Consider the following 54,944-nt stretch of genomic DNA (forward strand, 5'->3'; position numbering starts at 1 on the left):
AAATCCTCGAACGGACCATCGTTGACTTTGACCTTCTCGCCAATCTCGAAGTTGATCAGGGTGCGCGGCGCTTCTTCGCCTTCCTGAACGCGGCCCAGGATCGCCTGCACTTCGGCATCACGCATCGGCATCGGGCGCCCCTGCGGGCCAAGGAACCCGGTAACGCGGTTGATTGAGTTGATCAGGTGGTAGCCTTCATCGGACATTTCCATATGCACCAGCACGTAACCGGGCATAAAGCGACGCTCGGCGGTTACCTTTTTGTTGCGGCGGATTTCGATCACTTCCTCGGTGGGGACCAGAACTTCGTCGATCTGCTCATCCAGCCCGCGTTCTTCCGCTTTGGTCCGGATTTCCTCTGCGATCTTCTTTTCGAAGTTCGACAGAACGCTTACCGAATACCACCGTTTCGCCATTGTCTGCGCACCTTGTCGTCAGCGACCCGTTCGGGTCCAATTCAAAAATATCCGGCGGCCCATCCGCCAGTCCCGAAAATAAAAGCGGCGTGCAACTCGATTCGCCACACGCCATTTTCGGGAAGTTTCAGGCTCTTACCGCTGCTGCCCGCTATTTTCAAGAGGCACCCACGAAATTCCGGATCGTCAGCTGCCGAAATAGTTCAATACAGAGGTCAGCCCAGACCGGATCACAATATCAACCAGCGAGAAAAAGATCGCCGTCAAAGCGGCCATGATAAACACCATGATCGTTGTCAAAACCACTTCGCGGCGTGTCGGCCAAACGACCTTGGACACTTCGGCGCGGACTTCTTGGATGAATTTGACAGGGTTGGCGATGGCCATGGTTGATCGTCCTTTGTGGAAACAAACGCGACATACGGTGTCTGTATGGCAAATTCAAGCCCGGCGCGGCACGGGCGGGATGCTCATTTCAGGAATGTGACATCTTCCATACCGGCAATCGCAGCGGTTTGAGCAGCATAAGCTGCGGCAGCGCGGGCATGTTCATCAGAATCAAACCCATCAAAAGACGGATGCGCCGGCCCCACAGGCCACATTTTGCGCATGGCAAACCCCGCCTTGTCCCCTTCTCCAGCCGCGTGACGCTGAAGCGTTTCGGTCACGGCAGCGGCAGACAGACCTTCGTGAATCCGTCGGGGCAGCGGCGCGACAATTTGGGCGCGGTCCGGACCAACCAAACCTGCACAGATTTGTGTAAAGACGTCGGCGTAATCCTCATGCCGCCAGACAGTCAATTGACCAACGCCCTTGGCCCCGCGCAGCCGGGTGACCAGATCAAGCCAATCGACACTGGTGATCGGATTTATGCGTTTGAAGCGATCCAGCGGCATGGCCCGCCCGCCCATGAGCATCTGACAATACGCAGAGCTAAGAAATGCTGTGGGCTGGCGGATACCCAGAAACACATCGATCGGGCGCCCGATCGCCTCGGCCAGCGCGGCAACACGGTCGGCGGCATGCGGATATCTGACTTGCACCGGGAAACGGCGCGGGCTGTTCAGAACGCCGATGTAATTCTCTTCGCTAAAGATCACCCGGTCCGCATCTTTGCGCATCAAGGCAAGCTGATCGGCAGGTGATCTGCGGGCCGGATCAGGCGGTCCATCTTTCAGACCGAAAAGCGCCGGGATCGACCGACCGGGCAAACGAAAATACTTTGGGCTGTAAAGACGCACCCCCGCGTCCGCCAGCGGGTCCGCCACAGTCTGCAAAGAACGCTGCAAATGGGTCGTTGCGGTCTTATGCGCGCCCACATGAAAGGCGACTGTAAAATCGGGGGGTGTCATAACAGAACAATCATCCTCCGGCGGGCGGTGATCGGGTCTGGCAGGGGCACCAGGACTTGAACCCGGGACCTACGGTTTTGGAGACCGTCGCTCTACCAACTGAGCTATACCCCTATGACCGGATGCCGGGTTAGTCCGAAACGCAGGCCGGATCAAGAGGGAAGCTGCACCAGACTTGTGTTCACGTGCAGAAATGTCGAAACAGAGGGTCCACCGACCATGCAAAGGCCCCTGCCCTGATGTCTCTTCGCCGCCGGATCGAAAAATCAAAGTTCCTCGCCGGGTGGCTGGCGGCACTTGCGGGGGTTTATCTGGCCTTTTGTCAGCGCAGCACAAAATGGAAAGTCGAGGGACTGGACGATCTAAAAACCGCATTAGCCGAAGGCCCCATTCTGCTGGTGATGTGGCATGAAAGATCGATCATGGGCGCCTTGCATTGGCCCGTCGATACCGCGCCGCTATCTAGTCTTTATGCCAGCTCGCCCATCGGGCGGATTTCGGGCGCGCTGCAACGGCGGGTTGGTCTGCAACCGATGGAAATGGCCCGCAAAAAGTCAAACCGAGCCGCATCACGGATGATTCTAAAGCGCGTCCGCGAGGGGGTCAGCATTGGCATGACAGGTGACGGCCCGCTTGGCCCGGCATTGCAGGTGCAGGACGCGCCGCTTGATTGGGCGCGAACAACGGGTATGCCAGTGTTTTGCTATGCTTTCGGCACAACACGCGGGCGGCGTTTGAATTCATGGGACCAAATGCTGGTGCCGCGGCTCTTTGGGCGTGGGGCTTATGTGTTTCGCCAGTTGGACGCAAAGGTAGCCCGCAAGATGTCGGATGACGCGTTAGAGGCGCTGCGCGAAGATCTCAGAGGCACGTTGGACGAGGTGGTTCAGCGCGCAGACCAGCTGGCACAAGCGCGCGCCTAAGCGCTGCCTGTCGGCCCGATCAAACGCGCTATATCCCTGCCGACGATGGCGTCTTCATTCTGCAAAATATGCTCAATCGGCCAATTCCACCACGCCGTCTCATTCAGCCTGGCGATGGTTTCCGGGTCAAACCGCATCCGCAGGATTTGGGCCCGGTTGCCTGCCACAATGGCGTAGTCGGGTACTTTGCCGCTGACAACCGCACCCGCCCCGATGATCACCCCATTACCAATCTCAGCGCCCGCAAGAATGCGCGCGCCGGTGCCGATCCAGACATCATGGCCCAGGCGAATATCGCGCCCCGCAGGCAAGGTGGCGGGGTAATCGGCAAAGCGGTCGGGATCATGGATCGCAAAGGGAAAGGTGGAAAACCCCGTGCGCGCATGGTTCGCCCCATCGGTAATAAAGCGCACATCATGGGCGATCTGGCAGAATTTACCGATGATCAGACGGTCCTTGGCCATGGGAAACAAATAGGGCGCCAACCTGCTGGCCCAACCCGCAGGGTTCTCTGGCGGGTCGAAATCATTAGCATAGCTATAAACGCCAATCTCCCAATTGGGATGGGTGATCGCGGCCTTTAAGAAGACATTGCCCTTGTGAACGGTCCCGTCCGGCAGGGTGACCGGGTGTAGCGTGTCTGGTGATGGGAATGGCATGATCCAGGTCTCTTTTTCGAATTCGTTGTCGAACAGATAGTGATCGTTTGTCGAACGCAAAAGGCCGCCCTGGTTAGGGCGGCCTTTGGTTTTGTAGTGCGTGTGCGGGTTCTCGAATTTTTCCGTTGGAAAACATTTGCAACCCGCCAGATACGTTTCAGCTAACACCCATCTCACAGGGTTTTGCAGGTCTCAGAGCTGTTGCTGTTGCTTCCAATACTCAAAGCTATGCATGAGGGTTCCATCGGCCCACGTGAAGTCCGAGCGGTGCTGCCGGACGCCTTGATACTCGTATACGTACTCAGGAACCACCCAAGCCAGCTGCTTGCCAGCCTCCAATGCGTTTTGCTCCATCTTACGATAACTCTGAGCCTGTTCGTAACCGCGGAGCATTAATTCAGCAGACCCAAAATCGTTCTGTTCCCATCTATCTACGATTGTTTTGCAGGTCTTCCAGCTTTCTTGGTAAGAAGGATAGTCCAACTCCTCCCAAGTTAAATTGGTCATCCAATTTGAAGCCTCAATAAAGAAGATATGGAATGCGGTTCCGAGATCACATTCTGGTTGCGAGACGATCCATAGCAGTGGTGCAGACCCGTAGTCCCAATTCCAATTGATAACTATCGCATGCCATGTATCTGGCGCCTGTTTAGACAACCACCCCAAAAAATCGTTGTCCGATATTTCAATTTTGCCTTCTTCGAGCCAGCGGTGGAGAAGCGCATGTTCGTCCTCGGACGTACCAAACGATTGCCGGTTCCTTCGTTTGGCGAGGACTTCCGAACGTTTGAGGATTGGTTGAGGGCTTTCGTATGAAGACGCTTGGCTATCCTGACGGATTTCTTTTTCACTCAATCGTTGCAGCTCTTCCACGACACGCTTCGGATCGACCGTATTACGTCGCATTTCTGCTCGTTTTAAGAAAGGCAAGATAATCAGTATTCCAACAGCCACCCCAACTACCAAAATGATGCTATCAAGCAATGCGTAACCTCCCCGCCCATGTATCATTAAGTCTTATCGAGTACGGTGAAGCAGCTCAAAATGAAAGGCCGCCCTTGTTTGGGCGGCCTTTTGGTTTTTGTAGCGCGGTTGCGGGTTCTCGAAGTTTTCCTTTGGAAAACATCTGCCACCCGCGCGGTGCGTTTGCGGTCAAAGACCGCAAGCCGCCCCGTACTTACTCGATGATTTTGGAGACAACGCCCGAACCAACGGTCCGGCCACCCTCGCGGATCGCGAAGCGCAAACCGTCTTCCATCGCGATTGGCGCGATCAGCTCAGCAGACAGTTTCAGGTTGTCACCAGGCATCACCATCTCGGTCCCTTCGGGCAGCACACATGTGCCGGTCACGTCAGTGGTCCGGAAGTAGAACTGTGGACGGTAGTTCGCAAAGAACGGCGTGTGGCGGCCGCCTTCTTCCTTGGTCAGGATGTAGACCTCGGCCTCGAACTTGGTGTGCGGCTGCACAGAACCCGGCTTACACAGAACCTGACCACGCTCAACCGCGTCACGGTCGATCCCGCGCAGCAGGGCGCCGATGTTGTCGCCAGCTTCGCCGCTGTCCAGCAGCTTGCGGAACATTTCAACACCTGTGCAGGTGGTTTTCTGGGTGTCTTTGATGCCAACGATTTCGATCTCGTCACCAACATTGATCACACCGCGCTCAACACGGCCGGTCACAACTGTCCCGCGGCCAGAGATCGAGAACACGTCCTCAACAGGCATCAGGAACGGCTGGTCAACCGCACGGGCTGGTGTTGGGATATATTCATCCACAGCGGCCATCAGCTCGGCGATTTTCTCTTTACCGATGTTGTCATCGCGGTCTTCCAAAGCGGCCAGAGCCGAGCCTGCAACGATTGGAATATCGTCGCCTGGATACTCGTAAGAGCTCAGCAGCTCGCGGATTTCCATTTCAACCAGCTCGAGCAGCTCTTCATCGTCGACCTGGTCAACTTTGTTCATGAAGACAACCATATGCGGGATGCCAACCTGGCGGCCCAGCAAGATGTGCTCACGTGTTTGCGGCATCGGGCCGTCAGCTGCGTTCACAACCAGGATCGCGCCGTCCATCTGCGCCGCACCGGTGATCATGTTCTTGACGTAGTCGGCGTGGCCGGGGCAGTCAACGTGGGCATAGTGACGGGTCTCGGTCTCATATTCCACGTGCGCGGTTGAGATGGTGATGCCGCGGGCTTTTTCTTCAGGCGCGCCGTCGATTTCGTCATAGGCCTGGAATTCACCAAACTGCTTCGTGATCGCCGCCGTCAGTGTCGTCTTGCCGTGGTCAACGTGACCAATCGTACCGATGTTCACGTGCGGCTTGTTACGTTCAAACTTTTCCTTAGCCATGAAAGGGCCCTTAATTTTATGGGGCCAGCCTGGCCCGTTCCAACATCGCGGGCGATGTATTGGGAATCGGCACAGAAATCAAGTGGTCCTGCCCCCGCAAAAAGGCAGAAAAATTTTGCAACGCATGTCGATTTCGGCATTCGCCAGACGTCTGTTAAGTACCAAGGCAATTCCGCCAAGGACATCAACAGGAGACAACCCATGCAATATATGTGCCTTATCTATTCCGCCGAAGGTTCTGGTCCGCAGCCCGGAACCGATGAATTTGGCCCATTCATGAAGGCCTATGGCGACTACACAGCGCAAATGCGCGAGAGCGGCGCATTGGTCCATGCCGATGCATTGCAACCTGTCGCGACGGCAACCACCGTCACAGTGCGCAACGGTCAAACCATCACCACAGACGGCCCCTTTGCCGAAACCAAGGAACAGCTTGGCGGTTATTATCTGCTTGAATGCGAAAATCTGGATGATGCAATCGCCAAAGCGGCCAGAATCCCAACCGCCACATATGGACGAATTGAGATACGCCCGATCATCGTCTGGGATGACTAAAGCATTTCGATTTATACTTGAACCACGTCTTCGCTGCCTCTCCCTTTGATCGAACGCAAAAAGTGATAGGAGATGTCTCAAGTCAAAATCGAAACGTGATAGAACCCGATGCTGCCCCCGCTACAATCCGAAACTCTGATTGAACGCACTCTGCGTGAAGAGTGGGGGCGCATCCTTTCGGCCCTGACCAAATCCTTGGGCGATCTGCAATTGGCCGAGGACTGCCTGCAAGACGCGATCACCCGCGCGGTTGAGGTTTGGCCGGAAAAGGGTCTGCCGGACGCCCCTGCCGCCTGGCTGATCAGCACCGCTCGCAGGCGCGCCATCGACCGCTTTCGCCGCGATGCCCGCTGGGCGGCCCGTGTGCCCGAACTGTCCTATCTTGCCGATCTTGAAGCCCAGGCAGAAGGTCCAGACCCGGAAGCCATCCCAGACAAACGCCTTGAGATGATTTTTACCTGCTGCCACCCGGCGCTTGAACAAAAGACCCAAGTGGCGCTGACCCTGCGCACGCTTGGCGGGCTAACAACCGAGGATATCGCAACGGCCTTTCTGGATAAGCCCCAAACCATGGCCCAGCGCCTAACGCGCGCCAAACGTAAGATCGCAGCTGCCGGTATCCCCTATGAAATCCCCGATCGGGACAAACTGCCCGAGCGCCTGACGACCGTACTGGCGGTTATCTATCTGATTTTCAACGCAGGCTATTCTACGCCTTCCCCCTTGGCGGGTGAGGCGATCCGGCTTGGCCGGATCATGCATCAGTTAATGCCAGATCAGGCCGAGGTCGCAGGACTTTTGGCGCTGATGCTGCTGCATGATGCAAGACGTCTGGCGCGCAGCGGACCAGCGGGGGAATTTATCCCGCTCGATTCACAAAACCGCAACAGATGGGATCGCGCGAAAATCACCGAGGGCGATGCACTGTTGCAAGCGACCCTGCCGCGCGGGCAGGTCGGCCCCTATCAATTGCAGGCGGCCATCAGCGCCCTTCACGCAAAAAGCCCGTCATGGGATGCAACCGACTGGCCGCAAATCGCCGCACTTTATGGGCTGCTTTATCAGATGCAGCCCTCAGTCGTGGTACGGGTCAATCAGGCGATGGCCGTCTCATACGCGCAATCTGTTGCGGCAGGGCTGGCAATGCTGGATGGGCTGTCGGATGATCCGCAACTGGCCAGCTATCAGCCCTATCACGCCGCGCGGGCCGATCTTTGCACGCGCGCAAGTGATCTGCCTGCCGCCCGTACCAGCTATCGCACGGCAATCAGGCTGACCACCGAAGACAGCAACCGGCGGTTTTTGGAAGAGAAGCTCAAAAACATTTCCTGAAACGCGCGTCGCGGCTACGCTGCGCCTATCAGAACCAAGGAGTATTTCATGAAACTCGGAGCATTTTCGATCAGTTTGAACGTCAAGGACATCGCAGCCTCCAAGGCGTTTTATGGCAAGTTGGGGTTTGAACCCTTTGGCGGCGACGAAGCGCAAGGCTGGTTGATGCTACGCAATGGCGAGACAGTGATTGGCCTGTTTGGCGGGTTCCTGAAGGGCAACACGCTGACATTCAATCCCGGTTGGGATCAGAACGCGCAGAACCTTGATAACTTCGATGATGTGCGCGCCATCCAAAAACGGCTGAAAGCCGATGGCATAGAATTCATCAGCGAGGCGGATGAAAACAGCGAAGGGCCAGCCAGCTTTATGGTGATCGACCCCGATGGGAACCCGATCCTGGTAGATCAGCATCGCTGATTTGCATATAACCTGATGAAAATTGCGCCGCCCATCACGAACGGTGGCGCAGAAGTACCATCTTTTGCAATGCACAATTTTATCACCGAATTTTCATAGTTCATCCAGCACTGGGCAGGTAAAGAGACGGTCGGTGTCACCAATCACGGCGCCGCCGCTGCCGATAGGTCCGACACTGCGATGAACACAGTTTACAACTTCGCCCGCCTTCTGGCGCTGATTGCCATGGGCATTGCTGCGTTTTGGGCGATGCATTTGCTTTTCGCCTGGACCGAAGGGCAAGGGGACGCGCTGCAATTGCCTGCGCGGCTGGCCGTCTTGGCGCTCTATGCGTTGCTGATCGGGGTGCCATTTTTGCCAAGTTTTCAGGTCTCGATGGCCTTTATGATTTTACAAGGGCCTGAGCAGGTCTGGTGGATTTATGGTGCCACTGTCACCGGGTTTTACATCCCCTTCCTGGCGGGCTGGCTGATCCCGCCGCGTTTCTTGATCAGGATGCTGCATAATTGCGGGCTGCACAAAATCGCAGCACTGGTTGAGGACACATATGCGCTGCCGATGGGTGCAAGGTTGGACCTCATGCGCGAAATGGCCCCCAATTGGATCAAACCCCTTGTGAATAAATGGCGCTATGCTGCGTTTTTCGTGGCCCTGAACTTTCCCGGGAATGTCGTCATTGGCGGCGCGGGCGGGATTTTGTTGGTGGCGGGAATGTCACGGGTCTTTGCCCCTTTGGCGATCCTTGGGATTATCTGTTTCTGCCTGAGCACCATCCCAATCGTGGTCACCGTCACCGGTTTTGACATTCTCGAATGGCTGAAAGGTGCAGGGTAAGATGGGCCACACAGGCCCATCTTAGACGCTTCCGGTCTGTCATTTCCGCCTTGTTTGCCCAAAGGCATCAACCCACCGGCTGATTGTCATCGCGCTTGACCGCCACAATCGATGAACGGGCCAACAGGCCTTCACCATCGGGGAATGGGGCATCGGGGTGCTGGATGCCAACGAACATGGTGCGTTTGTCGGCAGACCAGGTCAGACCAGTCACCTCAGACCCGTTTGGCCCTGTCAGGAACCGCTCAATCTGTCCGGTCACGGGATCACCTGCCAGCATCTGGTTGTTCCCCATGCCAGCAAAGCCTTCTTCATTGCTGTCATCCCCATCAGTCTGGATCCACAGCAAACCTGTGCTGTCAAACATCATGCCATCTGGCGAATTGAACAGGTTGCCTGCATTCACATTTGCAGAGCCCTTGTTCAGGTCATCATGGACGGTCGGATTGCCAGCCATCACATACAGATCCCATGTGAATGTTGTGGCTGCGTGATCATCATCTGCAGGCCACCAGCGTACGATCTGCCCATAGCGATTGGCATCACGCGGGTTGGGCGAATTGGGCACGGCAACCGCCGGGTCACCGCCTGCATTGGCGAAATCAGGCCCGCGCCGCGAATTATTCGTCAATGCGCAATAACCTTCGACCGCGACCGGGTTCACCGCGACCCACTCTGGCCGGTCCATGGTCGTCGCGCCAACGGCTGACGCGGCCATACGTGTGAAAATCGCGATCTCGGCGGCTTCCATCCCGGTGCTTTCGGGCGTTAAGGCAACCCATTCACCGGTGGCGTCAGTGTTAAACTTGGCTGCATAAAGCTGGCCATCATCCAACAGTTCAGATGTGGGGCCACCGGGTGTATAAACGCCGTTTGAGACGTATTTATACATAAATTCGCCCCGTTCATCATCGCCCATATAGACCACGACACGGCCGTCGGGGGCCAGAACAGCGGCGGCATTTTCATGCTTAAAGCGGCCCAATGCTGTGTGCTTGATCGGGGTTGAGCTGGGATCGGCCGGGTCAATTTCCACAATATAGCCAAAGCGATGAGGCTCATTTGGGTTTGCAGAGGTGTCAAACCGCGCATCAAATTTTTCGTAATTGTAACGGCTTTCAGCGCCGATGCCGTATCGGGCATAGCCGTCCGGCGCAGCAAAATCTGCATCGGTCGACCCAAAGTAGCCGTTAAAGTTTTCTTCACATGTCAGATAAGTCCCCCAGGGCGTTTTACCCGCGCCGCAATTGTTCATGGTGCCCAAAACAGTTGTACCAGCTGGATCAGCTGCGGTTTGTAGCAGTGGATGGCCTGCCGCTGGGCCTGTAATGGCCATCGGGGTGTTTTGTGTGATGCGGCGGTTCAGATCGCTATCAACCACGATCCCCCAACCGTTGTCGCCTTCGGCAACTTCCATCACTGTCACGCCTTGCATATTTTGCAGTGTTAGAACGTCATCTGCATTTATGACTTCGCCGTCCTGATGTGGCAGGTTGATCCCCGGGTTCACGTATTCATGATTGACGGCAATCACCTGGCGACCATCGACGACAAAGGCTTCCATCCCATCGGTATTTTCGCCAAAGACCCGGTCCGCGCTGGCAACGCTGACGCCGGTCGCCTGATCAAGCGGTTCGGCATCGGAAAAGAGCGGCTCACCCCATTTTGCAACAGGATACCACGTGTAGCCATCAGGCACGTGAATTGTGCTGTCAGTGGCTATCGGGATCGGGGTAAATCCGAAACGGCTGGTCGCCTGGGCTTGCGCGGATGATCCGGACAAAAGACCGGTGCCCATCACGGCTGCACCTGACCCGAACGCCACAACGCCAGAGAGAAAACCGCGCCGCGTGAGCGCTTCGTCAACGACGCGGTCAAAGTCGATATTTTCGGGGGCGGGGCGCTGCAGTTCGTCCCATTCATCCCAAGATAAATGGCTGGTGTCGCGGTCATTCATAACACTGGCTCCTTGCTGGTGTGTCCTTGCAAGGCGATGTTTAGCGGCCGCAGTTTGCAACTATATGACAGTCACTGCTTGGCCAGAAAATGCGTGTAAATATTCCGTACAGATCCTGTACAGAAGCTGTACATACACGCTAGCCAAAACGGTTATTTTTGGGGAATCCATAAGGCGGCCGTTTGCCGACCCCGGCGCGCCCGGCTTTCCATTCGGACATGTCCGGCTCGGTCCGGGTTTTGCCGCCGCCCATGGGCCAGGACAGGCCTGAGTCCCAATCAAAGGTCGTCAGATCCGACAGCCCGCCATCAAGTTCCAACATGCCCTGCCGCCCGGTCGCCTTTTTGTATTTCTGGATACGCACGCCTTTGCCCCGGTTCATCTCGGGCAGGTCCTCGACCGGGAAGACAAGGAATTTGGCGTTCTCAGACACAACGGCCACGTGATCGCCCGCCACGCGTTTGCAGATCTTGGCCACTGTATCTTTGACGTTCAGCACCTGCTTGCCGCTGCGGGTCTGGGCGATAACCTCGGCCTCGGGTACGACAAAGCCGTTACCCTCGGCCGAGGCCACAATCAGTTTCGCATCCGGCTCATGGATCAGGAAATCGACGATCTCAACATCATTAGGCAGGTCCACCATCAGGCGCAGCGGCTCGCCCATGCCGCGCCCGCCGGGCAGGTTTGAGGCCGCAATCGTGTAGAACCGTCCATTCGCCCCAAAGACCAGCAGCCTATCGGTGGTCTGCGCATGGAAGATAAAGCGCGGCCCGTCCCCGTCTTTGAACTTCAGCTCGCGTGTCAGATCGATATGGCCGGTCATGGCCCGGACCCAGCCCATTTTGGAACAGACGACAGTGATCGGCTCGCGCTCGATCATCGCCTCGAGCGGGACGTCGATCACCTCGGTCGCTTCGGCAAATTCGGTGCGCCGGACGCCGCCGGGGGCTTCGCGGCCAAAGATTTTGCGGGTCTCGCGCAGCTGTTCGGCAATACGCGCCCATTGCAGGTCGGAGCTGTCCAGCAGGTCCTCAATCTCGGCGCGTTCTTCCATCAAGGCGTCACGTTCGGCGATCAGTTCCAGCTCTTCAAGCTTGCGCAAGGACCGCAGGCGCATGTTCAGGATCGCCTCGGCCTGCACCTCGGTCAGCGAGACTTCAGGATCGTCGCCCAAAGGGCTGCGATAATCCGCCTCGGATGTCGCGCGGGTATGGCCGATTGCCCAGTCTTCGATCATCAACGCCGCCTTCGGGTCCTCGTCATAGCGGATGATGTCGATCACCCGGTCGAGGTTGAGGAATGCGATGATGAAGCCTTCCAATACTTCCAGCCGATGATCGATCTTTTCCAGCCGGTACTGGCTGCGACGGATCAACACATCGCGGCGATGATCCAAGAACGCGCGCAGCACTTCCTTGAGGCTACAGACCTTTGGCGTGACCCCGTCGATCAGCACGTTCATATTCAGGCTGAACCGCGTTTCCAGATCGCTGTTTTTGAACAGCATGCCCATCATGACCCCTGGATCGACTGTTTTGGCGCGCGGCTCCAGGATGACGCGGATATCATCCGCGCTCTCATCGCGCACATCGGCTAGCAGAGGTACCTTTTTGGTTTGGATCACCTCGGCCAGCTTTTCGATCAGTTTTGATTTCTGCACCTGATAGGGGATCTCGGTCACGACGATCTGCCACTGGCCGCGGCCCAGATCCTCAACCTCCCATTTGGCCCGCAGGCGGAACGCGCCGCGCCCGGTGCGGTAGGCCTCGGCGATATTGTCGCGCGGTTCGACGATGACCCCGCCGGTGGGGAAATCTGGCCCGGGGATGTAGTTCAGCAGTGTATCATCCCGCGCATCCGGCGTTTTGATCAGATGCAAACACGCTTCAATCAGCTCATGCAAGTTATGCGGCGGAATGTTCGTGGCCATGCCCACGGCGATGCCGCTGGACCCATTGGCCAGAAGGTTCGGGAAGGTGGCGGGCAGAACGCTGGGTTCTTCGAGCCGCCCATCATAATTGTCGCGAAAATCAACGGCGTTTTCGTTGAGCCCTTCCAGCAGCGCCTCGGCGGCGGAGGTCATTCGCGCCTCTGTATAGCGGCTGGCGGCGGGGTTATCGCCGTCGATGTTGCCAAAGTTCCCCTGCCCGTCGACAAGCGGATAGCGCACGTTGAAATCCTGGGCGAGACGGGCCATGGCATCGTAGATCGCCGCATCCCCATGCGGGTGGAAATCACCCATCGTATCGCCGCTGATCTTGGCCGATTTCAGAAAACCGCCCGTGGGCGACAGGCGCAGGCGCGACATTGCATAAAGGATGCGCCGATGTACCGGCTTGAGCCCGTCGCGCGCATCCGGCAGCGCCCGGTGCATGATGGTCGACAGCGCATAGGTCAGATAGCGGTCGCCGATGGCCACGCGCAGCGGTTCGGTTACATCATTGGGGCCCAGATCGGTGTCGCTCTTATCACTCATGTTGCTGGTGTAACGGCCTGCGATTCTGCCGTAAAGCCGGGAAAATTCCCCGTTCGCGTTGGGGCGCCATGCTGTTCAATGGGCACCGCCACGTTAACCAGTCTCATCCGGGGGGATGTCTTGATGCTAAAACTGATCATCGCCAGTTCACTTATCCTGTTCTGGGCCTTTTATGAAATGTCCGGTGGGGCAGATTTTGAACCCCGTGAACGGGTTGCCCAAACGCAAGCCCCCTTCGCAGATACAGCGCCCGAAGCGCCGCCGAATGCCGCCGCAGCGATTGTCGAGACGACGGTATTGGCGCCTGACCCCTCTGTGGCGGCGGAGCCGATCCGCGTGTCCTCTTACGTGTTTGTCGATGAGCCGGTGATTATCTCATCCCGCTCGGTCGAAACTGAGGAGGCACCGGCCGCACCCGCGCCTGAGCTACGCGTCGTTGCCGGTGACCGTGTAAACATGCGTGCAGGTCCTGGCACGCAGCACCCGGTTTTGGCCACATTGCCCCGCGGCACCCAAGCTGCGTTTATTGAGGCCAATGATGATGGCTGGGTTAAAATTCAGCTGACCGCTGATGATCAGATCGGCTGGATGGCTGCGCGGCTTTTGTCAGACGGCTAGGGGCGCCCCCTATCCAACCTTCAAAACAATCTTGCCGATATGCGCGCTGCTTTCCATTCGCGTATGGGCCGCGGCAGCATCGACCAAGGCAAATTCCTGGTCCATCACCGGTGCAATTTTCCCAGCAGCGATCAGCGGCCAGACATGCTGGCGGAGCTGATCAGCGATCCGGGCTTTGGCCAAATCAGATTGCGGCCGCAGCGTTGATCCGGTGATGCTGAGCCGCCGCATCATCAGCTGCCCCAGGTTCAAGTCCGCTGTCGGCCCTTGTAGAAATGCGATCTGCACCAATCTACCGTCATCTGCCAGCGCTTTGAGGTTGCGCTGTATATATGGCCCCCCGACCATATCAAGGATCACATCCGCCCCGCCCGCCGCTTGTACTTTTTCAACAAAATCCGCGTTGCGGTAGTTGATCGCCATTTCGGCGCCGAGCGCGCTGCAGGCCGCGCATTTTTCATCCGATCCAGCGGTGGTGAAGACACGCGCCCCAAAGGCTTTGGCCAGTTGGATTGCCGTTGTCCCGATCCCCGAAGAGCCCCCATGCACCAAAAACCGTTCGCCCCCTTGCAAGCCGCCCCGCATGAAGACGTTGGACCAGACGGTAAAGAAAGTCTCGGGCAGGCAGGCTGCTTGTTTCAGCGTCAGACCGCCCGGAATGGGCAGGCAGTGGGCTGCAGCTGTGGCCACATATTCCGCATAGCCGCCCCCCGGCAAAAGTGCGCAGACCTGATCACCCACCGCAACGGTGCTGACCCCGGCGCCGCAGGCCACAACCTCGCCCGCGGCCTCAAGCCCCGGCAGATCGCTGGCCCCCGGTGGCGCGTTGTACAGCCCCGCCCGCTGCAGCGCGTCAGGCCGGTTCACGCCCGCATATGCCACTTTGATCACCACTTGATCATGGTCTGCTTCCGGCATCGGCCGGTCCACCACCTGCAAGACATCTGGCCCGCCGGGTTGCGAGATTTCAACTGCGCGCATCAAATTGCCTTATCTTGGATCCTGCCAAATGCCTGGCAAATCTGCAGGTGGCATTTTTGTTGGCGCCCGGACTGAGGACAGCATTTTCGACAAAGGCCCGGTGAACGGTTTGAACAACGGATTGTCCCGCATGGTCGATTTGAATTTCTCAAACTGCATCACGTCATCAATGCGCCGGTCGATAAATGCGTCAGTCGCTTGCCCATCAAGGCTATCATCGCCCAGCCAATAGAGAATGACCGCGCTATAGACGCCCGACAGCGTCATCCGTTTGGTGTACCAGTTCACATCCTGTGATGTATCGCCCAGGGCCTCCCATATTTTATCGGCGGTCCCCCAAATCAGCTTGGAGCCATCAGCGGCCATATGCGGCAGGGCAAAAAGGGCCGCGGCGCGGCGCACGGCCTCTTTATCGTCGATCCCTGCAATGCGTAGGCGCAGTGCATGGGCTACTTTGTCCCGGAACCGCATGTCGGACATATCCGACGCTTTCAGGGCGGCGATCATCGCTGCATCCGCGCGCATGTGATAGGCAATGGCCAGATCAACAGCGCCGCGTCGGCACATCGTCCGTGCATGGGCCGGATCGATGCCGATTTCGGTGACGGCGGCATCAAAGGCGGTCTGCGACCAGCCGTCAAAAGCCACATGAGGCAATATGGCATCCAAAAGGGCGATTTTCTGTGGATCGGTCGGTGGCGTCATCATTGGCACTCTCCTGATGCGGGGCAACACTGGACAAACTAGTGCGCCTTTGCTACATGCCCAGTTCCTGCAATTTTTGCAAATCCAACTTAGAAAGGTGGTGTATACCACATGCAGGTTAGTGTTCGTGATAACAACGTCGATCAGGCGTTGCGTGCTCTGAAGAAGAAACTTCAGCGTGAGGGCGTTTTCCGTGAAATGAAGCTTAAGCAGCATTTCGAAAAACCGTCCGTGCGCAAAGCGCGTGAAAAAGCTGAAGCGATCCGCCGTCAGCGTAAGCTGGCGCGCAAGAAGTTGCAGCGCGAAGGTTTGCTATAAAGCATCCATCGACGTGACGATCAAAGACCCCCGTCTGAGCAATCAGGCGGGGGTTTTATTTTCACATTTCCGAATCATCGCAAATTACCTCGTCCTTCACACGGTGCTTCCCACGATTGGATCTATCCCTGCGTGGTAGGCGGTAGCACTTTCTGGTCAATTCGTCGGCGCTTAGGCGCGTTAGACGCCCCGTTTGCCTTTGATTTGACCGGCGCAACAAGAACCATGGCGCTGAAATGCGCGATACTTTTCAAAGGACCTCTCATGAAGCTCTTAAGCAAATCAGTCTTAGCCCTGTCACTTGGCTTTGCCCCTACCATCAGTCTTGCCGATTTTTCCGGCGCCTATGCCGGCGCAGGCATTGGGACCTTGAGCGGGAAACTAACATCAACGCTGTTCGATAGCTTTCTGGAAGCTGACAATTCCCTTGGTTTGAATGACAGTGCCGGTTTCACTGGGTTTGCAGGCTATCAGATTCAAAATGGCGCTTTCGTATATGGCGGAGAAATTGCTATCAATGCAGCGCCGGATGCCGAAATCGAAGGCGCCGATGGGTCTGGGCAGGACGGGGTTGCGACCGACGTGAAAGCCCGTTTGGGCTACGTTTTTGACACCAATTCAATGGCTTTCGCGACGGTCGGATACACAGCTGTCAGCGTCGACGACGGCTTTGATGAACAAGGGGATCTGGAAGGATTCCTGTTAGGTGCCGGTATCGACCATTTGCTTTCAGAAAACGTCGTCGTTGGTGCAGAATTCACCATGCGTGATACCGAAGGCGCGACCCAAAACGCCGACGTGACCATGAACACCAATTCGTTCGCGTTGCGCGTCGCTTATAAGTTCTAAACACACACCCCACTAAAGTGAGCCCCCTGCCGAAGTCATTCAGCAGGGGGTTTTGGTGTCATCAAGCGCGCCATTTAAAATCAAGACCCATTATGTCCGGTTAGTGATGCTCAACTCAGCATCGGCCTGCTTCAATTCTTGTTCAAAATGGTCTTTCATTTTGTGTGCTTCAGCGAGGTCAGCCTTTGACACTAAGGGACCAAACGGATCATTCACCGCAGCTTCGAAGTTAAGCGGGTCATCCTTGTTTGTCAGGCCCTCTTTGGCAAGGGTTGCAGATAGGTCATGAAATCGATCACCCTCAGATGCGATCAGCATTTTTGCCAGCTCGCCAACGGCGGCCTTGGGGTCGTTCTGCATTTTGGCATGATTGACCGAAATTACATCAAAATCAGGGGTATCGAAAGCGACCGTCTTTGCATTTGGGTTCGTATCTGCATTCAGCTTATACCCTTTATCTGCATACTTTTTCAGATGGGTCATCAGCGTTGGCGACTGCGCAATCATGTCTTTCGCAGCAGGCGGCAAACCCGTTTCCCCGGACATTTCGTCGATAAAGGCGAGGTTTTCGTTCAGGCGTTCGAGGGTTGCGCCGGTTCTCGCTGGATCTACGGATGGCTCTTCTTTGACACCCTTTTGTCCTTCCAAGTTCGCAGGGCTTTGCTGATCAGGTTTGCGAAGCATGTGCCTGGCTGCATCCAGTTTCCGACCTGCGACCGCCGCAAAATTTGAAAGCATGTTGGCAGCACCATCGCGCCGCGCGGCAAAGAAGTTCTTGACCCGCCCGATCACCGACCGATCCACTTGCGAGGGCGCTGCGTTGTCGGCCATTTGCATTTTCTGGCCGCCGATAGTCGCCGCATCCGTTTCATCCTGGCCCGGTTGCATGTCACCATAAACAAGCAAGTTGGAAACACCCGTCACACCTTCCAATGACATCGCACTCTCCTCATGTCTGATACTTCTTGCTATCGGCATAGCGCCTATCGACACGGGGCCCTGTCTCAAATGGTACTTTTACGTTTCGTTTTCTAAGGTCGCCTGATCCGGCATGACGATGCCTCAAACCGGCCCCAATCTGGCCCTGCCGCCCATGTAACAGCTTATTGAGCTTTTATGCCTATTCTGCTGCAACTGGCGCAATGCGCGCCCCTTAACGGACGGCCCAGACAATGCATCAAGATGAATTCCTTCTCTCAGCCATGGCGCAGGTGGGCGCGATGCGTAAGTTAGTGCTAAGCGCGCTGGCACTGCGTTTGATCGAAGAATCCGAGCCGCTGCAGGCGCTAAATATGCTGGGTACATTAGTCACCGCCACGCCAACCATGCCTGCCAAAACAGACCAGGCCATTGATCCGGCCATGTCAGATATGCTGGCCGCGATGACCGATGATCATGTCAGCGGCATGATCGATGAATTGCGCGTTCATTTGGCGGTGGCTAGCTAGGGTCAGGACCCTAGGGGAAAAAGTTAGGTGCTGGGGTGACGAACACATCGGCCACAAACTCATCCAGTTCTGCCGGTATTTTCGTCGAATGGGCTGGCGTGCCCACGGACATCGCTGCGTTTGGGCTAAGCCCGAACACATCCTCAAACAACCTGTTCTCGCCCGAAATCGACAAAGTGTTCAGGTTGCCGGACTGCACCGTGAACCCCAGCTGTTCCAGCCGTGTGCTGATCTCTGCCGCCCGCAGATCGGTCACATCGCCCTGATTGGCGGTTGCCGCGCGACCGCTGCCCAAATCAAGGATTGATCGCCCATCGGGCCGTTTCATCACCAATTGCGCGACGCTGTCGCTTTTGTCATTCATTTCATCCTCCGTTCGCGTGCCTATTGGGGGCCGCCGCGCAAAGCGTACCGCCCCCTAGAATAGTCGTTAGCGCGAGCGCAGTGTTTCGATCAGATCTTCGACGAAGTCTTTGGAAATCTCGGGCATCGCCCCCGAGCTGACCATCGCCATCTGCTGATCCTTGGGCGCCGAGAAGAACGTGGTTGCCACATCGCCCATCGTATTCAGATAGGCCCATTTGGCATCCGCAAGCCCTGCCCCCGTCGCCAGATCTGGGCCTGCGCCTGCGGTGTCCCCGTTGGCTGTGGTCCCCTTTTTGACATCGCGCGCGCTTTTGACCAGCTTTTCCTTGACCTGTGCCGGTGTCAAGCTGGAGTCTTTTTCCAGCATCAACGCGACGATCCCGGCGATTTGCGGACAGGCCGCCGATGTGCCGGAAAACAGCCCATAGCCATCGCTTGTCGAGCCCGTTGTTGGTGCGATCGCGTCGAGCGTAGCCCCTTCCTCAACCGGGAGCAGCAGGCTGGGTGCTTTGCCCCCGCCGATATCCACGCGCTTGCCCGTCAGCCCGCAGACATCTGGGCAGTTACGCCCCGGATAGAACCCTGATTGAAAGCTGGACGCATAGCTTGAGGCTTCAAATTCCGTGACATCGGGTAGGTTCACATGCACACCGCCGACCGAGATCACATCCGGATGGCTGCCGGGGAAGGCCTTGTGCCCGTTCCCGGCCGAGAAACAGACCGTGACGCCGCTGGCCACGGCATTGGCAATCGCCGCCTCAAGCGGTTTGAGCCAGTTCGGGATCGCCCCCCCGTGATCCACATCATAGCCCCAGCTATTGGTGCAGACCTGCGGTTTGGGTGTGGAGTTCAGCAACACATTGAATGAGCCGACCGGATCATTGCCAGCCTTGACCATCCGCAACCGGCAGTCTGGTGCATTGGCAAAGATATTTGCCGCCTCACCCGTCCCGTGCCCATTAGCGTCGGATGCTGCATCTGATGCACCCGGCCCAAGTAGCGTAGCCAGCAGCCGGTACCCCCGTTCCTTGTAGAAAGGGTGTTTGTAAAGCCCGGTGTCGATCATCCCGACGACAACATCCTTGCCAGTCACCCCAAGCCGATGCACCCGCGCCGATCGCATGATCACGGACACCCCATCGGGCACCGTCAGGTATTGATAGGCGGCCGGATCAACCGGCGCGACCGGTGGGATGGCAGAGGGCGCGAAATATTGTGGCGGGCGTGCCACGACGGCCCCTTCAAGAAGGTCCTGGAATTTGTCCGGCGCTTGCATCAGCGCCTCTGCCGGATCGTCGCTGGTGCCCATGAATGACATGGTTCTTTCGGGACCCACATCCACTTTCTGCCGCGTCAGCTTGGCCCCAAAGAATTCCTTGAACTGCTTGGCAGACCCGCCCACCGACAGCGTGATGTCGCTGCTGGCCTCGGAAAACACCGTAAAGCCGGCCTCTTCCAGCGCCCGTGTCGCATCGCGCACATCCGATGTGGACGAGCGGAAACTATCGACGTTGCCCGTTGTTATCGCTTCTGTTTCTGCAAACAGGCTTTGCGGCCCAACGGAGCGCGGTGACACGTTTGCAATGACTTCATATTCAGTATCGGCCATAAAAATAGTCCTTCTATAAATTTATTGAATGAGAATCATTATACCATAAATTGCATGATTTTTGAACGCTGCAGGCTGGACGTGTTTTTGTGCCGCGTAAAAGGGGCGCGCCTTTAACCGCAAATCATTAATTCTTCCTTAATTTCGAAATTACCTCGGTTTTTTACACGGTACCTCACTTGATCCAGCCAACGCCGCAGCCTTAGACCAGCCGCTGGCAAGGGCGCGTGTTCGTGATGCGTGCAGCGCGCTGCGCCGTCTTTGTCATCAGTGAAACGGGGTGGGTGGGACCCCCTATTGGAAGAGTAAAATGCAAAATATCATGAAACCTATCGCCGCTGTCATTATTGCGGCCCTCCCATCAGCTACCCTGGCCGATTTTTCCGGTGCCTATGGTGGTGCAGCACTTGGGGTCGTTAGCCCCAATCTGGATTTTTCCGATCTGCTTGAAGGCCTCATCGACGAAGACATCGTCATCGGTCTTGAGGACACGACGTCGCTCTCTGCTTTCGCGGGATACCAAATCCAAAATGGTGCATTTGTCTATGGCGGTGAGGTCGCGTTTACGACCGCACCAAACATGGAGTTTGTTGGTGTCAGCATCGACAATAGCGCAACTGACATCAAAGGCCGTCTTGGCTATGCCGTTGACGATCAGCTGCTTGCGTATGGCGCGCTTGGGTATAGCCAAGTGACCATCGATATTGACGATATTGATCTGGAACTTGATGCAGATGGTCTGTTTCTGGGTGCCGGTGTCGACTATCTACTGACCGACAACATCGTTCTGGGCGCTGAAGTCAGCACCCGGAAGGTTTCCATCGATCTTGATGAGTTCGATATCGACCAGGATGTCGATCTGGACACCAACACATTTGCCCTACGTGCGTCTTACAAATTCTAAGGCTGTATGAATAAAAAACGCGTCTGGCCAAGTATGTTGGCCCGGCGCATCACCGCCTGATCAGGCTGGTACCCGTAACACGCGCGGCACTTTGAATTCCACATTCTCTTCGGCAGTCACGATTTTTTCGACCGTTACATCGAACCGGGATTTGAACGCATCGATCACCTCGTTGATTAGAACCTCTGGGGCCGAGGCCCCCGCCGTGATCCCCATCGTGCTGATCCCTTCAAGCGCCCGCCAGTCGATATCTGTCGCCCGTTGGACCAACTGCGCATAATCGCATCCCGCCCGCGCGCCAACCTCGACCAGCCGTTTCGAGTTGGACGAATTGGGCGCACCGACAACCAGCATTGCGTCGCATTTCGGCGCCATTTCTTTGACCGCCTCTTGCCTGTTGGTTGTGGCGTAGCAGATGTCTTCTTTATGCGGGCCCACGATATTGGGAAACCGCGCCTCTAAGGCGGCGACGATGTCTTTGGTGTCATCCACTGAAAGGGTCGTCTGCGTCACAAAAGCCAGCCGGTCCGCATCGCGCACCGTCACTTTTGCCACATCTTCAACCGTTTCGACAAGCAGCACCTCACCCTCTGGCAATTGGCCCATTGTCCCAACTGTTTCCGGGTGGCCTGCATGGCCGATCATGATCATTTGCAAACCGTTGTCGGCGTGGCGCTGCGCCTCGATATGGACCTTGCTGACCAGCGGGCAGGTCGCATCCACATAGATCATTTCGCGCTGTGCCGCGGCCGCAGGCACCGCCTTGGGCACCCCATGAGCCGAGAAGATCACCGGGCGGTCATCAGGGCATTCGTCTAGCTCTTCGACAAAAACGGCCCCCTGATCGCGCAGGCTATCGACAACGAATTTATTATGGACGATTTCATGGCGCACATAGACGGGCGCCCCCCATTTTTCGAGCGCCATTTCAACGATCTTGATCGCCCGGTCCACACCAGCGCAAAAGCCCCGCGGCGCGGCCAGATAAAGTGTGAGGGGTGGTTTTTGCATCGCAGCCTCCGGCGTTGCAGCAAGAGGTAAGCATTCGCGGCGCTGCCGTCCAGTATCACCTGCTGTGACAAAAAGGAGCGCGCGATGCGCGCACGCCATTCTCTGTCTGGCATGCGCGATCTTCCGTCAGGCTTTAGCCTTCTTCGGTCACTTCTTCTTGTTCATCCACGCGCGGCTCACGGGTCGGACGCCCGACCACATCGCGCAGCTCGTCAAGCTCAATGAAGTTATCCGCCTGACGGCGCAATTCATCGGCGATCATCGGCGGTTGGCTGCGGATTGTGGACACTACAGAGACACGCACGCCTTTGCGCTGCAACGCCTCAATCAATGGCCGAAAGTCCCCATCGCCGGAAAAGAGCACCACATGATCGACATGCGGCGCGAGTTCCATGGCATCGACCGCAAGTTCGATATCCATGTTCCCTTTGACCTTCCGCCGCCCCATGCTGTCGGTGTATTCCTTGGCCGGTTTTGTGACCATGGTGAAACCATTGTAGTGCAGCCAATCCACCAGCGGCCGGATCGGTGAGTATTCGTCGTTTTCGAGCAGTGCTGTGTAGTAGAATGCGCGCAACATTTTGCCGCGCCGCATGAATTCCTGCCTGAGCAGCTTGTAGTCGATGTCAAAACCAAGCGACTTTGCCGCCGCATAGAGGTTCGATCCATCAATAAAAAGCGCTAAGCGCTCGTCCCGGTAAAACATAAAATTTCCTTCCAAATGTTTGTCCCGCAATACTGAGGTCTGCTGAGTGGCTTGCATGTCGCGAGACAACCCGTAATGTACTCTTTTCACCTTATCTGGCAAGTGTTGAAAATGGACGAGATTGGCCGCTTAGCGCTTATTGCATTAGGAAGTAACGCGAATTCAAATTGGGGTAACCCTGCGGAAACTGTACAAAAGTCTATCCAGGCCCTGCAAAAATTGGCGCTTGGTCCGGTCCTGTCCAGCCCCCTGTATGGCACCCCCGCCTTTCCGCCTGGCGCCGGTCCAGACTTCGTGAATATGGCCTGCCGTTTTTTCACGAAGCTGTCTGCTGAGCCGTTATTGGGCGCTTTGCACGAAATTGAGGCGGATGCAGGCCGCATCCGCGACCAGCGCTGGCAACCCCGATGCCTAGATCTGGATTTGATTGCCCTGGGCGCAGATGTCTACCCCGATGCCATGACCCACGCCCAATGGCGCGATTTGCCGCTGAGCGCGCAGGCCAGTATCGCCCCCGATCAGCTGATCCTGCCCCATCCCCGCTTGCAAGACCGATCTTTTGTACTGGTCCCCCTGGCCGATATTGCCCCCGACTGGCATCATCCTTTACTCGATCTGACCGTGACGCAGTTGCGCGATGCCTGCCCAGAGGAAGATCGTTCAAGCGTCGTTTTGCTAACTTGATTCGCATGCTCAGGTCGCGGCGCCGGGCAAATTTCTAGAAATTTGCCCTGACATACCATGCTTTCTGGGGCCAGAACCCCTTGTCAATATCGGGCAGACGTTCTACTTAGGCCACTTCTGACCCCCATTTGCATGTTGGAGTACGTCCATGGCCCGCGTCACCGTAGAAGATTGCGTCGATAAAGTTCCTAACCGGTTTGAGCTGGTGATGCTTGCGGCCCATCGTGCGCGCGAGGTGTCGGCCGGTGCTGCCATCACGGTAAACCGCGACAATGACAAGAACCCTGTTGTTGCCCTGCGCGAGATTGCCGAAGAGACCCAACAAGCCGATGACCTGCGCGAGCGCATGATCGAAAGCAACCAGACCCAGATCGAAGTGGATGAGCCTGAAGAGGATAGCATGTCACTTTTGATGGGCGCAGAAACTGACAAACCGGTTGAAGACGATATGTCCGAAGAAAAACTGCTGCGCGCGTTGATGGATGCGCAGGGTCAACGCTAGGGCCGCGATACCGGCCTGACATGGATAGGCACGGACCAGATGACGACTGCTGATGATCTGATCGCAACGGTCCGTACCTACAACCCCTCTTCTAATCAGGCGCTTCTGGCCGATGCGTATTTCTTTGGTGCCGAAATGCACGAAGGCCAATTTCGCCATTCGGGTGAGCCTTATTTCACCCATCCTGTTGCCGTTGCGGGCATTCTGGCCGAACAGCAGATGGATGACGCCACTATCGTCACGGCCCTGCTGCACGACACGATTGAGGATACCAAGGCCTCTTTCAGCGTGGTTGAAAAACGCTTTGGCCGCGAGATCGCCGAATTGGTCGATGGCGTCACCAAGCTGACCAACCTGCAGTTAACGTCGACCCAGACCAAACAGGCCGAGAACTTCCGCAAGCTGTTCATGGCCACCAGCCGCGATTTGCGTGTGACTTTGGTCAAACTGGCCGACCGCTTGCATAACATGCGCACCATCAAATCCATGCGCCCCGAAAAGCAGGCCCAGAAGGCCCGGGAGACCATGGATATCTTTGCCCCATTGGCTGGCCGCATGGGTATGCAATGGATGCGCGAAGAGCTCGAGGATCTGTCTTTCCGCGTTCTGAACTCTGAGGGCCGCAATTCGATCATCCGCCGCTTCATCACCCTCCAGCGTGAGGCGGGAGATGTCGTCCAAAAGATCACCGCTGATATGCGCGTCGAGCTGGAAAAAGCGAGTATCGAAGCAGACGTGATCGGACGTGCCAAGAAACCCTATTCGATCTGGCGCAAGATGCAGGAAAAAGATCAGGGTTTCAGCCGTCTGTCTGACATTTACGGCTTTCGTGTCATTGTCGCGACTGAGGCCGATTGTTACCGCGTTCTGGGCGCTATTCACCAACGCTGGCGGGCGGTGCCCGGCCGTTTCAAGGACTACATCAGCCAGCCGAAATCCAATGGCTACCGGTCGATCCATACAACCGTGTCCGGCCGTGATGGCAAACGGGTTGAGGTCCAAATTCGCACTCGCGAAATGCATGAGGTGGCCGAAACCGGCGTCGCCGCCCATTGGTCTTACAAGAATGGCGAACGGGTCGAAAACCGCTTTGCGGTCGACCCCGTCCACTGGATTTCATCCCTAACGGATCGTCTGGACGAGGATCAGGACCACGAAGAATTTCTCGAGGCCGTCAAGCTAGAGATGTATCAGGATCAGGTCTTTTGCTTTACCCCCAAGGGCGATGTGATCAAGCTGCCGCGCGGGGCCACCCCGATTGATTTTGCCTACGCGATCCACACCCGCATTGGTGCGGCCTGCGTCGGTGCTAAAGTAGATGGGTTGCGGGTTCCATTGTGGACCCGGCTGAAAAACGGCCAATCCGTTGAGATCATCACCGCAGAGGGCCAGACCCCCCAAGCGACATGGATTGATATCGCGGTCACGGGCCGCGCCAAAACAGCGATCCGCCGATCACTGCGCGAGGAAGATCGCGAGCGATTTGTCAGGCTCGGTCGCGAACTGGCCCGCGTCGCGTTTGAAAATGTTGGCAAACGCAGCACAGAAAAGGCCCTGCGCACTGCCGCTAAGGCCCTGGCCATCGCCAATGTCGAGGAACTGTTGGCCCGGCTAGGCAGTGCCGAATTGACCGGGCGCGCTGTTGTCCGCGCCATTTATCCCGAACTTGAGGCAAAGCATGGCGATGAGATCGAAGCCGGGCGCGCTGTTTTGGGCCTTACCCCCGACCAGGTACAACGCCGCGGCAATTGCTGCCAGCCCGTTCCTGGTGAGCGGATCGTCGGGATCACCTATCGCGGTCAGGGCGTAATGGTGCACGCGATCGACTGCGCTGCCCTTGTGGATTTCGAAGATCAGCTTGACCGCTGGGTTGATCTACACTGGCAGGAAGGCACCCATGGCGCCGTCAACACTGTCACATTTGATGCAACGATCACCAATTCTTCGGGCGTGTTGGGCCGCATTTGTACGCTGATCGGCGAACAGGAAGCCAATATCTCTGACTTGCGCTTCATTGACCGGAAACCGGACTACTTTAGATTGTTGATTGATGTGGATTTGCGCGATGCCGAACATCTGCACCGTATCATGACGGCGCTAGAGGCTGAGAGTAACGTTTCATCCGTGCAGCGTCATCGCGATCCCGGTCTTGTTGGTGCAGAGCGCACAACTTCGGCCAGCTAAGGAAAAGGTAAAGTGGTTTTCAAGCGCAGGGATAGGCGGCCGATCTGGCGGATCGTGGTCGATTTCATCTATCCGCGCGGCGGTTGGTCCCGGGCCTTTGAATATGTCAAACACCGGCTGCGCCGCTTGCCGGATACACCTGAAAAAATCTCGCGCGGGATTGCGGCGGGCGTTTTCGTGGCGTTCACCCCATTCTACGGGCTGCATTTCATCCTGGCAGCCCTGCTGGCCCGGCTGATGCGCGGCAATATCCTGGCCGCCTTGCTGGCCACATTCTTTGGAAATCCTTTGACCTATATCCCGATTGGCGTTGCCTCGCTTGGGACGGGGTATTGGCTGCTGGGCATTCCATTCAATCCCGCCTTGCTTGGCTTCGGCCGTATCGCGCATCCCAATTACTGCACCCTTGGCTGCCGATTTGGGCACGCTTTTTCGGATATTACCCACAATATCTGGGCCATTTTCACCCCGGCAAAGGCCCATTGGCGCGGCCTTATCGATTTTTATTGGGACATTTTCTTTCCCTATATGGTGGGCGGGATTATTCCCGGGGTCATCTGCGGCGGGCTTGCCTATTACCTTTCGGTTCCGGTGATCACCGCTTATCAAAACCGGCGCCGCAAAGCCTTGCAGCAAAAGCTGGACCGACTCACAAAAAAACCACCCGCAGAGGATGACGGTCCGGCTGGAACGTCCTAGGCTGATGGGGAAAGGAACCTGCAGATGACAGCGAAGAAACTGCGCCTGGGCGTCAATATCGATCACGTAGCAACCGTGCGCAATGCACGCGGCGGTGCGGTGCCCGATCCGGTGCGTGCGGCCATCATGGCGGAAGAGGCCGGTGCCGATGGTATCACCGCCCATCTGCGCGAAGACCGCCGCCATATCACCGACGCCGATATCGATGGGTTGATGGCTGCATTGCAAGGTCCGCTGAATTTTGAAATGGCCGCGACACCCGAAATGCAGGCAATCGCCCTGCGTCACAAGCCCCATGCCGTTTGCATCGTTCCCGAAAAACGCGAAGAACGCACAACTGAGGGCGGCCTGGAAGTCGCCCGCGAAGAAAACGCGCTGGCCCATTATATTGCCCCTTTGCGTGATGCCGGTTGCCGCGTGTCGATCTTTATCGCTGCCGACCAGCGTCAGATCGAAGCCGCCCACCGGATTGGCGCCGAGGTCATCGAACTGCATACCGGCGCCTATTGCGATGCCCATGCTGAAGGCCGTTTTGACGACCGCGATGCTGAATTGGCCCGCCTCACCGATATGGCCGCCTTTGCTGATGATCTGGGCCTTGAAGTTCATGCCGGTCACGGGCTGACCTTTGATTGCGTCAGCCCCATTGCCGCCCTGCCCCAGGTGGCCGAATTGAATATCGGCCATTTCCTGATTGGCGAGGCCATCTTTCAAGGTCTGGGCCCAGCGATCCAACAGATGCGCACAATCATGGAAGCGGCCCGCGCGTGATCCGGCATGTTGTTTTGCTGGATCTCAAGGCCGGTCATGATGCACCAGAACTTGTGTCAGTTATGCAGGGTCTGGCTGAGTTGTCGCGCGATCTGGAGGGGCTGACGGGTTTTGATCACGGTCCCAACCGCGACTTTGAACAAAAGTCGGCCAATTTTGGTTATGGGTTTATCTGCACCTTCACCGATCACGCAGCATTACAACGCTACGCGGGCGATACACGTCACCAGGCACTTGGCGCGCGGCTGGTTGCATTGTGCAAGGGCGGCGCAGATGGTATCTTTGTGGCGGATATTGAAATCTGATTGATTGGACATTGCGATACGCGTCGCATTGCCCTGTGCGGGTCCGCGCCAAATGCATGGCGCCAAACAAAGTCTAAGGAAAAACGCATGGAGATGGTCCTTCTTGTTGTTGCTTGGATGGTAGGCGGCGGTAGCCCGGGGCCTGCGACATTGGCCATTGCAGGAACTGCGATGCAACGTGGGCGGCCTGCCGGACTGGCGGTCGCCGGTGGCGTTGTCACCGGGTCTGCGTTTTGGGGCATGGCCGCTGCCTTGGGCATGAGCGCGCTGATGCTGGCCCATGCATGGCTGTTTACATCCCTGCGTTATGTCGGCGCCGTTTTCCTGCTTTATCTGGCGTATAAAGCGCTGCGGGCGGCCCTTAAACCCGGCGCGACAGTCCCTGTCGCCGCTATTGGCGCCACCCGGTTGCGGCAATTATGGTTGAAAGGCACGCTGATACATTTGACCAATCCCAAGGCTATTCTGGGTTGGGGGGCCGTTTTTGCGGTCGCGGTTCCACCATCCGCACCGCCCGCCCAGATTTGGCAAACATTTAGTGTGTTGATCACTGCATCAAGCATTGTCTTTTTTGGCTATGGTTTTTTGTTTTCATCTGACCACATGATCCGCGCATATGTACGTGCCCGCAGATGGTTTGAGGCCACGTTTGGCCTGTTATTCGGCGCCGCTGGTATGGCGCTGTTATTCACAAGAGGACAGACATCTTGACCAATTCGGGGCGACGCAGCTTTGCTGTGTTATTGGCATATCTGACCGCGATGACCCCAGCCGCAGCGCAGGAAGCGATCCCCTGCGATTGGCAGGCCTCGGCCCAACACCTGGTCGAACCTTGGGAAGAAAACAGCCGCACCTTTGCCAATGGCGATGTGCGGGTCGCGGCATTGGATACAATCGAGCCCGCCGCCGGCTTTGCGTATCTGATGGTTCTCTCCCCCCGTTTGATGATCTGGGATCGCGCCAATGTGCCGTCATCGGGCATACCGGTGGGGCTGGCTTTGCAGGCATGACCTTTGCCGATTTGCAGGCTGATTATGATCCAGCACGCGGATTGATTCTGACCCTTCCTGTCAATGTCTTTGATCCCGATAACGGGCAGTTTCCACAAAGATCCCTTACGGTTGTCATCAACCAAGCCAGTGGCGAAATTCAACCCAGCCTCGGGGCGTTTCGCCCATGATCCTAGGCGTTGGCACTGATTTGGCCAATATCGAACGGATTGCAGGCACGCTGGATCGGTTTGGTGATCGGTTTCGCAACCGCGTTTTCACCGAAGTTGAACAGGCCAAGGCCAACAGACGCAAGGACGTGGCCGGAACCTATGCCAAACGCTGGGCCGCAAAAGAGGCATGTTCAAAGGCGCTTGGGACCGGTCTGGCCATGGGTATTTCCTGGAAAGACATGTCTGTGTCCAATATGTCCACTGGCCAGCCGATCATGCATGTGACCGGATGGGCCAAAGATCGTCTTGATCAGATGACCCCGCCGGGGCATGAGGCCGTTATTCACGTGACTTTGACCGATGATCACCCATGGGCACAGGCCTTTGTGGTGATCGAGGCGCGCCCCATCGCTTGACAGAACCTGCGCGCCGCCGCATGTAGCCATTCAACAAACAAAGGATCAGGCAATGGCCGAAGAAACTGAGCCCGAGAAAACAGGGATTGTTGGCGGGATTGTCGAAACCGTCAAAACGATCTTCTGGGCGTTGGTCATCGCCGGCGTGTTCCGGACGATCTTTTTTCAGCCCTTCTGGATCCCATCAGGGTCGATGAAAGACACGCTGCTGATTGGCGATTTTCTGTTCGTCAATAAAATGGCTTATGGCTATTCCTACGCATCCTGCCCCTCAATCCGTATTCCACAGATCGGTGTTGACCTGGGCGCAGATGACTTTTGCGGCTGGTTTGAAGATTATGAAGACCGGCTCTTTGGTGCGGACCCCGAGCGGGGCGATATTGTTGTATTCCGTCACCCGGTCACCGGGCAGGATTTCATCAAGCGTCTGATCGGGATCCCCGGCGACCGCATCCAGATGCAAGACGGGCTGCTTTACATCAATGATGAACCTGTTGAGGTTGCCGATGTCGAACCGTTTGTCGAAACCTTTGAACTGCAAGGGCCGCTGCGCGCCCAGCCGCAATGCAACACGACAACCGGGATCGGCGCCGATTGCGTCAAGGAACGCCAGATCGAAATATTGCCCAACGGGGTATCGCATTCGATCTTGAACATCCGCACACAGCGCACCGACAATACCGGCGTTTTCACTGTCCCCGCCGATCAATTCTTTTTCATGGGTGACAACCGCGACAATTCCAACGATAGCCGCGTCTCGCAACGCAGTGGCGGCGTTGGCTTTGTGGACCGCAAGGATCTGATTGGCCGCGCAGACCGCGTGATTTTGTCATCAGCGGGCCGTTCAATGTTCGCCTTCTGGACCTGGCGAAGTGACCGTTTTTTCAAGGCGCTCGATTGAAGCTCTCAGGCGAACTGAAAGCCTTTTCCGGGCGTTTGGGCCATACATTTCTGCAGCCCGAACTGTTGGTGCGCGCGGTGACGCATTCTTCGATGGTCAGCCCGCACCGGGACGACAATCAGCGTCTTGAGTTCTTAGGTGATCGCGTGCTCGGCCTTGTCATGGCCGAAGCGTTGCTGAAAGCCGATCCGAACGCCCCCGAAGGCCAGCTGGCCCCGCGTTACAACGCCCTTGTCCGCCGCGAGGCCTGCGCCGATGTCGCCCGCCAGATTGATCTGGGTGCCGTTCTGAAACTGGGCCGGTCTGAAATGAAATCCGGTGGCCGCCGTAAAGAGGCATTATTGGCCGATGCGATGGAGGCTGTGATCGCGGCAATCTACGAAGATGGCGGTTTTGATCCAGCCCGCCGCGCTATTTTGCGTCTTTGGGGAGACCGGATCAATAATGTGGCTGCCGATGCCCGCGATGCCAAAACATCGTTGCAGGAATGGGCCCAGGCCCGGGGCGAAGTCCCGCCGCAATACGTTGAAATCAACCGCACTGGGCCGGATCATCAACCTGTTTTCACCATCGAAGTACGCCTGGCCTCTGGCCCGTCCGAACAAGCCACTGCGGGCTCAAAGCGGCAGGCTGAACAGGCCGCCGCATCCGCATTGCTTGAGAAAGTAAACCCATGACAGATACTGCAACCAAAGCCGGCTTTGTTGCCCTGATCGGCGAGCCGAATGCAGGCAAATCGACACTGCTGAACCGTATGGTCGGCGCGAAAGTGTCCATCGTGACCCATAAGGTGCAAACCACACGCGCGCGCATTCGCGGTGTGGCGATGGATGGCAACGCCCAGCTGATTTTTGTCGACACCCCGGGCCTTTTCAAACCGCGCCGCCGGTTAGACCGGGCCATGGTGGCGGCCGCCTGGGGCGGCGCCGCCGATGCTGATGTCATTGTCCTGATGATTGAGGCCCATCGCGGCATGACAGATGGCGTCAAAGCGATCCTTGAAACATTGGATGAACGTGCAGGCAAATCGCCCGTGGCCCTGGCGATCAACAAGATCGACAAGGTCAAATCAGAGGTCCTTTTGGCCCTGACCAAGGACATGAATGATGCCTATCCCTTTGCCGAAACCTTTATGATCTCGGCCGAACGGGGTCATGGCTGCGACGCGCTGCGCAGATGGTTGACCCAACAAGTCCCTGCAGGCCCGTTTCTTTACCCCGAGGACCAGATCGCAGATCTGCCCATGCGCATGATCGCCGCTGAGATTACCCGTGAAAAGCTGACCCTCCGCCTGCATCAAGAACTGCCCTATGAGCTGACGGTTGAAACCGAAAGCTGGGAAGAACGCAAAGATGGCGCGGCCCGGATCGACCAGCTGATCTATGTGGCCCGTGACGGCCATAAGGGCATCGTGTTGGGCAAGGGTGGTGAAACCGTCAAAGCCATCAGTCAAGCGGCCCGGTTGGAACTGGAAGAATTCCTGGGCCGTCGCGTACATCTTTTTGTGAAGGTCAAAGTCCGTCCGAATTGGCTGGAAGAATCCGAGCGTTATTCGGAAATGGGGCTGGATTTCAAAGATGGTAACGCCTAGCGACATGTGCTGCGCCGTCCCGGGCTTGACCCGGGACCTCCAACACCGCCTCGGTCGAGGTCCCGGGTCAAGCCCGGGACGGCCGCACCCATGAAACTGACCGCCGACATATGGGTGTCGGCCTATCTGACTCGGCTTCGATTACAAGATATTCCCGCGTTTGTTGTGCGCCGGGGTGACGGGACGGCGGGCGCGGTGCTGGTCAAGCTCAATACCCTGGATGGCGAGGCTGTTTGTTATCAACGCAGCTTTGATTTGATGTCAGGAGAACGGGTTTGGGTCGTTTTGGCCGAAGGTGCCGAGACGGATGTGGATGCATCTATTGCCAAACAATCCGGCTTTGACCCTGACCTTTGGGTCATCGAGGTCGAGGATCGCCAGGGCCGTCATTTGTTGGATGAACCCGGACTTGAATAACTTTTATGCGCTCTGCGCGGGGGAGTCCGGTCTTCCATCCAGCATTGCCTTTCCGCCTTATTCCTGACGATACTGGCTTTATGATTGAATGGCGTGATGAAGGGGCGATCTTGGCCACCCGCCCCTTTGGGGAAAGCGCGGCGATTGTCGAGCTGTTCAGCGCGGCGCATGGTCGCCATGCTGGCGTTGTTCGCGGCGGCGCCAGCCGCAAGGCCGCCCCCAATCTACAACCTGGCACACAGGTCGCAGCCGTTTGGAAGGCACGGTTAGACGATCATCTGGGCGCGTTCACATTGGAACCCTTACGAAGCCGCGCGGCCATTGCCATGTCAGATCGGCTTGCCTTGGCCGGGTTGAATGCCGTCTGCGGCTTGTTGGCTCATGTGCTGCCAGAACGCGCGCCTTATCCAGCTTTCTACGAACGCACGATGGGTCTGTTGGATCTTTTGGGCCAATCTGAGGTCTGGCCGCTGGCCTATTTGCGTTGGGAACAGGCCCTGCTGGAAGAAATGGGATTTGGTTTGGATCTCAGCGGCTGTGCGGTGCGCGGCGTGAATGAGGATCTTGCCTATGTCTCACCCAAATCCGGACGGGCCGTCAGCCGATCAGGCGCCGGCGAATGGGCGGACCGGCTGCTTCCTTTGCCCCCGGTTCTTACCGGGATGGGTGATGCCTCAAATTCAGAGATTATTGCCGCCCTTGGCACCACGGGTTTCTTTATCGAGCATCGCTTGGTCAAGAGCCTGGGCGACCGTCCTGTGCCGCCGGCGCGGGACAGATTGCTGCATGCGATCGCACGATTATGATCGGCCGCCGCTATTGAACTATCAACCAAGGCAAAACGGGCTTAAGAAAACGCATGGCTGATAGTTTTTCCCTTTTGCCCCCTGCCCTTTTGATTTTTGCATTTTGCGTCACATTCATCGGCGGCTTTGTGAAAGGCGCTGTTGGTTTTGCGATGCCGCTGATCATGATTTCCGGTATGGGTATTTTGATTGAGCCGCAGCTGGTCGTAGCTTGCATCGTTCTGCCGATTCTTTTGGGCAACGGGCTGCAAGTTCTGCGATCGGGGCTCGCCCCCGCCAGGCAGGCCATACGCGATCATTGGCGCTATATTTCGCTGGTTTGCATCATGATTCTGATTTCGGCCCAGTTTCTGACCAGCATCCCGACAAATGGTATGTTCGTCGTCCTTGGTGTGCCTGTCGTGGGCCTTTGTGCCGTGCAGTTAGCGGGATGGCGGCCGTCCATATCCGCAAGTTGGCGCCGCCCGTTTGAATGGATGGCGGGCACGTTGTCCGGTATCTTGGGCGGGCTGGCAGGCACATGGGGACCACCAACGGTGTTATACCTGCTCGCATTGGACACGCCGCGAGATCGGCAAATGTCGATCCAAGGGGTAATCTATGGTCTGGGTTCGGTCATGTTGCTGCTGGGCCATCTAAAATCGGGCGTTCTGAATGGGCAAACCTGGCCCCTGTCGGCGGCAATGGTTGTCCCGGCGATGCTGGGGATGTGGCTTGGGTTCAAATTGGGGGACCGGTTTGATCAGGACAAGTTTCGCCGCGCCACTTTATGGGTTTTAATCATCGCCGGTCTCAATCTGATCCGGCGCGGGCTAATGGGCTGACGCGTTACGACAGCAGATCAAGATACCCGCAAAGCCCGGCGATCTCGGGCAGTGCTTCTGGCGGCAGCACCGTAAAATCGACCTTGTACAAGAGCATATCAGCATGGGTCACCATCATGCTCCACTCGCCCTCGACCAGCTCATAGCTGTGATCGAATTGAAAGAAGGTCAGCGACGGATCGTCATCATTGATCCGCGAGGTAAAGCTTTGTTCTGACACTTTCTCTGGCCCCATGGGCGGGTGGGTGATTGTCATGGTGATGCCGTTTAGCCCGCCTGGCACCCGGGTTTGCGCCTTGATCCCAAAGGCAAGCCCCAACGTCGCCGGAACTTGCCGGATATTTGCCGCAAAGGGTGGGCTTTCGGCAATCACGTGGGTCGCACCCGTAATGGTGCCCGGGGCCGGGTTTGTGCCGACCGTTTCGGGTGGGCAAAGGATCCCGGCCTCGAGGCTGATGATATCGTCGCTGACCGGCACAGTCGAAATCGACAGATCCGCCGATGCCCCATGCCCGATAAGGGAAAGCAAACAAGCGAAGAGAAGGTAAGATGGATTGAAACCCATCTTACAGGATTTACCCGATTGCAGCGGCTTTGACGTCCTCATCGATAAACGGGACGTATTTTTCAAAGTTGTCGCTAAACATGCGCACAAGTTTTGTCGCCTGAAGATCATAGGCATCCTTGTTGCACCAAGTCTCACGCGGGTCGAGCAATTTATCGTCGACACCCGCAACAGAGACTGGCACGTCAAAGCCGAAATACGGATCCTTGCGGAATGTGCTTTCGCTGAGCGTCCCATTGAGCGCTGCGGCCAACAAGGCGCGCGTGGCTTTGATCGGCATGCGTTGACCGGTCCCATAGGCTCCGCCTGTCCAACCTGTATTAACCAACCAGCAGGTTGCCCCATGGCTTGCGATTTTGGACCTTAGCAGGTTGCCGTAAACTTCTGGCCGGCGCGGCATGAAAGGCGCGCCAAAACAGGTGCTGAATGTCGGTTCGGGTTCGGTCACGCCCCGCTCTGTCCCGGCGACTTTGGATGTGAAGCCAGACAGGAAATGATACATGGCCTGCGCCGGTGTCAGCCGCGCGATCGGTGGCAACACCCCAAACGCATCACATGTCAGCATGATGATATTCTTGGGATGCCCCCCAAGCGCATTATCTGATGCGTTTGAGATATAATTCAGCGGATACGCGCAGCGCATATTGGCCGTCAGGCTGTCATCTTCGAAATCCAGCGCAAGCGTTTCCGGATCAAAGACCATATTTTCGATCACCGTATGCGGCATCGTACAGGTGGCGTAAATCTCGGGCTCGGCCTTGGGATCAAGCCCAATTGTCTTCGCATAACACCCCCCTTCAAAATTGAAGGTCCCCCGGTCCGACCAGCCATGTTCATCATCGCCGATCAGCGTCCGGCTTGGGTCAGCCGATAATGTGGTCTTCCCGGTTCCTGAAAGCCCGAAGAACACGGCAGTATCCACCGGATTGCCCGGCGCGTGATTGGCCGAGCAATGCATCGGCATGATCCCTTTTTCGGGCAGCAGGTAGTTCAGCAATGTAAAGACGGATTTCTTGTTCTCGCCCGCGTATTCGGTCCCGCCAATCAAGATAAGCTTGGCGTCGAAATTAAGGGCGATCACCGTATCCGTCCGGCAGCCATGACGTACCGGATCGGCCTTGAAGCTGGGGCAGTTGATGATCGTGAAGTCAGGTGTGAATCCCGCCAGTTCGGACGCATCAGGGCGGCGCAGCAGGTGCCGAATGAAAAGGCTGTGCCAGGTCAGTTCGGTTACCACACGCACATCGAGCCGGTGCGCCGGATCAGCCCCTGCAAAAAGGTCCTGCACGTCGTAGTTGCCGCCTTTCATGTGGGCGCGCATATCCGCGTAGAGCGCGTCGAATTTCGCGGGATCCATTGGCGGATTATTTTCCCACCAGATTGTATCCTGCACTGACGGGGTCGCGACGACAAATTTATCCTTTGGTGATCGGCCCGTATGCTTGCCGGTTGTCACCAAAAATGTCCCGCCCTGACCGGTCACGCCTTCGCCTGCCGCGACGGCAGCGGTCTGCAATTCATCTTCAGAGCGGTTATAATAGACATAACCCAGCCCTGTGATGCCTTGGTCTTCAAGCTTCATCGTGGGGTTGACCGTACCGTGGTCCATGGGTTCGCTCCTTTTTGATATGGCCGGGATGGCCTGCGATGCGTTCTCCATAACACCAATTTTTTAAGGCCGGATAGCCCACCGGACCGACGTTAGCGCAACCAATTTGATGTTAGCGCAACCAAGTTCGCCTGAGCCGGGTCCGGGTCTGCCATACCGGTCTGGGGGGCACGAAAAATCCACCAATTAAGGCAATATTGTGGCAGCCGTGGAGTTAGGGATTGATTCGTTTGGCTAAAAAGATGAAAACTGCACAACAGCAGGGCCCAAACCCGTACACCCGTGGCCGTTGAGGAAACAAAAGCATGTCTCGAATCGCGTTGGTCGATGATGACCGGAATATTCTTACCTCTGTCGCAATGACATTGGAGGCCGAAGGTTTTGAGGTCGAGACCTATAATGATGGTCAGGCCGCGCTCGACGCCTTTAATAAACGCATGCCTGACATGGCTGTTCTGGATATCAAGATGCCCCGCATGGACGGGATGGATCTGCTGCAACGGTTGCGCCAGAAAACATCGATGCCGGTAATCTTTCTGACGTCCAAGGATGACGAAATCGATGAGGTGCTTGGCCTGCGGATGGGCGCCGATGACTACGTTAAGAAGCCTTTCTCGCAACGCCTGCTCGTCGAGCGTATCCGTGCGCTATTGCGCCGCCAAGACGCCATTGCCGGCGAAGAGATCGAAGAAACCGAAGAGACCAAGGTTATGGTCCGCGGCGAGTTGGTCATGGATCCCCTGCGCCATGCGGTGAAATGGAAGGGTCAGGATGTTTCGCTGACCGTGACGGAATTTTTGTTGTTGCAGGCGCTTGCCCAACGGCCCGGTTTTGTAAAAAGCCGTGATCAGCTGATGGATGTCGCCTATGATGACCAAGTTTATGTGGATGACCGGACGATCGACAGCCACATTAAGCGTTTGCGCAAGAAAATGCGTAATACCGATAACGAGTTTTCCGCGATCGAGACACTTTATGGAATCGGATACCGATACAACGAAGAGTAAGGCATGACCGCCGCGCCAAAAATTGACGTACGTGATCTGCGGTCCGTACGCGAAGCAGCGCGTTCGCCTGATCTGGTCATCGGCGATGATTGGGTTGATCCTGAGGTTGTTGATCGACGCTCTAGCCGGACCGACACCAGGCGGCGCGGTCTTTTTGCGCTGCGCAGCTCGCCGATTGCCCGTAAGATCGTTACCTTCAACTTGATCGCCCTGATCCTGCTGATTGCTGGTGTGCTGTATCTCAATCCATCCCGGGATAGTTTGGCCTATCAACGTGCTGCAGGCCTGATGAACGAAGCCCAGCTGATTGCGGACGTTTTTGAGGCGCAACTTCCATCGGTTGCCCCCGTTAATCTTGTTACTGCCGACGGCATAAATCCAACGGCAACACTGACAGGTCTGAACCTGCGTGGCGGTGTTGAAGTATCCGTTTTTGCCCCAGACGCCACCGTGGTTGCCCAAGCAACCGGTACGTTGAACGCCGAACAGCAAGCGCAGCTTGAGTTGCAAACTGGCGATACGATTATTACCGACTTTTTAGCCGATACCTGGGATGGCTTCATCGGCCTTGTATCATTCGGCGGTGATGATACGTCGGCTGAAGAGCAGCTTATTGCCCTGTCGCAAGAAAGCGTGCGCAAGGCCATTGCCGCTGGCACGCAGCTTGAAGCGTCGGATATCGGCGGGACAACCAGCTTTATCGTCACGACACCTATTATGCGTGGCGATACAGCGCTTGGGGTCATCGCGGCCCGTACCGCGGCCGGTGAGGTGGACAGCCTGGTCAGGCGAGAGCGCGAACAAGTCTTGCGCCTGTTTTTGGTCGGCATGGCGATTAGTATCGGCCTCAGCCTTGTTCTGGCCTCGACGATCGCAAACCCACTGGCAGATCTGGCCACCGCGGCTGAGATTAGTCAGGATAAAAACGCACGCAAAATGTCACCCGTCCGCGTGCATATCCCCGATCTGACCGCCCGACCTGACGAAATCGGGCGTCTGTCTGGTGCGCTGCGCGCGATGGTTGCCGCGCTTTATGAGCGGATTGAGGGTAATGAGCAATTCGCAGCAGACGTGTCCCATGAGATCAAGAACCCGTTGGCGTCGCTCAGGTCAGCCGTTGGCACAATGCGGGTCGCCAAACGGGATGATCAGCGCGAACAGCTGCTGCAGGTCATCGAACATGACGTCAAACGTCTGGACCGGCTGGTCAGCGATATCTCAAACGCGTCCCGCCTCGATAGCGAGCTGGTCAAAGAGGAAGAAGAGCCTTTCAATCTGGGCACGATGCTTGGAAATATTATCGAGTTTCTGGGCAAAGACGCCAAAAGCAAAGGGATCGACTTTGTCGCGGATATCCCCGAAGAGCCTATCGAAGTCCAAGGGTTGGAAGGGCGACTTGCCCAGGTTTTTGTCAATCTGATCACCAATGCGATTTCCTTTTGTGAACAAGGCGACGCGATCCGGGTTTGGACTCGGACCCGCGAAAACCGTGTGTTGATCGTCGTCGAAGACACCGGCCCCGGCATCCCAGATGATGCCCTTACCAAAGTCTTCCAGCGTTTCTACTCTGAGCGTCCTGAACAGCAATTTGGTAATAATTCCGGCTTGGGTCTGGCGATTTCAAAACAGATTGTTGAGGCACATGGCGGTGTAATTTGGGCCGAGAACATCCGGCCCACTGATGCCGACCCAACATCTGAACCGCTTGGCGCGCGCTTTGTTGTGGGGCTGCCGCTTTAGATGACGGATAACGCTGCGGGCATGACAATGCATGCAAGCTGCGTTGCCTGGGGCGAAGCGGGCGTGCTGATCAAGGGGGCTTCGGGCTGCGGGAAATCTGCGCTCGCCCTGACGTTGATGGCCTATGGCTGCCAACTGGTTGCCGATGATCAGGTCAGGCTGGAACGGCGCGGGGACGGTATCATCGCCAGCTGCCCACCAACGATCACAGGCTTGATCGAGGCGCGCGGTGTCGGACTGCTTCATGCAGATATGGCCCCCCCGACCCTCATCGTTCTGGTGGTCGATCTTGAAACTGACGAAACGTCACGGTTGCCAGAGCGCCACAGTTACAGCTGCCTTGGATGCGCATTGCCCTTGATAAACCGTATTTCAGGTGCACATTTCGCCCCAGCGATCCTGCAATATCTCAAAGCAGGCCGGAGCCACGACAGATGACCGATAGCACCTCTGACAACGCCCCCAGCATCGTGCTGGTGACCGGCCCATCGGGCGCCGGACGGTCGACCGCGATCAACGTTCTTGAGGATCTGGGATATGAGGTGATAGACAATTTGCCCCTGTCCCTGCTGCCCCGCCTATTGGACGGACCGCCCCCCAGCCGGCCGCTGGCGCTGGGGCTGGACGTGCGCAATCGGGATTTCGGTGTCGACGCACTGATCGAAATCATCGACCAGCTTGCCGCGGACCCCGATCATGATCCGCAGGTGCTATATGTTGATGCGGATGAGGAAGAACTGGTCCGCCGCTATTCTGAAACACGCCGCCGCCATCCGCTGGCCCCGGCAGGACCACCGCTGAGCGGGATCGCAAAGGAACGCGATTTGCTGATGCCGGTACGCACCCGGGCGGATGTTTTGATCAACACAACCGGGCTGACACCGCATGATTTACGTGCCGAAATAGATCATTGGTTCGCCACCGGCGATGGCAGGCAGCTTGGCGTCACTTTGCAATCGTTTTCCTACAAGCGCGGGCTGCCACGCGGCATGGATATTGTCATGGATTGCCGTTTCCTGCGGAACCCCCATTGGGAAGCCGATTTGCGCAGCGCCGATGGGCGCGATCAAGCCGTGGCGGACTATGTCGCCGCCGATCCGCGCTTTGCCCCTTTCACCGAACGGGTGAAAGCATTGATCGATCTGCTTCTGCCAGCCCATCAGGAAGAGGGTAAATCCTACCTGTCCATTGGCTTTGGATGTACCGGAGGGCAACACCGTTCGGTCGCAATGGTCGAACATATGGCATCAGCCCTTGCACAGGACGGATGGCAAGTGTCTAAACGCCACCGAGAAATGGAACGCCGCGATGGGCAAGCGAGCAAGGGGCATCCGGTTTGATTGGTATCGTCATTGTGGCGCATGGTGGTTTGGCTAGCGAATATTTAGCGGCCGTTGAACATGTTGTGGGCAAACAGCCCGGCATGATCAGTATCGCCATCGGTCCTGAAGATGACCGGGCCGAAAAACAAGATGAAATTTGTAACGCGGCTGATACCGTCGATACGGGCGCGGGCGTGGTCATTGTGACGGATATGTTTGGTGGCTCGCCTTCGAACCTGTCGCTGCGGGCCTGCAGCCCCGAAAACCGGCGCATTCTTTACGGTGCTAATTTGCCCATGCTGATCAAACTGGCCAAATCGCGCAAACGCAGCGTGCCGGATGCTGTCGAAGCCGCCATTGTGGCAGCCCATAAATATATCAATAGCCATAACGGCGTGCAGGACGGCGGGAGCCCAACATGACAACATCCCGGCTTAAGATTGAGAATATCAAGGGTTTGCATGCCCGCGCCTCTGCCCGTCTGGTCGAAGTCGTTGAAGGCTTTGATGCCGACGCGACGATCAGCAAAGATGGTGAAAGCGCGAGCGGCGATAGTATCATGGGGCTTTTGATGTTGGCAGCTTCTATCGGAACCTTTATTGACGTGGAAACACGTGGTCCTGAGGCCGAAGCACTATCTGAGGCGATCGCGGCCCTCGTGGCCGATAAGTTCGGCGAAGATGACTGATCTGTGATGCGGTAGGGGGGATCAGCCAATTGACCGAGACAACCCGGAAAATTCAAACTCCGCCGATTGTCGGCGATGCCGCCCCCCGCGTTTATGACCGTGGCAGCCTGACGTATTCGGGTAGCTTTGACAGCGCCTTTAAGCGCAATGTGATCAAGACCATCGAGTGGTTCACGGGTAAGATTCACATTATCCGCATGATCCGCAAGTTCGAGAAAAAGGGTAAAATCCGCGGCCAGGCCTTTTGGCGCGAGGCGCTTGATGTGATGAAAATCGATTTGATCACGCCGCAGACCCAGATTGACAATATCCCCAAAACCGGCCCTGTCGTTCTTGTGGCCAATCATCCTCATGGGATGGTTGACGGCATGGTCATCGCTGATCTGGTCGGCCGCGCCCGAACAGATTACAGGATCCTGACACGCGCCTTTCTGACCGATATTGACCCGGATGCGGGCAAATTCATGATCCCTGTCCCTTTCCCTTATGAGGAAAACGCGCAGGCCAAAATGGTCGAGATGCGCAAGAAAGCCATGGATCATCTGGCCGAGGGGGGAATGGTCGCGCTTTTTCCATCCGGGGTTGTGGCTTCGTCCAACACCATGTTTGGCCCCGTTATCGAAGATGAATGGAATCTCTTTACCGCAAAGATGATCCGCAAATCTGGCGCCCGCGTCGTACCCTGCTTTTTTCCGGGGTCCAATTCACGTTGGTACCAGATCGCCAATCAGCTGTCGCCAACACTGCGGCAAAGTCTGTTGATCCATGAAATCGTAAACGCCTGCGGCAAGCCGCAAAAACCGGTTGTTGGAAAAGCTTTTGATGAGGATGAAATCAAAGAGCGCTTGACCGACCCCCGCAATTTCATGGCTTGGCTGCGCGAACAGACGCTTGCTTTGAAAGACGGCTAGCGCTGCTGTCTGGCATAGGCGATCAGGCTTTTGGTAAGCCCCGCCAACCCCGCTTTGTTTTGCCGCGGAACCTGCCAGTACAGCGGTGTCTCAAGCGTCACTTCAGGCCGCAAACGCAGTAATGCCCCACTTTCAAATAATGGTTGCACCAGCGGCAATGGATTTACAGCCCAGCCTAGCCCGACACGTGCAGCTTCGGTGATCCCTTGGGTCGATGGGACGTAATGGGTCGGCAAAGCTGGGATAGACTGCCCGGCTACGTTTGAGGCCCAGGTTAGCTGCAGACGGTCCTTGCGATTAAATGTTAACGCAGGTGCCTGCTGCAACGTATCCGCTGTGATACCAGCGGCGAAATATGTGGCGACGAATGCAGGGGATGCAAAGGCCGCATAGCGCAATGGGCCCAGCGGGATCACATCGCAGCCTGTCAGCGCAGATTTGCGGGATGTCACGGCAGCTGCGACTTCTCCCCTAACCAGAAGATCCGCAGAGTGGTCCTGATCATCGATCACCAGATCGTAAAATAACCCCTTCTCCTTGGGTAACGCGGGTAGAACCCAGCTTGCCAAGGTATCGGCCGTTACGGCAATCCGAACTGGCCGGTCCAACCGGCCGGGGGATTGCCCCATTTCCAGGGTGATATCCCTTTCTAGCAAGTTCAACGTTTCGGCATGGGCCTGCAGCCGCAACCCCGCTTCGGTGGCTGTCGCAGGCCGTGTCCGCCGTACCAAAATCGTACCGATCTGATCCTCTAACTTTTTGATCCGTTGCGAGATTGCGGATTGCGACACGTTCAACCGCGCCGCTGCCAGCTCAAATGAGCCGCTATCCAAAACAGCCGCCAAAGCAGCAAGAGAGGCACGATCAAACATAAGCAATTCTTATAGCATATCATGAAAACGCGTTAGTCTTATATTCTTACTCCTGTTAGCAACCTCTTAAAAGAACACTGAGAGGCCACTGATGTTACAGGCTTTTGCCGCTGGTTTTGCGCTATCGATGTCATTGATCCTGGCCATTGGGGCGCAGAATGCCTTTGTTCTGCGTCAAGGCTTACGCCGCGCTCATGTGGGGCCCGTTATCGCGTTGTGCTGCTTGTCAGAGGCTATTTTGATCTTCAGCGGTGTTGCCGGATTCGGCGTGATCACCAAGGCAGCCCCTTGGGCGCTTGAGGTGATGCGCTGGGGTGGGGCTGTCTTTTTGGTCATCTATGGCTTGCGATCTTTGCGCGCCGCCTTCGCGAATACAGAGGCCCTGACGACTGAAGGGGGGGCCGTACAAAGCCTGCGCACGGCGCTGATCACCACATTGATACTGACCTGGGCGAACCCGCATGTCTATCTTGATACCGTCGGATTGATCGGAGCTGTTTCAACCACTTACGAGGCAGGGCGATGGTTTTTTGGCGCTGGCGCGCTGAGCGCATCATGCGTGTTTTTCTGCGTTCTTGGATATGGCGCACGTATGTTGGCGCCATTTTTTGCAAAGCCAAAAGCATGGGCCTGGCTTGACGGCTTTGTCGGCATCACAATGCTGATATTAGCGACGAAGTTGGCGCTGGGTGCCTAGCGCGTCGGCACCGGCTCATCCCCGCGATAATCATAGAAGCCACGCTGGGTTTTACGGCCCAGCCAACCGGCCTCGACATATTTGGTCAGCAGTGGGCAAGGGCGGTATTTGGTATCCGCCAAGCCGTCATGCAGCACGTTCATAATAGCCAGACAGGTATCCAGCCCGATGAAATCAGCCAAGGCCAGCGGGCCCATCGGATGGTTCGCACCCAGCTTAAGTGACGTATCAATCGACTGCACCGAACCCACGCCTTCATAAAGGGTGTAGATCGCCTCGTTGATCATCGGCATCAGGATCCGGTTCACGATAAAGGCGGGGAAATCCTCGGCCGTTGCAGATGTTTTGCCCAAACGTTCAACAACGCCATGGCAGGCTTTGAACGTGGCCTCGTCCGTCGCAATGCCGCGGATCAATTCGACCAGCTGCATGATCGGCACTGGGTTCATGAAATGAAACCCCATGAATTTTTCAGGGCGATCAGTTCGCGAGGCCAGACGGGTGATGGAAATTGATGAAGTATTCGAGGTCAGGATTGTATCCGGTTTCAGATGCGGAACCAGTTCCTCAAAGATAGCGGTTTTGATCTTTTCACGCTCGGTCGCAGCTTCGATGATAAGATCAGTCCGCCCTAAATCCGTCAGCGTCTGCGTTGTTGCAATACGGCGCATAGCCTCAGATTTGTCGGCTTCGGTGATTTGCTCTTTCTTGACCTGACGTTCAAGATTGCGGTCGATCAGTTTGACAGCCGTCTCTAACGCGTCGGCGCTGATATCGGTCATCAGAACATCATATCCGGCAGCGGCAAAGACATGTGCAATCCCATTGCCCATTTGCCCGGCGCCCACAATTCCCACACGCGCGATTGTCATACTTTTTCCCCTTTGATCTTTGCGCAGCATAGGCCTGCGCAGGGGGCAGCTTCAAGTCGCAGGAACGTCGAAAAATTTAGACGAATGCCATCGTTAGCGAATTCGCAAATGATTTCGACGAATCTGCCATTGCGCGCTGAAATGCAAAAGGTGGGATCTATGAAACAAGAAGCAATCGAAACGGGCGATCTGTCCTATTCTCCATGTCGCTATGGGGCTTCGCGAATGCTGTTTCGAGGGCCGCGGCGGCGGCTAGACCGACCTTATATGGCTTTTATCGGCGGCACTGAAACCTATGGCAAATTCATCGAAAAACCATTTCCGGTACTGGTCGAAAAGGCCATGCGCCAGACTTGCGTCAATTTCGGCTGTGTGAACGGCGGTATTGATGTTTTTGTTAATGATCCGACGATCATGGAAATTTGCAATGGGGCGGATATCACAGTTGTCCAGGTGATGGGCGCAAATAACCTGTCGAACAGGTTCTATTCCGTCCACCCGCGGCGCAATGACAGATTCTTAAAGGCCTCAACCGTGCTGCAGGCGATTTATCATGATGTTGATTTCTCACAGTTCTCATTCACCCGCCACATGTTGGGCGATTTGCATGCAAAGTCGCTAGAACGGTTTGATACGGTGGTGGAGGAGCTTCGGCAGGCCTGGGTCGCACGCATGCGCAACATGCTTGGCCAAATCGGGCCACGGTCTATCTTGCTTTGGTTTTCGGAGGAGGAAATGAACGACTTGCATTGGTCCGAACGGGCCGGCCAATTGCAATCAGACCCGTTGTTTATCACCGCATCAATGATCGACGAATTACGCCCTTTGGTGATGGATGTCGTTCAGGCAAACCCATCGGCGGAATCTTTGGGCGAAGGCACCGCAGGGATGTTCTTTCCCCCCTCGCAAGAGGCTGCAGCGAGTGAAATGTTGGGCGCCGCCTGCCATGTGGATGCAAGTGCGGCCTTGATCCCATCGATTCGCGAAAACCTTTATTCGCTCTAACGAATAAGGCCCGCACGAAATGCGGGCCTTCGTTCAAAAGATGCGTATCAGATCAGAGCTTACCTGTCAGCTCCGGAACCGCATCAAACAGATCAGCAACCAGACCAAAATCTGCCACCTGGAAAATCGGGGCTTCTTCGTCTTTGTTGATCGCCACGATGATCTTACTGTCTTTCATGCCCGCAAGGTGCTGGATTGCACCGGAAATCCCGACTGCGACGTAAAGATCAGGCGCAACAACCTTACCGGTTTGGCCAACTTGCCAGTCATTGGGGGCATAACCGCTATCGACCGCAGCGCGCGACGCGCCAACAGCGGCGTTCAGCTTATCTGCCAGCTTTTCGATCAGGGCGAAGTCTTCTTCCGACCCTACGCCGCGCCCGCCAGAGACGACAACACCTGCCGATGTCAGTTCGGGTCGGTCGGATTCGGCAACTTTGTCTTCGACCCATTCGGACAGGCCTGGATCACCAGCCGCGCCAATGGCTTCAACCGCAGCAGAGCCACCCATACCAGCAGCGTCAAAACCAGCGGTACGGACAGTCAGCACTTTTTTGCCATCCGCTGATTTCACGGTTTGAATAGCGTTGCCCGCATAGATCGGACGCTCAAAGGTGTCCGCATCAACAACTTTGGTCACCTCAGAGACGATCATCACATCAAGTAAAGCCGCCACGCGGGGCATCACATTCTTGGCGTCTGTTGTCCCAGGGGCGGCGATATGCGTGTAATCACCAGCAAGCGAGACAATCAAATCTGCGGTCGGCTCGGCCAAACGGTGACCGAGGGCCGCATCTTCGGCACATAGTACCTTTGCGACACCATCAATCTTGGCCGCTTCATCCGCAGCAGCCTTGGCGGACGCGCCGGCGCAAAGCACAGTCACATCGCCCAGCGCTGCCACGGCACTGACAGCTTTTGCTGTCGCATCAACCGACAGGGCACCGTCGCTTACTTCACCAATCAGAAGAACAGCCATTACACAGCCCCCGCTTCTTTAAGTTTCTCGACCAGTTCATCCACTGAGCCAACGATAATCCCAGCCTTGCGGCTTTCAGGTTCGGACGTACCGACCACACTAAGGCGCGGTGTGAAATCAACGCCGTAATCTGCCGGTGTCTTTTCGTCCAAAGGCTTTTTCTTGGCCTTCATGATGTTGGGCAAGGATGCATAACGCGGCTCATTCAAGCGCAGATCAACAGAGATAATGGTCGGCATCTTGACCTTGATGGTTTGCAAACCGCCATCAACCTCGCGGGTGACTGTGGCGCTGTCACCATCCAGATCGACCTCGGACGCGAATGTGGCCTGCGACCAACCCAGCAATGCCGATAGCATTTGGCCGGTAGCATTCATGTCATTGTCGATGGCTTGCTTGCCGCACAACACCAGCTGCGGATCTTCTTCCTTGACGATAGCAGCCAAGATTTTTGCCACGGCCAAAGGTTCGATATCCGTATGCACATCATCTGCCGCAACGACCAAAATGGCGCGGTCCGCACCCATGGCGAGCGCAGTACGCAATGTTTCCTGAGCCTGTTTGACACCAATCGAAACGGCAATAACCTCTTCCACCTTACCTGCTTCACGCAGGCGAATGGCCTCTTCGACGGCAATCTCGTCGAACGGGTTCATGGACATTTTGACATTAGCGAGATCAACACCGGAGCCATCCGCTTTCACGCGGACCTTCACGTTGTAGTCGATCACGCGCTTGACGGGTACGAGGACCTTCATCTGCGTTTCTCTCCCAAGAAATTGATATTTTCCGTTCTCCTGCCGTTGTTAGCGCGGGTGATGGAATGAAAACAGTGCAAAATCGACGCGCATGGGTCTGCGGACGCCACGTTCCGGACGTGCACGTCAATTCAGCGTTACAAACCGGGCTGTCTTCTAAGGGTCACGGCCCAGCGGTAGAACGTCGCAATGGGCGCATCAAAAACCGGTGACCCGCCAAACCCGGCTTGACAGGCCCCCATCAATTGACCTGACTAAGGGCGGTGCAACATTGGGGGACTTCGAAGATGATCAGAAATCGCGCTGCGGCGCTAGCGCTTTGCGCATTTGCCGGGCCCGGAATGGCCGATGTCACAATCAGTCACGGTTATGCTGTGTTCGGAGACCTTAAATATGGCCCCGATTTCACCCATTTCGATTATGCCAACCCCGATGCGCCCCAGGGCGGAACGATGGCCCAGCGCCAGCTTTACGGCACGCCCACTTTCAACAGCATGAATATCTTCATCATCAAAGGCGATCCGGCCTCTGAGATCAGCCATCACGTCTATGACAGCCTGATGGCACGCGCCTATGACGAGCCGGACGCGCTTTATGGGTTGATTGCCGAAACAATCGAATACCCCGACGATCTGTCATATGTGACGTTCAACATGCGCCCCGAGGCCCGGTTTCACGACGATGAACCCATCACCGCCCAAGACGTCATCTTTACGATCAACGCACTGAAAACCGATGGGCATCCCTATTATCGCAACCTGCTTGCCGATGTGACGGAGATGACCGCAGAGACCGACCACCGGGTCCGCATCGCGTTGGCCCCCGGAGCTGGAAACGCCTTTATCGGCAGTCTGGCGCAGCTTGCGATCCTGCCCGCCCATTTCTACGATAATGTCCCTTTCGACGATACATGGATGGATACGCCCATCGGCTCTGGCCCCTATCTGGTTGAGACCGTCGATGCCCCGCGCAGCATCACATTTTGCAAAGACCCCGATTATTGGGCTGCCGATCTGCCGGTCAACGCGGGCCGAAATAATTTCGAATGCTACGCCTATGAATATTTCGTCGATGACACCGTCGGGCTGGAAGCATTTGCAGCCGGTGAATACGCGATGCGGGTTGAGTATCGGTCATCCTCATGGGCGACGGGATATAATTTCCCGGCTGCACAAAGCGGCTGGGTCAAACAGATCATGATCCCCGATGCCCAGCCAGGGAACGCGTACGGCATTTGGATCAACATGCGCAAGCCAGCCCTGCAAGACGCCCGAGTCCGCCTGGCCCTGCAATATGCGTTCAATTTCGAATGGACGAATGAGACGCTGTTTTACCAGACCTATGATCAATCCGACAGTTTCTTTGAAAACACCGATATGCAAGCCGAAGGCATCCCCGAAGGCGCAGAGCTGGCGCTCTTGGAAGAGTTTCGCGATCAACTGCCACCCGAGATTTTCACCCAGCCCGCCTTTGTACCCTATGCGGGCGGCCCTAACCCGCGTGATCGCAGCGGATTGCGTGAAGCATCGCGCCTGCTGGACGAAGCAGGGTGGATAGCAGGTGATGACGGGATGCGCCGAAATGCAGCGGGCGAAGTATTAACCCTGCGCCTGCCCGATGACAGCCGCGGTCTGGAACGAGTCATCGTGCCCTTTATCGAGAACCTGAAAAGCATCGGCATCGACGCCGAATTTGAGTTTCTCGACCCCAGCACCATGAGCGAGCGGCGCCAAACCTATGACTTTGATCTAAACGCGGCCGCATGGCAGGTCTCGGTCACGCCCGGCGCGGATCTACGGGCCTTTTATGGCGCAGCGGCCGCAGCCGCCGAGGGCAGCAATAATCTAAGCGGAATCGCAGACCCCGTCGTTGACGCATTGATCGAACGCGCAACCGAGGCCGAAACGCGCGAAGACCTGGTCATCACCATCCGGGCGCTCGACCGTGTGCTGCGGTCCAAGAATATCTGGATCAGCGGCTGGACCTTGGCGGCGCACCGGGTTGCGATCTGGGACATCTTCGGCATGCCCGACCGGCCCGCCCCATATGATTTCAACCGGGGCGTGGATTTCTGGTGGTTTGATCAAGGCAAATATGATGCGCTGGTCGCAGCCGGCGCGCTAGAGGACAAATTCTAGAGCCCCGTCCGCTGCAAAATGGCGGGCTAGGCTTCGCCCTTAGCGGTTGGCGCCCGGCACCCAAAGTACATCGCGCTTGCCATTCTCATTCGCAATTCGCGAAGCCTGAAAGAACCAGTCCGACAGACGGTTCAGATATTTCACCGCCGCTGGATTGACTGCCTCCATCGTGGCCAGTTCAACCGAAAGCCGCTCGGCCCGACGTGAAATCGTCCGGCAGAGATGCAGATGGGCCGCCAATGGCGAGCCACCTGGCAAAATGAAGCTACGCAAAGGCTCAACCTGTTTAGTCATCGCATCAATCTGGGTTTCCAGACGCGTGACTTGCGTATCGGCCATGCGCAAAACGGGATATTCGGCCTCGGCGTCTTTTTCCATATCTGGGCGGCACAGATCGGCGCCGAGATCGAATAGATCATTCTGGATCATAGCCAATTGGGCGTCCATTTCATCTGTCGCATGCAGGCGCGCAAGACCAACGGTCGCGTTGGTTTCATCTACCGTTCCATAGGCATTCACACGCAGCGCATGTTTGGCCACGCGCGCGCCATTGCCTAGCGCCGTTTCCCCCGCGTCACCGGTTTTGGTGTAAATCTTGTTCAAAACGACCATGCTCTATCCCCCGTTGCCACGCAAAACGACAAAAAGCACGATCATCACAACTGCAAATAACTGCGCACCGATCCGCCAGCGCATGATCTTATTGGCATATTTGCGATTGAACGCGCCGCCTTTGCCGAAGGTGCCAATCCCTGCCATCAAGATCACCAACACCGCAGCGACCGATAGCAGCATGAACCAAAAAAGCGGGTCGTTTGTCATCTATTACGGTCCTTCAATTATCCGCCCTTGGCCATGTAGCAGCCATGGTGGCGAAGGAAAGCCCCTACGCTTTCAATATCACCTTATCCAGCAAACGCGTGGAAAGGATCCGGCGCAAGAACCCCATCAAATACGTAGGTGTGGTCACATAATAGCGCGGTTTCGGCCGGGAAGAGGTCAGCGCATGCAGCAGCTTTTTGGTGACTGCCTCAGCGGGTAATTCAAACTGATCTGGACCACGATCCTCATAAAGGCGGCCCATGACCTCTTGATACTCATCCTTTCGGGCCGAGCCTTTCCAATCGATCCATTTTTCGAAATGCGGGATTGCATTTTGGCGAATTTTCGACGTGACCGGCCCCGGTTCGATCAAGATCACCTTGATCGGCGTATTGGCCATCTCAACCCGAAGCACATCCGTCAGCCCCTCAAGCGCGAATTTGGTTGAGACGTAAGCCCCGCGCCATTTCATCGCGACAAACCCCAAAACGGATGAGCAATTAATGATCCGCCCATGCCCCTGCGTGCGCATAACCGGGATGACCAGCCGGGTCAGTTCATGCCAACCAAAAAGATTGGTTTCAAAAATGGCCCGCAGCGCGTCGGTGGGCAGATCTTCAACTGCGCCGGGGCAGGCATAGGCCCCATTATTGTAAAGCGCATCAAGTGTTCCGCCAGTGGCCTCGAGCACCTCAGCCAGTCCGTTTACGATCGTATCCGCATCCGCATAGTCTATCAGCGGGCTTTCAAACCCTTCCGATTGCAAACGCGCGCAGTCTTCGGCCTTGCGGCAGCTGGCAAACACACGCCATCCGGCATTGCGCAGCCCATAGGCAGCATCAAGGCCAATGCCCGAAGATGCGCCCGTGATAAGGATTGATTTCTGGGTCATAGGCCCTGTCTGCACCGCATCCGGCGATCACGCAAGTCGTGGACGCTATAGGTCAACCTTATCCGGCAAGCCTTCGCCATTGTTCCACCAGCGATTGGGATTACCGCTTTTGGGATCATAGGCAGCGCGGCTCGCCCAGTCTTCGCGCAGGAATATCACCGGCTCTTCATAGTGATGCGCACCGATGAGCGCGTCCATCACTCGTTCAAGTATTTCCACCTGACGCGGGATAGAGATTTTCAGTTCAACCATCGGATAAGTTTCTGTGGCCCCGGCGGCAAAATCTTTAACATGTGTTGTCGTGGTCGATCCGGTCTGTGGTTGTGCGGTTTCCTTGCCTATTGCCGAAACGCTCGCATTTCGCTGGTAGCGCCCATAGCTGAGCGAATAGACCTGCATGACAGCATCAAGAAGTCTGTCAACATCCCGCGGAAGCGTCTGAATCTCCAAGGTCCAAACGGGTTCAAGCCGACCTGAAGCCGCCTGATATTCTGATAACCCTGCCATCTGTCTGTCACCCTTCCAAACCCCTGGCGTTACCAATTGCGCCGCAGCCTATGCCTTGAACGGTGCCATCCCCGCCCGTGCCAGTTCATCTGCCCGTTCGTTTTCGGGATGACCGGCGTGACCCTTAACCCATTCCCAGCTTACATCATGACGCCCCACGGCCGCATCTAATCTGCGCCATAGGTCTTCATTCTTGACCGGCTTTTTCGCTGCCGTCTTCCAGCCGCGCTTTTTCCAGCCATGGATCCAGGATGTAATCCCATCTTTGACGTAAGAACTGTCAGTCACAATGGTCAGCGCTGTTGGTCGCTTAAGCGTTTCAAGCGCGGTGATCGCGGCCAGCAATTCCATGCGGTTATTCGTTGTATCAGGCTCGCCGCCCTTTAGCGCGCGTTCTTTGAGAACCTGATCACCGTCGCGGGCAATCAGCAAGGCGCCCCAGCCGCCCGGGCCGGGGTTTCCCGAACAAGCACCATCCGTATACGCAAAAAGTTCAGGCATCAGGGTCTTTCCAGCCGCGCATCAAGACAAACGGATCAAGTGTCCCCGCCATCCCTTTTTCACGGCCCTCTTGGGTAAAGGTGATTTCAAAACCAGCCGCCTGCAACAGGCCAGTCAGCTCCGCGACACCCACATAGGTGTAAAGCCGATCAATGTCATCCCGATGCGTGCCGGTCCCGGTTTTCATGCCGATATGAAGAATACCGCCAGGCACCAGTGCTTTGTGGATCGCCACAAGATAGCGGGGGAATTCGGCACGGGGCGCATGTAAAAGGCTGAAATTGGCCCAAACACCCGCATAGCGCGCCACCCCGCTGATATCATCAAAGGTCCCCAGGCGCGCATTGATGTCATAGGTTTCATTGGCCAGATCAACCATGGCCTGGGCTGCATCAACCGGATCAGGCAACAGCCCGGCAGCGCGCATATGGGCAGACGCCGCCGCCGGCCCGCAGCCCAAATCCAGCACAGCGCCCCCTTTCGGGATCAGATCAATGAACGCCTGCAAACTAGCATCGGGGCCGTCTGTATTCACCAGCTTGATGTAATCGGCCGCCTTGGCGTTGTAGGTCGCGATTGTCTTTGGATCAGCCATTTAGAAGACCGCCGGAAGCAAACAAAGCACGACAATTGTTGTCAGCAACACCCGCAAGTGCATCCACCATCGCGGGGCGAGGCCGAAGCTCCAGAAATGCCAATCAAGCAGCAAAAGCCCCAAAAAGCCCGCGATCAAGTTCATTGCGGCCGCGGTCGGTCCGCCGCCGACCATGAAGAAAACCCAAAGGGCAGGGATGACCGACAGAACATAACCGGCATGGGCCACCCGCCCTTCGGCCTTGGTCGCAAAGCCCCACAGCACGCCCGACATGAACGCCAGGATTACCGTGCCGTAGGACAAACCAACAAAGGGGCCGACAAAACGCCCACCCAGCTGTTGCAGCGCCCATTCACCCAGCCCAGGGATCAACATGGTCAACGCGCCCCAGACAAAAGGGGTCAACCCGGCCAAGCCAAGGGCGAGGGGAATGAAGGGAATGGCTTTCATGCTTTTTCGAAGGCCAGACGCAGGCCAAGTGCAGCAAAAATTCCGGCAAAGGACCGGTTCAACCATTGCATGATACGGGCGCTGCGCAATAAGCGGGCCCGGGCGAAGGCGGCAAAGACGCCGTAAAGCACGAAGATCACGAATGTCAGCGCCATGAACACCGCCCCGAGCAAGATCATCTCGGATGTAACAGTGCCTGGGTTGCCACTGAGAAACGGCGGTAAAAGCGCCAGAAAGAAAATCGACAGTTTTGGGTTCAGCACATTAATCAGCGCGCCGCGTTGCGCGATTTTGATCATCGATTGAGGCACAGCATCAGGTCTAACGGCTAGCAGCCCATCGGATTTCAGCGCTTGCCAGGCCAGATAGAGCAGATAGGCCACGCCCGCGAATTTCACGACCTGGAAAAGCAGCGCACTGGTATGCAGCACCGCAGCAAGCCCCAGCGTTGCCGCAGCCAAATGCGGCACAATCCCCAATGTGCACCCAGCAGCAGCCGCAATGGCAGCGCGCCTGCCCTGCCCCAACCCAAGCGCGAGGGTGTAAATCACGCCCGTGCCTGGCGCTATACAGACCACAAAGGCGGTTAGAAGAAACTGCAAACTGATCATAGGCGCGATCATCGACCAAGGAATGGCGGCTGTCCACCGCCATTCTTGTGCCAGGGCTTTCCCGGGCTATTGCTGCTCGGGCACAAGAATTTCGCGTTTGCCCACATGGTTGGCGCTGCTGACAACACCCTCTTCCTCCATCTGCTCAACGAGACGCGCGGCCTTGTTGTAGCCAATGGCAAGCTTGCGCTGGATATAACTCGTCGAACATTTGCGATCTTTGATCACAATCGCCACAGCCGTGTCGTAAAGCGCATTTTCGCTATCCGACCCGTCGCCCAGCCCTAGAACCAGGTCAATATTGCTTTCAGCATCGTCAGAGGGCCCCTCAACAACGCCAGACATGTATTCGGGCGGGCCAAATGCCTTCAGATGGTTGACGATTTCCTCGACCTCTTCATCACTGACAAAGGGGCCGTGCACGCGGGTGATCTTGGATCCGCCCGCCATATAAAGCATGTCACCCATGCCCAAAAGCTGCTCGGCGCCCATTTCGCCCAAGATGGTGCGGCTATCAATTTTTGAGGTCACCTGAAACGAAATCCGGGTCGGGAAGTTCGCCTTGACCGTCCCGGTGATCACATCCACCGATGGGCGCTGGGTGGCCATGATCAGGTGGATCCCCGACGCACGAGCCATCTGCGCCAAACGCTGAATACAGGCCTCGATTTCCTTACCAGCCACCATCATCAGGTCGGCCATCTCATCAACGACTACGACGATATATGGCAGCAGTTCGGGCTGGAATTCTTCGGTTTCAAAGATAGGATCGCCCGTTTCATCGTCAAAACCGGTTTGCACGGTGCGGCTGAACATCTCATTCTTGGCCAGAGCGTCTTTGACGCGGCCGTTGTAACCATCAATATTCCGCACGCCCATTTTGGACATTTTGCGATAGCGCTCTTCCATCTCACCGACGACCCATTTCAGGGCAACCACCGCCTTTTTCGGGTCGGTCACAACAGGGGACAGAAGATGGGGGATACCGTCATAGACGCTCAGTTCCAGCATCTTCGGATCGATCATGATCATGCGGCATTCTTCCGGCGACAGCTTGTAAAGCAGCGATAGGATCATCGTATTGATCGCGACCGATTTACCCGAACCGGTGGTCCCGGCAATCAATAGGTGAGGCATCTTGGCCAGGTTGGCCACAATCGGCTCTCCGCCAATATCCTTGCCCAGCGCCAATGGCAGCTTGTGGTTGCCATCGCCAAAATCGCGATGGGACAGGATTTCGCGCAGCACAACTTTTTCGCGGTTCTCATTAGGCAATTCGATCCCGATCACTGTCCGACCAGGCACGGTGGAAACGCGGGCCGCAAGAGCCGACATCGAGCGGGCGATAT

66 protein-coding genes and 1 tRNA gene (2 of these 67 only partly in view) are annotated in these 54,944 nt (G+C 56.5%); 36 read left to right on the forward strand and 31 right to left on the reverse strand.

Annotation, left to right across the window (positions count from 1 at the left end):
- From nusG to AABB29_RS03245, 4 genes are all read right to left on the reverse strand, one after another.
- On the reverse strand, positions 1-416 hold the 5' portion of the coding sequence (nusG, locus tag AABB29_RS03230; protein ID WP_341368316.1) for a transcription termination/antitermination protein NusG. The gene continues 115 nt to the left of window position 1, outside the view; 416 of the gene's 531 nt are visible here — the first part of the coding sequence; the start codon lies at positions 414-416; its stop codon lies off the left edge, out of view.
- 186 nt (positions 417-602) lie between these two features.
- Positions 603-803 (reverse strand): preprotein translocase subunit SecE, encoded by a 201-nt coding sequence (secE, locus tag AABB29_RS03235; protein WP_341368315.1) that lies wholly within the window; start codon positions 801-803, stop codon positions 603-605.
- Between the two features lie 83 nt (positions 804-886).
- On the reverse strand, positions 887-1,768 hold the full coding sequence (locus AABB29_RS03240; RefSeq protein ID WP_341368314.1) for a hypothetical protein: 882 nt from the start codon (positions 1,766-1,768) through the stop codon (positions 887-889).
- 38 nt (positions 1,769-1,806) lie between these two features.
- Positions 1,807-1,882, reverse strand: a tRNA-Trp gene (locus tag AABB29_RS03245).
- A 125-nt stretch (positions 1,883-2,007) separates the two neighbouring features.
- Here AABB29_RS03245 and AABB29_RS03250 point away from each other — a divergent pair.
- On the forward strand, positions 2,008-2,691 hold the full coding sequence (locus AABB29_RS03250) for a DUF374 domain-containing protein (RefSeq protein ID WP_341368313.1): 684 nt from the start codon (positions 2,008-2,010) through the stop codon (positions 2,689-2,691).
- Here AABB29_RS03250 and AABB29_RS03255 read toward each other — a convergent pair.
- The 3 genes from AABB29_RS03255 to tuf form a co-directional block, all read right to left on the reverse strand.
- On the reverse strand, positions 2,688-3,410 hold the full coding sequence (locus AABB29_RS03255) for a CatB-related O-acetyltransferase (protein ID WP_341368312.1): 723 nt from the start codon (positions 3,408-3,410) through the stop codon (positions 2,688-2,690). The genes AABB29_RS03250 and AABB29_RS03255 overlap by 4 nt on opposite strands.
- A gap of 132 nt (positions 3,411-3,542) precedes the next feature.
- Positions 3,543-4,334, reverse strand: a complete 792-nt coding sequence (locus AABB29_RS03260; RefSeq protein ID WP_341368311.1) for a DUF4274 domain-containing protein — start codon at positions 4,332-4,334, stop codon at positions 3,543-3,545.
- A gap of 193 nt (positions 4,335-4,527) precedes the next feature.
- On the reverse strand, positions 4,528-5,703 hold the full coding sequence (gene tuf / locus AABB29_RS03265; RefSeq protein WP_341368310.1) for an elongation factor Tu: 1,176 nt from the start codon (positions 5,701-5,703) through the stop codon (positions 4,528-4,530).
- Positions 5,704-5,904: 201 nt separating this feature from the next.
- Here tuf and AABB29_RS03270 point away from each other — a divergent pair, with 201 nt between their 5' ends.
- The 4 genes from AABB29_RS03270 (at position 5,905) to AABB29_RS03285 (ending at position 8,844) form a co-directional block, all read left to right on the forward strand.
- Positions 5,905-6,258 carry a YciI family protein gene (locus AABB29_RS03270; RefSeq protein ID WP_341368309.1) on the forward strand — a complete coding sequence of 118 codons (354 nt, stop codon included), beginning with the start codon at positions 5,905-5,907 and terminating at the stop codon, positions 6,256-6,258.
- Positions 6,259-6,366: 108 nt separating this feature from the next.
- Positions 6,367-7,590 carry an RNA polymerase sigma factor gene (locus AABB29_RS03275; protein WP_341368308.1) on the forward strand — a complete coding sequence of 408 codons (1,224 nt, stop codon included), beginning with the start codon at positions 6,367-6,369 and terminating at the stop codon, positions 7,588-7,590.
- A gap of 48 nt (positions 7,591-7,638) precedes the next feature.
- Positions 7,639-8,010, forward strand: a complete 372-nt coding sequence (locus AABB29_RS03280; RefSeq protein WP_341368307.1) for a VOC family protein — start codon at positions 7,639-7,641, stop codon at positions 8,008-8,010.
- 180 nt (positions 8,011-8,190) lie between these two features.
- The gene (locus AABB29_RS03285; RefSeq protein ID WP_341368306.1) at positions 8,191-8,844 is read left to right on the forward strand and encodes a hypothetical protein; all 654 of its coding nucleotides are present in this window, start codon (positions 8,191-8,193) and stop codon (positions 8,842-8,844) included.
- A 67-nt stretch (positions 8,845-8,911) separates the two neighbouring features.
- Here AABB29_RS03285 and AABB29_RS03290 read toward each other — a convergent pair whose 3' ends face one another.
- A complete protein-coding gene (locus AABB29_RS03290) occupies positions 8,912-10,801 on the reverse strand; it encodes a PhoX family phosphatase (protein ID WP_341368305.1) in 1,890 nt (629 codons plus the stop codon).
- Between the two features lie 139 nt (positions 10,802-10,940).
- Positions 10,941-13,277 carry a DNA topoisomerase IV subunit A gene (locus AABB29_RS03295; protein ID WP_341368304.1) on the reverse strand — a complete coding sequence of 779 codons (2,337 nt, stop codon included), beginning with the start codon at positions 13,275-13,277 and terminating at the stop codon, positions 10,941-10,943.
- A gap of 123 nt (positions 13,278-13,400) precedes the next feature.
- On the opposite strand from AABB29_RS03295, the gene AABB29_RS03300 reads away from it, so the two are divergent.
- On the forward strand, positions 13,401-13,895 hold the full coding sequence (locus tag AABB29_RS03300; RefSeq protein ID WP_341368303.1) for an SH3 domain-containing protein: 495 nt from the start codon (positions 13,401-13,403) through the stop codon (positions 13,893-13,895).
- 9 nt (positions 13,896-13,904) lie between these two features.
- Here AABB29_RS03300 and AABB29_RS03305 read toward each other — a convergent pair whose 3' ends face one another.
- On the reverse strand, positions 13,905-14,876 hold the full coding sequence (locus AABB29_RS03305; RefSeq protein ID WP_341368302.1) for an NAD(P)H-quinone oxidoreductase: 972 nt from the start codon (positions 14,874-14,876) through the stop codon (positions 13,905-13,907).
- A 9-nt stretch (positions 14,877-14,885) separates the two neighbouring features.
- Entirely contained in the window at positions 14,886-15,584 is a 699-nt protein-coding gene (locus tag AABB29_RS03310) for a COQ9 family protein (protein WP_341368301.1), read from the reverse strand.
- Between the two features lie 108 nt (positions 15,585-15,692).
- Here AABB29_RS03310 and rpsU point away from each other — a divergent pair, with 108 nt between their 5' ends.
- Positions 15,693-15,899: a 30S ribosomal protein S21 gene (gene rpsU / locus AABB29_RS03315; protein ID WP_008231221.1), complete on the forward strand. Its 207-nt coding sequence runs from the start codon at positions 15,693-15,695 to the stop codon at positions 15,897-15,899.
- A gap of 204 nt (positions 15,900-16,103) precedes the next feature.
- Positions 16,104-16,748, forward strand: coding sequence for a porin family protein (locus tag AABB29_RS03320; protein ID WP_341368300.1), 645 nt, complete (start codon positions 16,104-16,106; stop codon positions 16,746-16,748).
- 90 nt (positions 16,749-16,838) lie between these two features.
- Here AABB29_RS03320 and AABB29_RS03325 read toward each other — a convergent pair whose 3' ends face one another.
- Positions 16,839-17,687 (reverse strand): hypothetical protein, encoded by an 849-nt coding sequence (locus tag AABB29_RS03325; RefSeq protein WP_341368299.1) that lies wholly within the window; start codon positions 17,685-17,687, stop codon positions 16,839-16,841.
- 233 nt (positions 17,688-17,920) lie between these two features.
- Between AABB29_RS03325 and AABB29_RS03330 the strand changes: the two genes are divergently transcribed.
- Positions 17,921-18,196, forward strand: a complete 276-nt coding sequence (locus tag AABB29_RS03330; RefSeq protein WP_341368298.1) for a hypothetical protein — start codon at positions 17,921-17,923, stop codon at positions 18,194-18,196.
- A gap of 10 nt (positions 18,197-18,206) precedes the next feature.
- Here AABB29_RS03330 and AABB29_RS03335 read toward each other — a convergent pair whose 3' ends face one another.
- Both AABB29_RS03335 and AABB29_RS03340 read right to left on the reverse strand, forming a co-directional pair.
- A complete protein-coding gene (locus AABB29_RS03335) occupies positions 18,207-18,560 on the reverse strand; it encodes a hypothetical protein (protein ID WP_341368297.1) in 354 nt (117 codons plus the stop codon).
- 66 nt (positions 18,561-18,626) lie between these two features.
- Entirely contained in the window at positions 18,627-20,171 is a 1,545-nt protein-coding gene (locus tag AABB29_RS03340; RefSeq protein ID WP_373636771.1) for a S8 family serine peptidase, read from the reverse strand.
- 322 nt (positions 20,172-20,493) lie between these two features.
- On the opposite strand from AABB29_RS03340, the gene AABB29_RS03345 reads away from it, so the two are divergent.
- Positions 20,494-21,075 carry an outer membrane beta-barrel protein gene (locus tag AABB29_RS03345; RefSeq protein ID WP_341368294.1) on the forward strand — a complete coding sequence of 194 codons (582 nt, stop codon included), beginning with the start codon at positions 20,494-20,496 and terminating at the stop codon, positions 21,073-21,075.
- A 60-nt stretch (positions 21,076-21,135) separates the two neighbouring features.
- Here AABB29_RS03345 and ispH read toward each other — a convergent pair whose 3' ends face one another.
- Together ispH and AABB29_RS03355 are read right to left on the reverse strand one after the other, a co-directional pair.
- On the reverse strand, positions 21,136-22,086 hold the full coding sequence (ispH, locus tag AABB29_RS03350) for a 4-hydroxy-3-methylbut-2-enyl diphosphate reductase (RefSeq protein ID WP_341368293.1): 951 nt from the start codon (positions 22,084-22,086) through the stop codon (positions 21,136-21,138).
- Positions 22,087-22,219: 133 nt separating this feature from the next.
- Positions 22,220-22,792, reverse strand: a complete 573-nt coding sequence (locus tag AABB29_RS03355; RefSeq protein WP_341368292.1) for an NYN domain-containing protein — start codon at positions 22,790-22,792, stop codon at positions 22,220-22,222.
- 111 nt (positions 22,793-22,903) lie between these two features.
- On the opposite strand from AABB29_RS03355, the gene folK reads away from it, so the two are divergent.
- From folK to AABB29_RS03435, 16 genes are all read left to right on the forward strand, one after another.
- Positions 22,904-23,476 (forward strand): 2-amino-4-hydroxy-6-hydroxymethyldihydropteridine diphosphokinase, encoded by a 573-nt coding sequence (gene folK, locus AABB29_RS03360; protein ID WP_341368291.1) that lies wholly within the window; start codon positions 22,904-22,906, stop codon positions 23,474-23,476.
- Between the two features lie 148 nt (positions 23,477-23,624).
- A complete protein-coding gene (gene rpoZ, locus AABB29_RS03365; protein WP_341368290.1) occupies positions 23,625-23,978 on the forward strand; it encodes a DNA-directed RNA polymerase subunit omega in 354 nt (117 codons plus the stop codon).
- 39 nt (positions 23,979-24,017) lie between these two features.
- A complete protein-coding gene (locus tag AABB29_RS03370) occupies positions 24,018-26,162 on the forward strand; it encodes a bifunctional (p)ppGpp synthetase/guanosine-3',5'-bis(diphosphate) 3'-pyrophosphohydrolase (RefSeq protein WP_373636772.1) in 2,145 nt (714 codons plus the stop codon).
- 12 nt (positions 26,163-26,174) lie between these two features.
- Entirely contained in the window at positions 26,175-26,861 is a 687-nt protein-coding gene (locus AABB29_RS03375) for a DUF2062 domain-containing protein (RefSeq protein WP_341368289.1), read from the forward strand.
- Between the two features lie 24 nt (positions 26,862-26,885).
- Positions 26,886-27,632, forward strand: a complete 747-nt coding sequence (locus AABB29_RS03380) for a pyridoxine 5'-phosphate synthase (protein WP_341368288.1) — start codon at positions 26,886-26,888, stop codon at positions 27,630-27,632.
- The gene (locus AABB29_RS03385) at positions 27,629-27,937 is read left to right on the forward strand and encodes a Dabb family protein (protein WP_341368287.1); all 309 of its coding nucleotides are present in this window, start codon (positions 27,629-27,631) and stop codon (positions 27,935-27,937) included. Before AABB29_RS03380 ends, AABB29_RS03385 begins: the two co-directional genes overlap by 4 nt.
- 87 nt (positions 27,938-28,024) lie before the next feature.
- Positions 28,025-28,648, forward strand: a complete 624-nt coding sequence (locus tag AABB29_RS03390; protein ID WP_373636773.1) for a LysE family translocator — start codon at positions 28,025-28,027, stop codon at positions 28,646-28,648.
- A complete protein-coding gene (locus tag AABB29_RS03395) occupies positions 28,645-28,947 on the forward strand; it encodes a hypothetical protein (RefSeq protein ID WP_341368285.1) in 303 nt (100 codons plus the stop codon). The genes AABB29_RS03390 and AABB29_RS03395 overlap by 4 nt, the downstream gene beginning before the upstream one ends.
- Entirely contained in the window at positions 28,944-29,117 is a 174-nt protein-coding gene (locus tag AABB29_RS03400) for a hypothetical protein (protein WP_341368284.1), read from the forward strand. The genes AABB29_RS03395 and AABB29_RS03400 overlap by 4 nt, the downstream gene beginning before the upstream one ends.
- Positions 29,114-29,515, forward strand: coding sequence for a holo-ACP synthase (gene acpS, locus AABB29_RS03405; protein WP_341368283.1), 402 nt, complete (start codon positions 29,114-29,116; stop codon positions 29,513-29,515). The genes AABB29_RS03400 and acpS overlap by 4 nt, the downstream gene beginning before the upstream one ends.
- Before the next feature lie 52 nt (positions 29,516-29,567).
- A complete protein-coding gene (gene lepB / locus AABB29_RS03410; protein ID WP_341368282.1) occupies positions 29,568-30,416 on the forward strand; it encodes a signal peptidase I in 849 nt (282 codons plus the stop codon).
- The gene (gene rnc / locus AABB29_RS03415; protein WP_341368281.1) at positions 30,413-31,093 is read left to right on the forward strand and encodes a ribonuclease III; all 681 of its coding nucleotides are present in this window, start codon (positions 30,413-30,415) and stop codon (positions 31,091-31,093) included. Before lepB ends, rnc begins: the two co-directional genes overlap by 4 nt.
- On the forward strand, positions 31,090-32,007 hold the full coding sequence (gene era, locus AABB29_RS03420; RefSeq protein WP_341368280.1) for a GTPase Era: 918 nt from the start codon (positions 31,090-31,092) through the stop codon (positions 32,005-32,007). The genes rnc and era overlap by 4 nt, the downstream gene beginning before the upstream one ends.
- 90 nt (positions 32,008-32,097) lie before the next feature.
- Entirely contained in the window at positions 32,098-32,424 is a 327-nt protein-coding gene (locus tag AABB29_RS03425) for a DUF1491 family protein (RefSeq protein ID WP_341368279.1), read from the forward strand.
- Between the two features lie 80 nt (positions 32,425-32,504).
- Complete coding sequence (recO, locus tag AABB29_RS03430) at positions 32,505-33,230, forward strand: DNA repair protein RecO (RefSeq protein WP_341368278.1); 726 nt, start codon at positions 32,505-32,507, stop codon at positions 33,228-33,230.
- Between the two features lie 53 nt (positions 33,231-33,283).
- Positions 33,284-34,054, forward strand: coding sequence for a sulfite exporter TauE/SafE family protein (locus AABB29_RS03435; RefSeq protein WP_341368277.1), 771 nt, complete (start codon positions 33,284-33,286; stop codon positions 34,052-34,054).
- Between the two features lie 4 nt (positions 34,055-34,058).
- On the opposite strand, the gene AABB29_RS03440 is transcribed toward AABB29_RS03435, so the two are convergent.
- Both AABB29_RS03440 and AABB29_RS03445 read right to left on the reverse strand, forming a co-directional pair.
- The gene (locus tag AABB29_RS03440; protein WP_341368276.1) at positions 34,059-34,619 is read right to left on the reverse strand and encodes a DUF3859 domain-containing protein; all 561 of its coding nucleotides are present in this window, start codon (positions 34,617-34,619) and stop codon (positions 34,059-34,061) included.
- Between the two features lie 10 nt (positions 34,620-34,629).
- On the reverse strand, positions 34,630-36,228 hold the full coding sequence (locus tag AABB29_RS03445; RefSeq protein WP_373636774.1) for a phosphoenolpyruvate carboxykinase: 1,599 nt from the start codon (positions 36,226-36,228) through the stop codon (positions 34,630-34,632).
- A gap of 305 nt (positions 36,229-36,533) precedes the next feature.
- Here AABB29_RS03445 and AABB29_RS03450 point away from each other — a divergent pair, with 305 nt between their 5' ends.
- From AABB29_RS03450 to AABB29_RS03480, 7 genes are read left to right on the forward strand one after another with little or no spacing between them, the layout of a single operon-like run.
- Positions 36,534-37,235, forward strand: coding sequence for a response regulator transcription factor (locus tag AABB29_RS03450; protein ID WP_341368275.1), 702 nt, complete (start codon positions 36,534-36,536; stop codon positions 37,233-37,235).
- Between the two features lie 3 nt (positions 37,236-37,238).
- Positions 37,239-38,975, forward strand: a complete 1,737-nt coding sequence (locus AABB29_RS03455) for a sensor histidine kinase (RefSeq protein WP_341368274.1) — start codon at positions 37,239-37,241, stop codon at positions 38,973-38,975.
- Positions 38,976-39,413, forward strand: coding sequence for an HPr kinase/phosphorylase (locus AABB29_RS03460; RefSeq protein ID WP_373636775.1), 438 nt, complete (start codon positions 38,976-38,978; stop codon positions 39,411-39,413).
- Positions 39,410-40,315: an RNase adapter RapZ gene (gene rapZ, locus AABB29_RS03465; RefSeq protein WP_341368272.1), complete on the forward strand. Its 906-nt coding sequence runs from the start codon at positions 39,410-39,412 to the stop codon at positions 40,313-40,315. Before AABB29_RS03460 ends, rapZ begins: the two co-directional genes overlap by 4 nt.
- Complete coding sequence (locus AABB29_RS03470) at positions 40,312-40,719, forward strand: PTS fructose transporter subunit IIA (protein WP_341368271.1); 408 nt, start codon at positions 40,312-40,314, stop codon at positions 40,717-40,719. Before rapZ ends, AABB29_RS03470 begins: the two co-directional genes overlap by 4 nt.
- Positions 40,716-40,985: an HPr family phosphocarrier protein gene (locus AABB29_RS03475; protein WP_341368270.1), complete on the forward strand. Its 270-nt coding sequence runs from the start codon at positions 40,716-40,718 to the stop codon at positions 40,983-40,985. The genes AABB29_RS03470 and AABB29_RS03475 overlap by 4 nt, the downstream gene beginning before the upstream one ends.
- A gap of 29 nt (positions 40,986-41,014) precedes the next feature.
- Positions 41,015-41,896 (forward strand): lysophospholipid acyltransferase family protein, encoded by an 882-nt coding sequence (locus tag AABB29_RS03480; RefSeq protein ID WP_373636776.1) that lies wholly within the window; start codon positions 41,015-41,017, stop codon positions 41,894-41,896.
- On the opposite strand, the gene AABB29_RS03485 is transcribed toward AABB29_RS03480, so the two are convergent.
- Positions 41,893-42,768: a LysR family transcriptional regulator ArgP gene (locus AABB29_RS03485; protein WP_341368269.1), complete on the reverse strand. Its 876-nt coding sequence runs from the start codon at positions 42,766-42,768 to the stop codon at positions 41,893-41,895. The two genes, AABB29_RS03480 and AABB29_RS03485, sit on opposite strands and share 4 nt — an antisense overlap.
- A gap of 91 nt (positions 42,769-42,859) precedes the next feature.
- Between AABB29_RS03485 and AABB29_RS03490 the strand changes: the two genes are divergently transcribed.
- The gene (locus tag AABB29_RS03490) at positions 42,860-43,465 is read left to right on the forward strand and encodes a LysE/ArgO family amino acid transporter (RefSeq protein WP_373636777.1); all 606 of its coding nucleotides are present in this window, start codon (positions 42,860-42,862) and stop codon (positions 43,463-43,465) included.
- On the opposite strand, the gene AABB29_RS03495 is transcribed toward AABB29_RS03490, so the two are convergent.
- A complete protein-coding gene (locus AABB29_RS03495; RefSeq protein ID WP_341368268.1) occupies positions 43,462-44,337 on the reverse strand; it encodes a 3-hydroxybutyryl-CoA dehydrogenase in 876 nt (291 codons plus the stop codon). The genes AABB29_RS03490 and AABB29_RS03495 overlap by 4 nt on opposite strands.
- 159 nt (positions 44,338-44,496) lie before the next feature.
- Here AABB29_RS03495 and AABB29_RS03500 point away from each other — a divergent pair, with 159 nt between their 5' ends.
- The gene (locus AABB29_RS03500) at positions 44,497-45,342 is read left to right on the forward strand and encodes a DUF6473 family protein (RefSeq protein WP_373636778.1); all 846 of its coding nucleotides are present in this window, start codon (positions 44,497-44,499) and stop codon (positions 45,340-45,342) included.
- A gap of 52 nt (positions 45,343-45,394) precedes the next feature.
- Here the strand turns inward: AABB29_RS03500 and AABB29_RS03505 are convergent, their stop codons facing one another.
- Together AABB29_RS03505 and AABB29_RS03510 are read right to left on the reverse strand one after the other, a co-directional pair.
- Entirely contained in the window at positions 45,395-46,321 is a 927-nt protein-coding gene (locus AABB29_RS03505) for an FAD-binding protein (RefSeq protein ID WP_341368266.1), read from the reverse strand.
- Positions 46,321-47,079, reverse strand: coding sequence for an electron transfer flavoprotein subunit beta/FixA family protein (locus AABB29_RS03510; protein ID WP_341368265.1), 759 nt, complete (start codon positions 47,077-47,079; stop codon positions 46,321-46,323). The genes AABB29_RS03505 and AABB29_RS03510 overlap by 1 nt, the downstream gene beginning before the upstream one ends.
- A gap of 287 nt (positions 47,080-47,366) precedes the next feature.
- On the opposite strand from AABB29_RS03510, the gene AABB29_RS03515 reads away from it, so the two are divergent.
- The gene (locus AABB29_RS03515) at positions 47,367-49,217 is read left to right on the forward strand and encodes an extracellular solute-binding protein (RefSeq protein ID WP_341368264.1); all 1,851 of its coding nucleotides are present in this window, start codon (positions 47,367-47,369) and stop codon (positions 49,215-49,217) included.
- A gap of 39 nt (positions 49,218-49,256) precedes the next feature.
- Here AABB29_RS03515 and AABB29_RS03520 read toward each other — a convergent pair whose 3' ends face one another.
- From AABB29_RS03520 to AABB29_RS03560, 9 genes are all read right to left on the reverse strand, one after another.
- Positions 49,257-49,829 carry a cob(I)yrinic acid a,c-diamide adenosyltransferase gene (locus AABB29_RS03520; RefSeq protein WP_341368263.1) on the reverse strand — a complete coding sequence of 191 codons (573 nt, stop codon included), beginning with the start codon at positions 49,827-49,829 and terminating at the stop codon, positions 49,257-49,259.
- Between the two features lie 3 nt (positions 49,830-49,832).
- Entirely contained in the window at positions 49,833-50,039 is a 207-nt protein-coding gene (locus AABB29_RS03525; RefSeq protein WP_341368262.1) for a twin transmembrane helix small protein, read from the reverse strand.
- Between the two features lie 64 nt (positions 50,040-50,103).
- On the reverse strand, positions 50,104-50,931 hold the full coding sequence (locus AABB29_RS03530; RefSeq protein WP_341368261.1) for an SDR family NAD(P)-dependent oxidoreductase: 828 nt from the start codon (positions 50,929-50,931) through the stop codon (positions 50,104-50,106).
- 45 nt (positions 50,932-50,976) lie between these two features.
- On the reverse strand, positions 50,977-51,438 hold the full coding sequence (locus AABB29_RS03535; protein WP_341368260.1) for a hypothetical protein: 462 nt from the start codon (positions 51,436-51,438) through the stop codon (positions 50,977-50,979).
- 48 nt (positions 51,439-51,486) lie between these two features.
- Entirely contained in the window at positions 51,487-51,939 is a 453-nt protein-coding gene (gene rnhA / locus AABB29_RS03540; RefSeq protein ID WP_341368259.1) for a ribonuclease HI, read from the reverse strand.
- Entirely contained in the window at positions 51,932-52,534 is a 603-nt protein-coding gene (locus tag AABB29_RS03545) for a class I SAM-dependent methyltransferase (protein WP_341368258.1), read from the reverse strand. The genes rnhA and AABB29_RS03545 overlap by 8 nt, the downstream gene beginning before the upstream one ends.
- A complete protein-coding gene (locus tag AABB29_RS03550) occupies positions 52,535-52,984 on the reverse strand; it encodes a DUF3429 domain-containing protein (RefSeq protein WP_341368257.1) in 450 nt (149 codons plus the stop codon). It lies immediately after the preceding gene.
- A complete protein-coding gene (locus AABB29_RS03555) occupies positions 52,981-53,595 on the reverse strand; it encodes a LysE family translocator (protein ID WP_341368256.1) in 615 nt (204 codons plus the stop codon). Before AABB29_RS03555 ends, AABB29_RS03550 begins: the two co-directional genes overlap by 4 nt.
- 66 nt (positions 53,596-53,661) lie before the next feature.
- A protein-coding gene (locus AABB29_RS03560) for a DNA translocase FtsK 4TM domain-containing protein (protein WP_341368255.1) crosses the window boundary here: on the reverse strand, positions 53,662-54,944 show its 3' end. 1,732 nt of this gene lie beyond the right edge of the window; 1,283 of the gene's 3,015 nt are visible here — the last part of the coding sequence; its start codon lies beyond the right edge, outside the window — the gene reads right to left on this strand; the stop codon is at positions 53,662-53,664.

It is taken from the genome of Yoonia sp. BS5-3 (assembly GCF_038069655.2).
GTDB lineage: Bacteria > Pseudomonadota > Alphaproteobacteria > Rhodobacterales > Rhodobacteraceae > Yoonia > Yoonia phaeophyticola.

Coding starts and splice junctions, on each gene's coding strand:
- AABB29_RS03310 (WP_341368301.1), bottom strand. CDS start 15,584: ATGATGACGCCACCGACCGATCCACAGAAAATCGCCCTTTTGGATGCC.
- AABB29_RS03450 (WP_341368275.1), top strand. CDS start 36,534: ATGTCTCGAATCGCGTTGGTCGATGATGACCGGAATATTCTTACCTCT.
- rpsU (WP_008231221.1), top strand. CDS start 15,693: ATGCAGGTTAGTGTTCGTGATAACAACGTCGATCAGGCGTTGCGTGCT.
- rapZ (WP_341368272.1), top strand. CDS start 39,410: ATGACCGATAGCACCTCTGACAACGCCCCCAGCATCGTGCTGGTGACC.
- AABB29_RS03240 (WP_341368314.1), bottom strand. CDS start 1,768: ATGACACCCCCCGATTTTACAGTCGCCTTTCATGTGGGCGCGCATAAG.
- AABB29_RS03525 (WP_341368262.1), bottom strand. CDS start 50,039: ATGACAAACGACCCGCTTTTTTGGTTCATGCTGCTATCGGTCGCTGCG.
- recO (WP_341368278.1), top strand. CDS start 32,505: ATGATTGAATGGCGTGATGAAGGGGCGATCTTGGCCACCCGCCCCTTT.
- AABB29_RS03500 (WP_373636778.1), top strand. CDS start 44,497: ATGAAACAAGAAGCAATCGAAACGGGCGATCTGTCCTATTCTCCATGT.
- AABB29_RS03290 (WP_341368305.1), bottom strand. CDS start 10,801: ATGAATGACCGCGACACCAGCCATTTATCTTGGGATGAATGGGACGAA.
- rpoZ (WP_341368290.1), top strand. CDS start 23,625: ATGGCCCGCGTCACCGTAGAAGATTGCGTCGATAAAGTTCCTAACCGG.
- AABB29_RS03445 (WP_373636774.1), bottom strand. CDS start 36,228: ATGGACCACGGTACGGTCAACCCCACGATGAAGCTTGAAGACCAAGGC.
- AABB29_RS03535 (WP_341368260.1), bottom strand. CDS start 51,438: ATGGCAGGGTTATCAGAATATCAGGCGGCTTCAGGTCGGCTTGAACCC.
- AABB29_RS03325 (WP_341368299.1), bottom strand. CDS start 17,687: ATGTCATTGGAAGGTGTGACGGGTGTTTCCAACTTGCTTGTTTATGGT.
- AABB29_RS03550 (WP_341368257.1), bottom strand. CDS start 52,984: ATGAAAGCCATTCCCTTCATTCCCCTCGCCCTTGGCTTGGCCGGGTTG.
- AABB29_RS03495 (WP_341368268.1), bottom strand. CDS start 44,337: ATGACAATCGCGCGTGTGGGAATTGTGGGCGCCGGGCAAATGGGCAAT.
- AABB29_RS03555 (WP_341368256.1), bottom strand. CDS start 53,595: ATGATCAGTTTGCAGTTTCTTCTAACCGCCTTTGTGGTCTGTATAGCG.
- AABB29_RS03490 (WP_373636777.1), top strand. CDS start 42,860: ATGTTACAGGCTTTTGCCGCTGGTTTTGCGCTATCGATGTCATTGATC.
- AABB29_RS03455 (WP_341368274.1), top strand. CDS start 37,239: ATGACCGCCGCGCCAAAAATTGACGTACGTGATCTGCGGTCCGTACGC.
- AABB29_RS03530 (WP_341368261.1), bottom strand. CDS start 50,931: ATGACCCAGAAATCAATCCTTATCACGGGCGCATCTTCGGGCATTGGC.
- AABB29_RS03400 (WP_341368284.1), top strand. CDS start 28,944: ATGACCTTTGCCGATTTGCAGGCTGATTATGATCCAGCACGCGGATTG.
- AABB29_RS03435 (WP_341368277.1), top strand. CDS start 33,284: ATGGCTGATAGTTTTTCCCTTTTGCCCCCTGCCCTTTTGATTTTTGCA.
- acpS (WP_341368283.1), top strand. CDS start 29,114: ATGATCCTAGGCGTTGGCACTGATTTGGCCAATATCGAACGGATTGCA.
- folK (WP_341368291.1), top strand. CDS start 22,904: ATGGACGAGATTGGCCGCTTAGCGCTTATTGCATTAGGAAGTAACGCG.
- AABB29_RS03505 (WP_341368266.1), bottom strand. CDS start 46,321: ATGGCTGTTCTTCTGATTGGTGAAGTAAGCGACGGTGCCCTGTCGGTT.
- AABB29_RS03510 (WP_341368265.1), bottom strand. CDS start 47,079: ATGAAGGTCCTCGTACCCGTCAAGCGCGTGATCGACTACAACGTGAAG.
- AABB29_RS03475 (WP_341368270.1), top strand. CDS start 40,716: ATGACAACATCCCGGCTTAAGATTGAGAATATCAAGGGTTTGCATGCC.
- AABB29_RS03250 (WP_341368313.1), top strand. CDS start 2,008: ATGTCTCTTCGCCGCCGGATCGAAAAATCAAAGTTCCTCGCCGGGTGG.
- AABB29_RS03370 (WP_373636772.1), top strand. CDS start 24,018: ATGACGACTGCTGATGATCTGATCGCAACGGTCCGTACCTACAACCCC.
- AABB29_RS03440 (WP_341368276.1), bottom strand. CDS start 34,619: ATGGGTTTCAATCCATCTTACCTTCTCTTCGCTTGTTTGCTTTCCCTT.
- AABB29_RS03355 (WP_341368292.1), bottom strand. CDS start 22,792: ATGTTTTACCGGGACGAGCGCTTAGCGCTTTTTATTGATGGATCGAAC.
- ispH (WP_341368293.1), bottom strand. CDS start 22,086: ATGCAAAAACCACCCCTCACACTTTATCTGGCCGCGCCGCGGGGCTTT.
- AABB29_RS03335 (WP_341368297.1), bottom strand. CDS start 18,560: ATGAATGACAAAAGCGACAGCGTCGCGCAATTGGTGATGAAACGGCCC.
- AABB29_RS03345 (WP_341368294.1), top strand. CDS start 20,494: ATGAAACCTATCGCCGCTGTCATTATTGCGGCCCTCCCATCAGCTACC.
- AABB29_RS03270 (WP_341368309.1), top strand. CDS start 5,905: ATGCAATATATGTGCCTTATCTATTCCGCCGAAGGTTCTGGTCCGCAG.
- era (WP_341368280.1), top strand. CDS start 31,090: ATGACAGATACTGCAACCAAAGCCGGCTTTGTTGCCCTGATCGGCGAG.
- AABB29_RS03425 (WP_341368279.1), top strand. CDS start 32,098: ATGAAACTGACCGCCGACATATGGGTGTCGGCCTATCTGACTCGGCTT.
- AABB29_RS03515 (WP_341368264.1), top strand. CDS start 47,367: ATGATCAGAAATCGCGCTGCGGCGCTAGCGCTTTGCGCATTTGCCGGG.
- rnhA (WP_341368259.1), bottom strand. CDS start 51,939: ATGCCTGAACTTTTTGCGTATACGGATGGTGCTTGTTCGGGAAACCCC.
- AABB29_RS03380 (WP_341368288.1), top strand. CDS start 26,886: ATGACAGCGAAGAAACTGCGCCTGGGCGTCAATATCGATCACGTAGCA.
- AABB29_RS03460 (WP_373636775.1), top strand. CDS start 38,976: ATGACGGATAACGCTGCGGGCATGACAATGCATGCAAGCTGCGTTGCC.
- tuf (WP_341368310.1), bottom strand. CDS start 5,703: ATGGCTAAGGAAAAGTTTGAACGTAACAAGCCGCACGTGAACATCGGT.
- AABB29_RS03285 (WP_341368306.1), top strand. CDS start 8,191: ATGAACACAGTTTACAACTTCGCCCGCCTTCTGGCGCTGATTGCCATG.
- AABB29_RS03300 (WP_341368303.1), top strand. CDS start 13,401: ATGCTAAAACTGATCATCGCCAGTTCACTTATCCTGTTCTGGGCCTTT.
- AABB29_RS03390 (WP_373636773.1), top strand. CDS start 28,025: ATGGAGATGGTCCTTCTTGTTGTTGCTTGGATGGTAGGCGGCGGTAGC.
- AABB29_RS03330 (WP_341368298.1), top strand. CDS start 17,921: ATGCATCAAGATGAATTCCTTCTCTCAGCCATGGCGCAGGTGGGCGCG.
- AABB29_RS03295 (WP_341368304.1), bottom strand. CDS start 13,277: ATGAGTGATAAGAGCGACACCGATCTGGGCCCCAATGATGTAACCGAA.
- AABB29_RS03340 (WP_373636771.1), bottom strand. CDS start 20,171: ATGGCCGATACTGAATATGAAGTCATTGCAAACGTGTCACCGCGCTCC.
- AABB29_RS03275 (WP_341368308.1), top strand. CDS start 6,367: ATGCTGCCCCCGCTACAATCCGAAACTCTGATTGAACGCACTCTGCGT.
- AABB29_RS03305 (WP_341368302.1), bottom strand. CDS start 14,876: ATGCGCGCAGTTGAAATCTCGCAACCCGGCGGGCCAGATGTCTTGCAG.
- AABB29_RS03520 (WP_341368263.1), bottom strand. CDS start 49,829: ATGGTCGTTTTGAACAAGATTTACACCAAAACCGGTGACGCGGGGGAA.
- AABB29_RS03545 (WP_341368258.1), bottom strand. CDS start 52,534: ATGGCTGATCCAAAGACAATCGCGACCTACAACGCCAAGGCGGCCGAT.
- AABB29_RS03485 (WP_341368269.1), bottom strand. CDS start 42,768: ATGTTTGATCGTGCCTCTCTTGCTGCTTTGGCGGCTGTTTTGGATAGC.
- lepB (WP_341368282.1), top strand. CDS start 29,568: ATGGCCGAAGAAACTGAGCCCGAGAAAACAGGGATTGTTGGCGGGATT.
- AABB29_RS03280 (WP_341368307.1), top strand. CDS start 7,639: ATGAAACTCGGAGCATTTTCGATCAGTTTGAACGTCAAGGACATCGCA.
- secE (WP_341368315.1), bottom strand. CDS start 803: ATGGCCATCGCCAACCCTGTCAAATTCATCCAAGAAGTCCGCGCCGAA.